59 protein-coding genes, 1 tRNA gene, 2 pseudogenes and 1 riboswitch (2 of these 63 cut by a window edge) are annotated in these 57,671 nt (G+C 36.9%); of the genes and pseudogenes, 6 read left to right on the plus strand and 56 right to left on the minus strand.

The features are described from left to right. From QM857_RS00610 to QM857_RS00705, 20 genes and pseudogenes are all read right to left on the minus strand, one after another. A protein-coding gene (locus QM857_RS00610; protein WP_414274715.1) for a glycerophosphoryl diester phosphodiesterase membrane domain-containing protein crosses the window boundary here: on the minus strand, positions 1–99 show its start. The gene continues 1,665 nt to the left of window position 1, outside the view; 99 of the gene's 1,764 nt are visible here — the first part of the coding sequence; its start codon is at positions 97–99; its stop codon lies off the left edge, out of view. 8 nt (positions 100–107) lie between these two features. Beyond that, positions 108–698: a 3'-5' exonuclease gene (locus tag QM857_RS00615; protein WP_414274716.1), complete on the minus strand. Its 591-nt coding sequence runs from the start codon at positions 696–698 to the stop codon at positions 108–110. Positions 699–767: 69 nt separating this feature from the next. Continuing rightward, entirely contained in the window at positions 768–1,259 is a 492-nt protein-coding gene (locus tag QM857_RS00620; protein ID WP_004252719.1) for a DUF536 domain-containing protein, read from the minus strand. Positions 1,260–1,453: 194 nt separating this feature from the next. Next, on the minus strand, positions 1,454–2,332 hold the full coding sequence (gene truB / locus QM857_RS00625; protein WP_414274893.1) for a tRNA pseudouridine(55) synthase TruB: 879 nt from the start codon (positions 2,330–2,332) through the stop codon (positions 1,454–1,456). Between the two features lie 217 nt (positions 2,333–2,549). Beyond that, entirely contained in the window at positions 2,550–3,524 is a 975-nt protein-coding gene (locus QM857_RS00630; RefSeq protein ID WP_414274717.1) for a hypothetical protein, read from the minus strand. After that, positions 3,521–4,516: a hypothetical protein gene (locus tag QM857_RS00635; RefSeq protein WP_414274718.1), complete on the minus strand. Its 996-nt coding sequence runs from the start codon at positions 4,514–4,516 to the stop codon at positions 3,521–3,523. Before QM857_RS00635 ends, QM857_RS00630 begins: the two co-directional genes overlap by 4 nt. A 117-nt stretch (positions 4,517–4,633) precedes the next feature. After that, entirely contained in the window at positions 4,634–5,200 is a 567-nt protein-coding gene (locus QM857_RS00640) for a hypothetical protein (protein ID WP_414274719.1), read from the minus strand. After that, positions 5,197–5,775 carry a hypothetical protein gene (locus QM857_RS00645; RefSeq protein ID WP_414274720.1) on the minus strand — a complete coding sequence of 193 codons (579 nt, stop codon included), beginning with the start codon at positions 5,773–5,775 and terminating at the stop codon, positions 5,197–5,199. The genes QM857_RS00640 and QM857_RS00645 overlap by 4 nt, the downstream gene beginning before the upstream one ends. Before the next feature lie 147 nt (positions 5,776–5,922). Further along, the gene (locus tag QM857_RS00650; RefSeq protein ID WP_414274721.1) at positions 5,923–6,399 is read right to left on the minus strand and encodes a DUF5085 family protein; all 477 of its coding nucleotides are present in this window, start codon (positions 6,397–6,399) and stop codon (positions 5,923–5,925) included. A gap of 1 nt (position 6,400) precedes the next feature. Then, complete coding sequence (locus QM857_RS00655; protein WP_414274722.1) at positions 6,401–6,829, minus strand: hypothetical protein; 429 nt, start codon at positions 6,827–6,829, stop codon at positions 6,401–6,403. Further along, entirely contained in the window at positions 6,822–7,547 is a 726-nt protein-coding gene (locus QM857_RS00660; RefSeq protein WP_414274723.1) for a hypothetical protein, read from the minus strand. Before QM857_RS00660 ends, QM857_RS00655 begins: the two co-directional genes overlap by 8 nt. Before the next feature lie 94 nt (positions 7,548–7,641). After that, positions 7,642–8,403 (minus strand): hypothetical protein, encoded by a 762-nt coding sequence (locus QM857_RS00665; RefSeq protein ID WP_414274724.1) that lies wholly within the window; start codon positions 8,401–8,403, stop codon positions 7,642–7,644. 44 nt (positions 8,404–8,447) lie between these two features. After that, entirely contained in the window at positions 8,448–8,561 is a 114-nt protein-coding gene (locus QM857_RS00670; protein ID WP_172605081.1) for a DUF4176 domain-containing protein, read from the minus strand. Beyond that, complete coding sequence (locus QM857_RS00675) at positions 8,561–9,367, minus strand: hypothetical protein (RefSeq protein WP_414274725.1); 807 nt, start codon at positions 9,365–9,367, stop codon at positions 8,561–8,563. The genes QM857_RS00670 and QM857_RS00675 overlap by 1 nt, the downstream gene beginning before the upstream one ends. An 11-nt stretch (positions 9,368–9,378) precedes the next feature. Next, positions 9,379–10,197 carry a hypothetical protein gene (locus QM857_RS00680; RefSeq protein WP_414274726.1) on the minus strand — a complete coding sequence of 273 codons (819 nt, stop codon included), beginning with the start codon at positions 10,195–10,197 and terminating at the stop codon, positions 9,379–9,381. A gap of 27 nt (positions 10,198–10,224) precedes the next feature. Further along, positions 10,225–11,499: a DUF2130 domain-containing protein gene (locus QM857_RS00685; protein ID WP_414274727.1), complete on the minus strand. Its 1,275-nt coding sequence runs from the start codon at positions 11,497–11,499 to the stop codon at positions 10,225–10,227. A gap of 80 nt (positions 11,500–11,579) precedes the next feature. Further along, a complete protein-coding gene (locus QM857_RS00690; protein ID WP_414274728.1) occupies positions 11,580–12,377 on the minus strand; it encodes a formate/nitrite transporter family protein in 798 nt (265 codons plus the stop codon). A 253-nt stretch (positions 12,378–12,630) separates the two neighbouring features. Then, positions 12,631–13,050: pseudogene (locus QM857_RS00695) on the minus strand (formate/nitrite transporter family protein); the annotation flags it as partial. A 12-nt stretch (positions 13,051–13,062) separates the two neighbouring features. Beyond that, complete coding sequence (locus tag QM857_RS00700; protein ID WP_414274729.1) at positions 13,063–13,701, minus strand: hypothetical protein; 639 nt, start codon at positions 13,699–13,701, stop codon at positions 13,063–13,065. 600 nt (positions 13,702–14,301) lie between these two features. Then, the gene (locus QM857_RS00705) at positions 14,302–14,811 is read right to left on the minus strand and encodes a QueT transporter family protein (RefSeq protein ID WP_004252705.1); all 510 of its coding nucleotides are present in this window, start codon (positions 14,809–14,811) and stop codon (positions 14,302–14,304) included. Then, positions 14,809–14,906, minus strand: a riboswitch (PreQ1 riboswitch). Its footprint overlaps the gene before it by 3 nt. A gap of 28 nt (positions 14,907–14,934) precedes the next feature. Here QM857_RS00705 and QM857_RS00710 point away from each other — a divergent pair. The 3 genes from QM857_RS00710 to QM857_RS00720 all read left to right on the plus strand — a co-directional run bounded on the left by QM857_RS00710 (position 14,935) and on the right by QM857_RS00720 (position 16,010). Further along, on the plus strand, positions 14,935–15,369 hold the full coding sequence (locus QM857_RS00710; RefSeq protein ID WP_049495169.1) for a GtrA family protein: 435 nt from the start codon (positions 14,935–14,937) through the stop codon (positions 15,367–15,369). 81 nt (positions 15,370–15,450) lie between these two features. Next, a complete protein-coding gene (gene mscL / locus QM857_RS00715) occupies positions 15,451–15,831 on the plus strand; it encodes a large conductance mechanosensitive channel protein MscL (protein WP_414274730.1) in 381 nt (126 codons plus the stop codon). Between the two features lie 107 nt (positions 15,832–15,938). Beyond that, positions 15,939–16,010, plus strand: a tRNA-Arg gene (locus QM857_RS00720). Positions 16,011–16,056: 46 nt separating this feature from the next. Here the strand turns inward: QM857_RS00720 and QM857_RS00725 are convergent. The 4 genes and pseudogenes from QM857_RS00725 to QM857_RS00740 all read right to left on the minus strand — a co-directional run bounded on the left by QM857_RS00725 (position 16,057) and on the right by QM857_RS00740 (position 21,303). Further along, entirely contained in the window at positions 16,057–17,223 is a 1,167-nt protein-coding gene (locus QM857_RS00725; protein WP_414274731.1) for an MFS transporter, read from the minus strand. Positions 17,224–17,300: 77 nt separating this feature from the next. Next, entirely contained in the window at positions 17,301–18,164 is an 864-nt protein-coding gene (locus QM857_RS00730) for an XRE/MutR family transcriptional regulator (protein WP_414274732.1), read from the minus strand. Position 18,165: 1 nt separating this feature from the next. Continuing rightward, the gene (locus QM857_RS00735) at positions 18,166–20,067 is read right to left on the minus strand and encodes an ATP-binding cassette domain-containing protein (RefSeq protein ID WP_414274733.1); all 1,902 of its coding nucleotides are present in this window, start codon (positions 20,065–20,067) and stop codon (positions 18,166–18,168) included. A 79-nt stretch (positions 20,068–20,146) separates the two neighbouring features. Then, positions 20,147–21,303, minus strand: a pseudogene (locus QM857_RS00740) (DUF5105 domain-containing protein). Positions 21,304–21,539: 236 nt separating this feature from the next. Here QM857_RS00740 and QM857_RS00745 point away from each other — a divergent pair. Both QM857_RS00745 and QM857_RS00750 read left to right on the plus strand, forming a co-directional pair. Next, entirely contained in the window at positions 21,540–23,258 is a 1,719-nt protein-coding gene (locus QM857_RS00745) for a phospho-sugar mutase (protein ID WP_414274734.1), read from the plus strand. 109 nt (positions 23,259–23,367) lie between these two features. Then, positions 23,368–23,715, plus strand: coding sequence for a thioredoxin (locus tag QM857_RS00750; protein ID WP_414274735.1), 348 nt, complete (start codon positions 23,368–23,370; stop codon positions 23,713–23,715). Positions 23,716–23,750: 35 nt separating this feature from the next. Here QM857_RS00750 and QM857_RS00755 read toward each other — a convergent pair whose 3' ends face one another. From QM857_RS00755 to mutY, 4 genes are all read right to left on the minus strand, one after another. Next, positions 23,751–24,560 carry an MBL fold metallo-hydrolase gene (locus QM857_RS00755; protein ID WP_414274736.1) on the minus strand — a complete coding sequence of 270 codons (810 nt, stop codon included), beginning with the start codon at positions 24,558–24,560 and terminating at the stop codon, positions 23,751–23,753. Position 24,561: 1 nt separating this feature from the next. Then, a complete protein-coding gene (gene vicK, locus QM857_RS00760; RefSeq protein WP_195184288.1) occupies positions 24,562–25,911 on the minus strand; it encodes a cell wall metabolism sensor histidine kinase VicK in 1,350 nt (449 codons plus the stop codon). Beyond that, positions 25,904–26,608 (minus strand): response regulator YycF, encoded by a 705-nt coding sequence (gene yycF, locus QM857_RS00765; protein WP_235084093.1) that lies wholly within the window; start codon positions 26,606–26,608, stop codon positions 25,904–25,906. Before yycF ends, vicK begins: the two co-directional genes overlap by 8 nt. 68 nt (positions 26,609–26,676) lie before the next feature. Continuing rightward, the gene (mutY, locus tag QM857_RS00770; protein ID WP_414274737.1) at positions 26,677–27,834 is read right to left on the minus strand and encodes an A/G-specific adenine glycosylase; all 1,158 of its coding nucleotides are present in this window, start codon (positions 27,832–27,834) and stop codon (positions 26,677–26,679) included. A 170-nt stretch (positions 27,835–28,004) separates the two neighbouring features. On the opposite strand from mutY, the gene QM857_RS00775 reads away from it, so the two are divergent. After that, a complete protein-coding gene (locus QM857_RS00775) occupies positions 28,005–30,284 on the plus strand; it encodes a Xaa-Pro dipeptidyl-peptidase (RefSeq protein WP_414274738.1) in 2,280 nt (759 codons plus the stop codon). Between the two features lie 50 nt (positions 30,285–30,334). Here the strand turns inward: QM857_RS00775 and QM857_RS00780 are convergent, their stop codons facing one another. The 28 genes from QM857_RS00780 to mutM form a co-directional block, all read right to left on the minus strand. After that, positions 30,335–30,496 carry a hypothetical protein gene (locus QM857_RS00780; RefSeq protein WP_006148428.1) on the minus strand — a complete coding sequence of 54 codons (162 nt, stop codon included), beginning with the start codon at positions 30,494–30,496 and terminating at the stop codon, positions 30,335–30,337. A 9-nt stretch (positions 30,497–30,505) separates the two neighbouring features. After that, positions 30,506–31,816: a GTPase ObgE gene (obgE, locus tag QM857_RS00785; protein WP_414274739.1), complete on the minus strand. Its 1,311-nt coding sequence runs from the start codon at positions 31,814–31,816 to the stop codon at positions 30,506–30,508. Positions 31,817–31,893: 77 nt separating this feature from the next. Then, positions 31,894–32,028 carry a DUF4044 domain-containing protein gene (locus QM857_RS00790; protein ID WP_045615867.1) on the minus strand — a complete coding sequence of 45 codons (135 nt, stop codon included), beginning with the start codon at positions 32,026–32,028 and terminating at the stop codon, positions 31,894–31,896. Between the two features lie 29 nt (positions 32,029–32,057). Continuing rightward, complete coding sequence (locus QM857_RS00795) at positions 32,058–32,249, minus strand: PspC domain-containing protein (protein ID WP_052689745.1); 192 nt, start codon at positions 32,247–32,249, stop codon at positions 32,058–32,060. A 26-nt stretch (positions 32,250–32,275) separates the two neighbouring features. After that, positions 32,276–33,592, minus strand: a complete 1,317-nt coding sequence (locus tag QM857_RS00800; RefSeq protein WP_263393684.1) for a glycosyltransferase family 4 protein — start codon at positions 33,590–33,592, stop codon at positions 32,276–32,278. An 8-nt stretch (positions 33,593–33,600) separates the two neighbouring features. After that, a complete protein-coding gene (locus tag QM857_RS00805; RefSeq protein ID WP_254730229.1) occupies positions 33,601–34,653 on the minus strand; it encodes a glycosyltransferase family 4 protein in 1,053 nt (350 codons plus the stop codon). A 99-nt stretch (positions 34,654–34,752) separates the two neighbouring features. Beyond that, positions 34,753–35,082 (minus strand): metal-sulfur cluster assembly factor, encoded by a 330-nt coding sequence (locus QM857_RS00810; protein ID WP_006145447.1) that lies wholly within the window; start codon positions 35,080–35,082, stop codon positions 34,753–34,755. Positions 35,083–35,099: 17 nt separating this feature from the next. Continuing rightward, complete coding sequence (gene rpoD, locus QM857_RS00815) at positions 35,100–36,209, minus strand: RNA polymerase sigma factor RpoD (RefSeq protein WP_004252673.1); 1,110 nt, start codon at positions 36,207–36,209, stop codon at positions 35,100–35,102. Positions 36,210–36,211: 2 nt separating this feature from the next. Then, positions 36,212–37,972: a DNA primase gene (gene dnaG / locus QM857_RS00820; RefSeq protein ID WP_414274740.1), complete on the minus strand. Its 1,761-nt coding sequence runs from the start codon at positions 37,970–37,972 to the stop codon at positions 36,212–36,214. Between the two features lie 180 nt (positions 37,973–38,152). Next, complete coding sequence (locus QM857_RS00825) at positions 38,153–38,584, minus strand: hypothetical protein (protein WP_414274741.1); 432 nt, start codon at positions 38,582–38,584, stop codon at positions 38,153–38,155. Positions 38,585–38,844: 260 nt separating this feature from the next. Beyond that, positions 38,845–39,276, minus strand: coding sequence for a hypothetical protein (locus QM857_RS00830; protein ID WP_414274742.1), 432 nt, complete (start codon positions 39,274–39,276; stop codon positions 38,845–38,847). A 162-nt stretch (positions 39,277–39,438) separates the two neighbouring features. Next, a complete protein-coding gene (locus QM857_RS00835) occupies positions 39,439–40,197 on the minus strand; it encodes an ABC transporter ATP-binding protein (protein ID WP_414274743.1) in 759 nt (252 codons plus the stop codon). After that, positions 40,194–41,060, minus strand: coding sequence for an ABC transporter permease (locus QM857_RS00840; RefSeq protein WP_195184165.1), 867 nt, complete (start codon positions 41,058–41,060; stop codon positions 40,194–40,196). Before QM857_RS00840 ends, QM857_RS00835 begins: the two co-directional genes overlap by 4 nt. Positions 41,061–41,120: 60 nt before the next feature. Further along, positions 41,121–42,119 (minus strand): tryptophan ABC transporter substrate-binding protein, encoded by a 999-nt coding sequence (gene trpX, locus QM857_RS00845; RefSeq protein ID WP_414274744.1) that lies wholly within the window; start codon positions 42,117–42,119, stop codon positions 41,121–41,123. A 442-nt stretch (positions 42,120–42,561) separates the two neighbouring features. Next, positions 42,562–45,387 carry a phosphoenolpyruvate carboxylase gene (gene ppc, locus QM857_RS00850; RefSeq protein ID WP_414274745.1) on the minus strand — a complete coding sequence of 942 codons (2,826 nt, stop codon included), beginning with the start codon at positions 45,385–45,387 and terminating at the stop codon, positions 42,562–42,564. A gap of 23 nt (positions 45,388–45,410) precedes the next feature. Then, on the minus strand, positions 45,411–46,622 hold the full coding sequence (ftsW, locus tag QM857_RS00855) for a cell division peptidoglycan polymerase FtsW (RefSeq protein ID WP_178895107.1): 1,212 nt from the start codon (positions 46,620–46,622) through the stop codon (positions 45,411–45,413). A 212-nt stretch (positions 46,623–46,834) separates the two neighbouring features. Next, complete coding sequence (gene prsA, locus QM857_RS00860) at positions 46,835–47,824, minus strand: peptidylprolyl isomerase PrsA (RefSeq protein WP_414274746.1); 990 nt, start codon at positions 47,822–47,824, stop codon at positions 46,835–46,837. Between the two features lie 74 nt (positions 47,825–47,898). Further along, the gene (locus QM857_RS00865; protein WP_414274747.1) at positions 47,899–48,612 is read right to left on the minus strand and encodes an O-methyltransferase; all 714 of its coding nucleotides are present in this window, start codon (positions 48,610–48,612) and stop codon (positions 47,899–47,901) included. 1 nt (position 48,613) lies between these two features. Next, a complete protein-coding gene (pepF, locus tag QM857_RS00870) occupies positions 48,614–50,416 on the minus strand; it encodes an oligoendopeptidase F (protein WP_414274748.1) in 1,803 nt (600 codons plus the stop codon). Positions 50,417–50,434: 18 nt separating this feature from the next. Beyond that, positions 50,435–51,391 (minus strand): competence protein CoiA, encoded by a 957-nt coding sequence (locus QM857_RS00875; RefSeq protein WP_414274749.1) that lies wholly within the window; start codon positions 51,389–51,391, stop codon positions 50,435–50,437. Between the two features lie 82 nt (positions 51,392–51,473). Continuing rightward, on the minus strand, positions 51,474–52,622 hold the full coding sequence (locus QM857_RS00880; protein WP_414274750.1) for a hypothetical protein: 1,149 nt from the start codon (positions 52,620–52,622) through the stop codon (positions 51,474–51,476). Between the two features lie 189 nt (positions 52,623–52,811). Beyond that, positions 52,812–53,672: an SAM-dependent methyltransferase TehB gene (gene tehB, locus QM857_RS00885; RefSeq protein WP_414274751.1), complete on the minus strand. Its 861-nt coding sequence runs from the start codon at positions 53,670–53,672 to the stop codon at positions 52,812–52,814. Between the two features lie 14 nt (positions 53,673–53,686). Continuing rightward, positions 53,687–54,154 (minus strand): SsrA-binding protein SmpB, encoded by a 468-nt coding sequence (gene smpB / locus QM857_RS00890; RefSeq protein ID WP_001051741.1) that lies wholly within the window; start codon positions 54,152–54,154, stop codon positions 53,687–53,689. Then, positions 54,117–56,459 (minus strand): ribonuclease R, encoded by a 2,343-nt coding sequence (rnr, locus tag QM857_RS00895; RefSeq protein ID WP_414274752.1) that lies wholly within the window; start codon positions 56,457–56,459, stop codon positions 54,117–54,119. The genes smpB and rnr overlap by 38 nt, the downstream gene beginning before the upstream one ends. Before the next feature lie 99 nt (positions 56,460–56,558). Next, positions 56,559–56,792: a preprotein translocase subunit SecG gene (gene secG / locus QM857_RS00900; RefSeq protein ID WP_000282517.1), complete on the minus strand. Its 234-nt coding sequence runs from the start codon at positions 56,790–56,792 to the stop codon at positions 56,559–56,561. A 39-nt stretch (positions 56,793–56,831) separates the two neighbouring features. Then, positions 56,832–56,981: a 50S ribosomal protein L33 gene (gene rpmG / locus QM857_RS00905; RefSeq protein ID WP_007519517.1), complete on the minus strand. Its 150-nt coding sequence runs from the start codon at positions 56,979–56,981 to the stop codon at positions 56,832–56,834. A gap of 83 nt (positions 56,982–57,064) precedes the next feature. Further along, positions 57,065–57,658, minus strand: coding sequence for a dephospho-CoA kinase (coaE, locus tag QM857_RS00910; protein ID WP_225750411.1), 594 nt, complete (start codon positions 57,656–57,658; stop codon positions 57,065–57,067). Further along, positions 57,658–57,671: the 3' portion of a DNA-formamidopyrimidine glycosylase gene (mutM, locus tag QM857_RS00915; protein WP_414274753.1), read on the minus strand. It continues 811 nt past the right edge of the window; only the last 14 of its 825 coding nucleotides appear in the window; its start codon lies beyond the right edge, outside the window — the gene reads right to left on this strand; its stop codon occupies positions 57,658–57,660. The genes coaE and mutM overlap by 1 nt, the downstream gene beginning before the upstream one ends.

Consider the following 57,671-nt stretch of genomic DNA (forward strand, 5'->3'; position numbering starts at 1 on the left):
GTCAACCAGCATAAAGATTAGAAAGAATAGAAATAGGATTTTATCTAGATTTAGGTAAATCTTTTTAAAACCCAATTTTTTCGGTTTTTCAGGTTTCATAAAAACTCCTAATCAAAAAGCTGTGATAGATCTAAGGCACCAAATGGATTAGAACTAAGACTACTCTGAGAATCGAGTAACAGTCTACTCTCATCCGACTCCAGAAAAGCTTCATAAACTTGCGCAGTCATGCGAGCGTCTTCTAAACTATTATGAGATTGCCCTTTAAATCCTAGAAAGCTAGCCACAGTTTGCAATTTTAGATTAGCGATTCCGTGTAGATCAGAACTACGACGTTCAAAAGCCTCATCATAAAGATCGACTTTATATTGATCACGATAGTCAAACCCATGTTCTAGTAAAATCGGTAAATCACTCTTTGCAGCATTGTATCCAACAAGGGGCAAGTTACCAACGAAATCTTGAAACTTTTGGAGAACTTCTTCTACCTTTGGAGCATCTTTGAGAGTCTCCGAAGTAATACCAGTCAAACCATTGATAAAACTTTTCAAAGGAACATCAGTGTAGACATAAGAGTCAAACGCTCCTACTTCTTCACCGTCTTTAAAATGTACCGCTGATACTTGAATCAAATGAGTCTTATCCTGGTGTTTGTTAAATTCTAAATCAAATGAGATATAATCTCTTAATGTTTCCATCTTATCGTACCTAATTAGTTTGTAAAAAGAAACCACCTGGTCTATTTATAGAAACCAAGCAGTTTTTTCTTATTTTCCAAATAAGCGAGCAAAGAAGCCTTTCTTCGATGCTTGTACTTCTTGCTTAGCTTGATCCAACTCCAACTGAAGAGTTTCTTGATCCTTCATTGCTTGAAGAGTCAACTGTTGTTGTTGATCCAATTGCTTATCTTTTTCAGCGATTTGGCGGTCTTTAACACGCATCTGTTCATCTTTTTCAGCCAGTTGCTTATCTTTAGCTTTCAGTTGCTCATAAAGACGGATGATTTCAGCGTTCTTTTCATCAACAAGAATCTCCATGAGTTCTCGTTGTTTAACTTCATCACTAACTGGTTCATCTTCAAAGATAGTCTTTTTGTAGATTTCTTCAAGTTTGATCAATCCACTGCGAGTAACTACAGTAACACCTTTGTCGTTTTTTGTAATATCTTCTTCAGGTAATTCTTTGACACGATTATTGATTGCTTGTCGGGATAGCCCCAAGACTTCAGCAATCTCACTGACAGTCATTTCAATACTCATAATATCCTCTATTTTTCTCTAACTTTTCTTAAATTAAATCTTATCATAAGTAAGCCAAACTGTCAAATAACACTGTATTTTCAATGGTTTTTTAGGACATAAAATTTTAAAACTATTAATCTGCAAATATTTTAAAAAGATGAGAAGATCTCATCTTTGGACTAGTAGATAAAAATCATTGGTTTGTCAAATACTTAAGAGAAAACCTTTCTAGGTTTATAAAGATTTTCACGCTTTTCTAAAATAGCTAATAGCTTCTCGCCTTCAAAAGCAGCTAATTGGTTTTCTGGTTGTTCTAACTCAATAAATCGTCCAAAACGGATTTCTTCTGCCTGTTCAGGTGTAAGAAAAACTTTGACAAGGTCACCAGTCCCAATCTCTAGAGGATGGAGAAAGTCCAATTCACCAGCTTGAACCTTTTCCTCAATTTCATTCAAGGTCAAAGCATCATCTAACCGCAAGCCCGCAGCGCTTGTTCGTGTTAAATGAGACATATGAGCTGCATAGCCAAGTTTTTCTCCAAGATCAACAGACAAAGTACGGATATAAGTTCCCTTACTGCATTTTACACGAAAAGTAAATCGTGCAAGATGCCCATCATAAGAAATCGGACTCGTTCTTTCAAAACTATAAATGGTCACCTGACGTTCTGGACGCTCGACTTCCTGACCAGCACGCGCATACTCATAGAGCTTGCGACCATTGACCTTGACAGCAGAGTACATCGGTGGGATTTGAGTGATAGGCCCTGTCAGACCAGCAATGGCTTTATCGACAAGTTTTTCATCCAGTGGAGCTAAAACAGGAGTTTCTTCAACAATTTCCCCACTAGCATCCTCGGTCGTTGTAGAATATCCCAGAGTGATCTCCCCCTCATAGACCTTGCCCTCATCCTGCATGAACTCAACCATGCGAGTCGCCTTCCCCACAGCAATAGGTAAAACGCCCACTACATCAGGATCTAAGGTCCCACCATGACCAATCTTCTTGGTACCCAAAATCTTACGCAGTTTAAAAACCGCATCATGCGAGGTCATGCCTGCTTCTTTTTTTAAGTTGATAATACCGTTCATGTGTTGCTTTCTGATTTCCTTTCTCATCTTATCCTAAATTAAATCGCACTAATTACATTTTTATAATATGTATAACAGTAATAGATTAACAAGTATCATAAATGATAGGTTTCTATCACTACTATTGTTACAAGTTTCACAACTGTTTAAACATAAACCATTTTAATTATTTGTAATAAGATTAATGATTTTCAATATTTAATTCTACTTTTTAAATTCATTTTTTGAATCCAGTTTTTAATCTTTTCATCATAGATAGAATAAAGCTCCCCAAAATATCCAGTCCTATTGCATAGATGAACAATTTGACACTCCAGACCAGCCAAATAGGTCGCTTAATGCTCTCATCTGAATAACCACTATAATTAATAATCCCTAATAATATTGCAAAAGCTACTATTTCAAGTGGGATACGAATTTTTGCTTTCTTTAAACTGAAACCCTTAAATAAATCTCGAAAAGTCTCTTTTTTCGTAGGCACATCTTCCCAATACTCCTTGCTTTGAGTTTTTAGGTATAAAAGGTAGACAACTTCTGTAATCAATTGAGAAAATGCATAGCTGAAAAGAAGAGCTCCAAGAATTCCAAAAATAAGTATCAATTTACCTGAAAGAAGACCACCTAGCATAGAAACTATAAAAATAATAAGAAGAGAGTTCTTACTATAAGTACTGGATTTCGCAAAATAATTACCCATTGCTCTATTGATAGAAAAACCTTTTTTTAACTCTCTTTTTAGCCAAAAATACTGATAAATAAAACTTAAAATTGTACAAATAACTAAAAATGGAATAAAGATTGGAGAATATAGAGAGAATCCTATAGTAAATTCCTTCGTTGAAATAGAAGTCACTATAATTAAAAGCATCATCAACTGCAGAGAAAAGTATATGACCATATAGACTAGTAGCAGACAAATTGTTGACAAAATTTGCTTCTTATATACAAAGAGACCAACTAATGGAATGAAAAATGCAATAATAAGGTAGAAACAAGAAATCAAGAGTAAATCAAAGAACCAATTCATAAATGGATTTATTATAGCGACTGTGTCAAAATAGTAATAAAAAGCGAAAATTTCTAGTGCTAATATAAATACTCCTGTCCATGAAATAACCATCATACTTGCTGATGCGCGAGTATTCGCTAAGCTTTTAAAATATGCTTTATTTAATTCATCAATTTCTTTCACTGTTTTTTCTTTCCTTTTTTGAATCCAGTTTTTAATCTTTTCATCATAGATAGAATAAAGCTCACCAAAATATCCAGTCCTATCAAAATTATAAATATTCTCCCAAACCAAATAAGCCAAAGGGGGGTGTATGAACTAGGACTAAAATAGCCTATATTATACATAATACCTAGGAATATTGAACAAAACAAAATCTCAAGGAAAATTCTAATCTTTGCTTTCTTCAAACTGAAATCCTTAAATAAATTTCGAAAAGTCTCTTTTTTCGTAGGTACATCTTCCCAATACTCCTTGCTTTGAGTTTTTAGATATAAAAGATAGGCGACTTCTGTGATCAGTTGGGAGAAGCCATAGCTAAAAAGTACAGCTGTTAGAATTCCTAAAACTAGCGCAAACTTACCAGAAAGAACACCGCCTAGCATGGAAACTGTAAAAATAATGAGAAGAGAATTATTATTGTGGGCACTAGATTTCGCAAAATAATTACCCATTGTTCTATTGGTAGAAAAACCTTTTTTTAACTCTCTTTTTAGCCAAAAATAGTGATAAACAAAACCAACAACTGTACAGATTAACAAAAAAGGAATGGTGTATAATGAACGTTCGTTATACTCTTGCAAATTAGTCCCTGAATAAACAAGAATAATATAGGATATAAGTATCAAGGATAAAAAAATACCTATATAAGATAAAAGTAATAATATGGTTGATAAAATCTGTCTACGATAAATAAATGTCATTCCTAGCGGAATAAATGTTGCCACGACAAGATAAATAACATAAATCAAAACAAAATCAAAAAAGTAATTTTCCAAAGGATTTATTCCGTAGCCTTTAACAAAATAAAAATATTGGAAAAGCAGAAACAATGCCGAAGCGAAGGCTCCTGTGAACGAAATAACCATCATACTTGCGGATGCGCGAGTGTTTGCTAAACTTTTAAAATAAGCTTTATTTAATTCTTCAACTTCTGTCACTGTTTTTTCTTTCACTTTAACCTCCTAAATTGATCTAACTATAAGCTTGTTTCATTAAAAATCGTAGCTTAATCTGCTTATTCTTAATTTTGAATAAATTGATTAGAATCTCTAGAAATCAATTTTTTTCAATTAAATATCTTTATTTTCTAATTCTTTGTTTAACTGTCTAAATAAGTTATTAATGATTTTTCCTCTTTGGAATATCTTATTATAAAAGAACATAAAATATATAGTCATACATAAAATTGAAACAACTCCCCACGGAAGATTGCCATATGTGATAAAGAGGTGTGAAAAAAATATTATAATTAGTGGTAATATAATAAGAGATAAATAGGTCAACAAGATATTTTTTCGCTCTCTTAACACGAAGTCCCTCATTGCTTTTTCCTCTAATTGAAGTTTTTCAACTTGCCTCTCACGATGGAAGGTCACATAACAAACAACAAAGGCTGTTATAAAGGAAATTAGGATGCCTATCATTAAAAATTGATATCTTCCCAGAATGGTTAAATAGTATTTGGAATTGACTTTTCCGATTATGACATAAATAATCATGATCAAGCTACTGCCAGCGGTTTCCAAAAAAGAAGTCTTTTTTCTTACTATGTATAAACTAGAATCTTTTTTATCAAAATAAACTGGATTTTTATCAATTGTTCCTATCGGAACCATATTTTTTAAATATTTTTTCATGAATCCTTTTCCTTAGTGGAATATTTTTTGTCTAACATATGAACCACTTTAAATCTCTGTATTGGTTTCGTGTTTAATAACAATAGGGGGAACATAAAAAATAAAATGGCTAAAAACAAAAACAAAAAATTAGAATTCAATAAATAAACTATAGAAAAAAGCACTGGAAGAAGAAATGCCAATAATATAATTAGATGGCTCTTAACTATATTTTTCTTCTCATTTTTAAGAAAAGTTATCATATCAACGTTTGAAAGCACAAAAGGACTAATCACTAATTCTTCATTCAAAGCTGGTCTGTAGAGGAGTTTTGAGACAATGATCATTAGAAAAAAACCAAAAATCAAGGGCCAAAACCCACTGAACACCTGAACTTTTGTTATTTCTCTTACAGGAACAGAAAGAATAAGTGCTGCTCCTGTCGAGAAAGCGACAGGAGACACTTTAAACTTCGTTTTAGAATGACCTAAGAACATCTTGCCTGTTTTCTTATCAAAAAAAACTGTTTCCCCTTCAAAATTACTAATTCCTACAAATTCAACGTCTTTTAACTTTATAATTTTATTTTCGTCCAAGAGAATCTCCTATCACTGAAATACAGATCCAATACCACTGAAAAAGTCAGATACTGCATTACCAACACCATCAATAACTTCCTTACCTGCTTTTACTACATCATTTGTTATTTTTGAGACTTCCTTCTTTTAGGCCTCTACCAACTTTTAATCTCTTTTATCTCGAACCCCTACCATGATATCTGTATATAAAACATCATTTATTTTGCTAGAAATATAAAATACCGGTGTAGATTCTTCTAAGTCATTATCAATCAATAAATTGGTTAAACCGTATATAGCCTTATCAAAGTTGACTGCTTCCTCCCCAGTAACTCTAGCTCCTACCATTCTAGGAACTAAAAAATAACTGTTATAAGCTGTCCCTTCCAGTAATTCATTCTCTCCTAAATAATCCTCATGGACAGGAAGATAGACTGTGATGTTGTATGTCCCATCATCCAACTCTCCGATATGAGGGCATGAGTAAAATGGATTACTTTTAGGTGTATAGCCAGCTGCTACGACTGTTTGAACCATATCTTGAAAGGCTACTGCAATTTCATCACCAGTAATGTTGTAATCGACACTTAAGACATTACTCATCATTAATGATTGATTCATACCATATGTAATTTCTGCCATTTTACTTCTCCACTGGGATAATCAAATCTACAAACAAATCATCATAAACTGGAATCAAGACCAGATACAACTTATCTTGCAACTCCCAACCGTGCTCTCTGATGTAATCCTTCATCTCGTAGATGGACTGGTCCAAACCATCTTCAAATGGCACACGTTTGCTGATACCCTCAATACTTAAACTAGCTTGGTATTTTAGTTGGCTCGTTGAGTTTGTTTCTGAAATGACCGGTATATAAATGGTAACGTCCTGTTCTTCTTCGTCAAACTGAGTTGGAGTCATTTCAAAAATGGTCGGACCATCTTTATAGATGCCATCAGTATAGGGAAGGAGTTCTGTATGAACAAATAACTCCAATAGTTCGTCCGCTTGAATCTGGACCTGGTCTGTCATCAAATGTTCCATATGAATCTTGATTTCTTTAATCATGTTTCTTTTCCTTTTTAAATCTATTTTTATCAAATTCTTTATTTTGAATCAAATCCGAAGACACTTCTATATGCTTGATTGGTCTTGTTTCCTCAATATCATGACGATGTTGGTAGGCATAGATAATATAAAACCATGTTTGGTATAAAGCAGAGCCAAAAATCATTAACAATAAGGATACTCCCCACCCCATTAAAAAATCATATCCAATGATAGCTAGAAAAATAAAGCAAAGAGATAAAAGTATTATCGGTCCCACTACAAAATTAAGCATAATTTTTCCAGCCTTCTCCGGGATAATTTCTTCAGAGTCCAAGTCAACCAAACAGCTCATGACGATAATAATTACAATGGCATAGATAAGGGGGAGAGATAACTTTAGAACAATAAAGTTATGGTCCCCACTCAAACTATTAAATCCAATAATAGTATAAACATGACCAGTCAAATACATGAGATAGGTTCCAAAACTGGTTAAAATCCCTCTCTTAAGATCTAGTAAAAATACTAAATTTAAAACCCAAACAACAATCCCTGAAATAAGCAGTCCTTGATATAAGTCCTCATTTTTTAGAACCTCTAACCCTCCTGCAAGAAAAAACAAAAATGCCAAAGGATATAAAATAAAAATCCCATTTAATACGCCCCAGAGAGGAACTGGTCCCTTTATTCTACTTCTTTGAAACTCAAAATATTTTTTAATTCGTTCCAGTATCATTTAAACCATCCTCTCATGCCTTTGATCAGGCTATTGCCTCCTTTTGTAAGATTTTTTTGTAGCATCAATAATAAATCTATAGGTAAATACCCTACTATTCATCTCTATTTCTCCAATTCTTTATGATATTATAAATAGAATGTATCAGAAGAATTACTAATAATAAGAACCAAGAGCGTAATGATACCAAACTGACAACCACAACAAGCAAAGCTGATAAAAAATAAATGATAAACGCCTCTAACTTGGAAGGTCTTCTCTCCTCTGGAAGCATATCTAAATGTTCCTTCGTTATAGCTGAGCGTTTATCGAATCGATAAAAGAAACGATATCTTGCAGATAAAGAATCAATATCTAAAAAGTCATATCCCCTAATATAATCAATTACGTAAAACATCAGTAAATTGTCAATTTCGTCAATATTTTCAGTATAGAGAGAAAAATTTCTCTTTCCAGCAATTGCAATATTACTTGCAGCATAAACGGCAATCGGAATGCCATCTTTTGTGACAGGTGAAATATCTCCTTTACTACCTGAACCTACACACGTCATTTCATAGTTATTTAAATTGAATTGAAAAACTCCATGCCAGTATGCTTGTTCCCATAAATGTTCAAATCTTTCTTCTTCAAAATAAATCAAATCCTTATTTAACCCTCTTGCGACTATTCTTTTTCTTTTAGAAATATATTCTGATACTTTCAAGACTAGAATTTCTACATCTTTTGCATATAGACGATAACCTGCCTCTTCTTGAACGATTTCAATTCTTTCAGTCCAATGTTCATCATCAGGTAATTTTGACTCAAGGATAAATCCTTCTGAGTTTCCACGTAATTTTAATTGTATTTCCATGTTTTACCCCCCTATTAATTAGCCCAATCCAAATTGTCCTAGTTTCATTTTTGCCTCTGCTTTTTAGTATCTGGACAATGATTAACAATCATGACAGGCTCCACACCTTCTCTCACTCGAACAACACTCCCAATCGGTAAAGTAGTACGTTCTGACATCAGTTTTCTCCTTCTAAATATTTCTGAGCTTCCTGAACATAAAAGAGTTCTGGATTTTCATGGGAGATGCTTTCAAACAAACTGCGAGTACGAGCTTCATCTCCTTTTAATTGGGCATTGAGAGCGCCGTAATAAGAAAACATGATTCGAGCTAACTTATTTTCTGGTTCTGTGGTATCGAAGTGGTCATTCACTTCTTTATTGAACAAAATATCTTTTATGGCTTGGGCTTGAGCAACCAGTTTAGCCTTACCATCTTTCGAATCTGGCGCCTTAGACAACTGTTTCTCAAAGAAAGCAATATCTTGCGCATCTTGAAGATGAATGGAAACTAGCAATTGATTGAAGCTTGTTCTTAGAAATAAGTCACCCCTGAATCTCTTCCAAATTTTTTTAAAATTAATCTTTGCTAGATTTTCTTTTGCAGACTGAAAATCTCCTTTTAGGAAACTGACTTGCCCCTTAACAAAATGGAAATTTTCTTGGTACGTTGCTTTATAGGGCTTAATAGATTTTTCAGATTGAACCCTAAACATGTCTTCATAGAGTTTAAGATTAATAGCATCGTTTAACATTAGATAAACAATTTTGCTAGATACAAATCTTAAATAATATACAAAGACGAGAGTTAAAAAAGCAATAACTAATAATATGAGTCCCAATATTTTCAAATTACTTTGCAATACTAAACACACTGCCATCACATCAACAATCAAGCCTAACAATGAGCAAATTAGAATAGTCCTATCAAGTTGTAGAAGAGTGTTTTCTGTCGCCCTACTTACTATTTTTTCAATTAATTTCATATATTACTCTCTTATTCCTCTGCTCCTAAATATTTCTGCGCTTCCTGAACATAGAAAAGCTCTGGATTTTCATGAACTATGCTTTCAAAAAAACTACGGGCACGATCTTCGTCTCCCTTTAACTGAGCATTGAGGGCTCCGTAATAAGAGAACATGATTCGAGCTAACTTATTTTCTGGTTCCGCAGTGTCGAAGTAGTCGTTTGATACTTTATTACAATAGATATCAACAATAGCCTTTAAACTCAAAATTTCTTCCTGATATTTTAAAATTTGCGATTGAACATTACTTGTTAGTCCTTCAATTTCTACCATCAATTCTTTTAATTCTAAACAATCATTCAAATGAAGCAAGTTTAGGATACTATAATACTTGATATTAAATACATAGTACAGATTTTTGGATTTTTTTTGATTACTATTTTTTATTTTATTCAGCAATTCTAAACTATCTTGGAAGTGTCCTCTATAAAAGGATACTCTTGCATTTGCCAAATATTTTGGTAGAACTTGAACATTTCTATTTAAAGAATTTGCATCAGCTCTAGCAACTATATCCTGATACTTTGTTAAATTGATATCTTCAAATAAAATATCAATTAAAGTCTTATCTAGTAATATTTTAGATAGAAAAATAAACAGTATAAGAAGGACAAGAAATATTGTTAATACCTTTGTGTAAGTGGTCGATGAATGGTTAAAAATATATACATACACAATTACTGTTGAAAACACTAAAAAATACAGCAAATATTTAAATATAATTTTAAGAAAAATTAATTCTATTTTGTCAGCTGACCATGTTCTAATAATTTCTGTAGCTCTTTTCATATAAATTCTTTTTTTCTCCAGGAAATTTTATTCCCCCTTCAACGCCTCAAACTTTGCTTTCATAGTTGGATTTTTTCGAGTTAATTTTTTAACGGAAACATCGTCCAACTTATTGTTTGCGAGGCGGAGTTGGTTTTCTGATGTGGTCAAGAATTTCTTGACCTCTTCCATACGCTTAATTGCCTTATCGATTTCATCGATGGCTTTACCGAAGTTGACGGAAGCTGAATTGTAGTTCTTAGCAAAGGCTACCTTGAAAGCTTCCAAATCTTCCTCAAAATGAGTGATATCAATATTTTGTTCACGAATAAGCGCTAACTCCTGCTTGTATTTTAGAGAGTTAAGAGCCGCATTACGCAAGAGCCCGATCAGATGAATAAAGAACTGAGGACGCACGACGTACATTTTCTCATACTCATGACTGACATCCACAATCCCAGTGTTAAAGTAGTCATTATCTGTCTCAAGCATGGTCACTAAAACTGCATATTCACAATTTTTCTCACGTCGGTCCTTGTCCAACTCTTTGTAGAAATCGGCATTCTTATGCTTCTTCTCAGTCTCATCAGCTTCATTTTTCATCTCAAACATGATGGAGATGAATTCTAGTCCATTTTCATCAAAATCACGGAAGATAAAATCGCCCTTAGAACCACGTGCTGAAACCTTATTGTCCTTCTCAAAGTAGGCATTTGGAAAGGCAAAGCTACGAACTTTGTTGAACTCACTCTCCGCATACTGCTCCAAACTTTCTCCAATAGCCTTGGTTGATTGTTGGGCCTTGAAATTCTTATAGAACTCAACCTGCTCATTAGCTGCCTTCAGTTGGGCTTCATAGTTTTGTTTAACTGAAGTCAGAGAAAGCTCGTTTTCCTTTTCCTGTAAAAGAAGCTGATTTTTAACCTGGTCGCGTTCTTTTTCTAAATCAGATAAAGTCTTTTGCAGTTGGTTCTCATGTTCCAAGCGCAAGGTAGCCAGTTGATTCTCAAGAGCTTGGACCTCTTTTTCTTTTTCTAACAAGCTTTGACTAGCACTTTGCTCTACTTCCTTTTTCGCCAATTCTTTTTCGGTATCAAAGTTGTTAATTTGACTTTGGAGTTGAGCTATTTCTTGGTCTTTTTGCGCTAGTTTTATCTGTTGTTCATTCATGGCTTTTTGCTCAGCCAAGGCCAGCTCTTGCTTCAAGCGTTCATGCAATTCCTTATCAAACTCTACAGTTCGAACTTGAGAAATCAGCTCTGCATATTGGCTTTCATTAACTGTAAAAACTTCCCCACAATTTGGACATTTAATTTCGTTCATGAGTTACCTCTGTGTACTTGTTTACTCCATTCATTATAGCATGGAAAGATAAAAAGAAAAAGTTGGAATGAATCCAACTTTTAATCTACGTATGTATCTTCGTTTTTATTTAAGAAGGCGTAAGGTAATCCCATCAGTAGACCACCTCCTATAAAGTTACCGATGAAGGATACACCCCAGTGACGAAGAATATTTCCAATACCAAAGTTTGCGATTGAATCAGCAGCAACACTGAACTTCACAATAGCAAATGAAGCAAAGTTTGCGGCGATGTGCTCATTTGTTAAGAATACAAACATGTAAATAGCTGAAAGAACCAACCAAAGTTTAGCTCCACCATCTTTAACCAAAACGAATGAAAGGATGGCAATGTTTACAAAGATATTCGCTAAAATACCTTCAAGTAATACCAATTCATTCGAACGTGCTAACTTCATTTCTACAACGCCAGAAATAAAGCTATCATGTGTTAAGTTTGCGTAAGCTGCTGAGTGTGCGAATCCCCAACCAGCGATAAGCGCACCAATTAAGTTAAAGAAAGTACAATATAGAAGAATTTCAGCTGTTTTTCTCCAGCTTATTTTTTTTAAAAAACTACCCGCTGTTAAGAACATCATGTTTGACGTTACCAATTCAGCATTCAAGAAGACAATGTAAGCCAATCCCCAAGCAAAAACAAACGGGAAAAGGAAACGTCCACTACCTGGTGCAATCTTATTGATTAAGTCAGCACCAACAGCTCCAGCTGCTGTACTGAAGGTAAGGAATGCACCTGCAAACATTGAACGGATAGCATACTTGAATTTGCTATTTGAATAAAGACTTTCTTTCTTTTTACAAGCAAATTCGATTTTTGAAATAAATTCTGATGAGACCATATAAACTCCTAAAACTTTATTTGTGAATATTATAACATAAAACCGATACAATGGGAAGGCTTTCCTAAATCAATCACTAATATTTTTTAAAATTATCGGAATCGTTTACACTCTTGTAGTTTTAAGGTTTTAGACTTCTAATATCACTGAAAACAATTCCTGAACTTCTAGAACTATTTATTATAATTAATATATTTTTAACTAAAATAAAAGAGAGAAACCTAGCATTTCTCCCCACTTCAATTGATAATTTTTAGTCTACATAAGTCTCTTCATTTTTATTTAAAAAGGCATATGGTAATCCAATCAAGAAACCACCACCTATTAAGTTAGCAACAAAGGTGACACCCCAATGACGGAGAATATTTGCGATTTCGAAATGCTGAACTTCATTAGAAACAATGCTAAATTTAACAATACTAAATGACGCAAAATTTGCAGCAATGTGCTCGTTTGATAAAAATACAAACATAGAAATTGCTGACAATATAATCCAAAGTTTTGCAGACGCATCTTTGACTAAGATTGAAGACAAAATAGCGATATTAACAAACACGTTGGCAAGAATACCTTCAAGTAAAACCAATTCACTTGGACGAGCTAACTTCTTAGCTACAAGTTTTGGTAAAAAACTATCCTGGGTCAGATGTGAAAATGCTGAAGAAGTGGAATAAATTCTTGTTCTTTACATTTGAATGTTAGCAAAAGCTTCAATTTCTTCTGCAGTCAATCCTACAAGCTCTGAAACCCACAAGCCGACAATATCTGATAAAACAGAATCGCTGACATATTCATTCTCACCATGACCATATTTACAAGTGAATAGAGGGGTTCTTATCGCTGAATGATAAAAATTGAACGCTAACTCTTGCAGTTTCTCTGGCTGAAATTCGAGTCCCAACTCTTGTACAAGTCCAGCTCTCACTTTATCCCACTCTTCGCCTTTTGACTGGTAGTTTTCTCGTGCTTTATTGAGAAATCCTTGACAGAATTTTACCAACAAATCCTTGTTTTGATAGAGTAAACGACAAGAAAAATCAGTGATAGAACTAGCATGGAGTAAGAAAGTAAGCAAGTCGTCAAGACTTTCTGCTACCCGACCAACTTGGCCTTCACTCCCTATAAAGCCGATACTCTCATCCTCAAGAATTACATATTCTCCCCCACTACCGTCTTTAGCAAAGGCTATGGGCGAAAGAGAATAAACTTCATTGTTCTGAGAAAATTCAACCTCTTTCAACTGGTCATAAAAGAGAATATCGCATTCTTTCATCAATAAGTTTCTCAGTTGATTATCTTCTCTTATTACTTGTAGTTGAAGCATATTAGCTACTCTCCTGGATTTGACAATTGTCACAAATGACAACAATTCAATTTTAGCAATCGACTCTTAATAATAATAATAGATTTTAATATGGCACTTCTTGGCCACATTGGCAAGATTTTTCAATAACTCCTCGTTTCTTTTGCTTTTTCCAAAATGAAAAGTAAAAGATTTTCCATCTTTCCTTGTAAAGTACAGATGATACCTGTCCCCATTCATTCTTCTCCCTCGAACGTAATCAATATCAATCTGTCTAATTTCAGCTAGAGGAACAATCCTTTTTCTAAAAAGAATAATCGTGTGAATGTATAATCTTCCCTTTCCAATATGAAAAGGATCCAACATACTCCCACCACTTTTTAAAGATGTCTTAACTCTTTGGAAAAAAAGATAGAAATAAAATAGTGCTAAAAAAATTAACAAAAATCTAATGACCTGATTTTTCCAAAGGACTTCAAAAACTGAAATACGATAACCATACATATTAAAATAATCCCTTTTTTCTTTATTATACCACTTTTGTTGAGCTTCTAGGTTCATGGACAAAGAAAAAAACTGAACAAAGTTCAGCCCTTTTCAATAATATTTCATGTGATATCTTTATCTAGTCAAATCAATACGTTGACCAATTTTACCAATGATAATGGCACCGACAATTAGTGAAGCGAATTCTCCGATACCAGTAGTGAACCAGGTAAAGAAGAAAGGTGCTTCTGCTACGATGTTTAATTCAGCAGCAATGGTGATCATTGAAATTGAAAATAGAATTGAAAAGAAGAAATGATCTTTACGAATCAATCCATTAAAAAGATAGTCTTTACTATATTTACTGAACAACCAAACTCCTAAGCTAAGGAAGACTAGAGTTGAGCCTCCACCTACAGCGACATCAATGAGTCCAAAACTGAAGAAATTAGCAATCATACATCCAAGAGTAACACCGATAATATACTTAGGATTGTAAAAAGCTAGGAAGTTCATCATTTCAGAAATGCGGAACTGATAGGCGCCATAACTGATGGCATTCAGTGGTGGTGTGATTGTCAACACCACATAAATAGCTGCGACAATGGCAATATCTGCCAAATCACGGACAGTAAGTTTTTTCATATTTTCTCCTTTAGCGGCTATCCCGCGTCTAATATGCTTGGTGAAAGAAGCTAAGCACCAAGGGTTGAACAAGTCAACTTTATTAGTATAGCACATTTAAAGGCTTTATGCTATACTAATCTTATGAAAAGATACATTAAAAAATTCTTCGATAATGAAATTTTGTCTTATTTATTTTTCGGCGTTGCTACTACAATTGTTTCTGTAGGGACTCGCATGATTATTTTTTACTTGACACAGCAAGAATTAACAGCTACTGCTCTAGGTAATATAACAGGTATTCTATTTGCTTTCTTCACGAATGACACAATTGTTTTTAAACAAAAACGAGCAAATTGGTTTAGACGTCTTATCAAATTCTCAGGAGCTAGACTTTTTACCTTCTTACTTGATATGGTATTAACCTTTATCTTTGTCACTGAATTCCCTCATATCATTGGTCAATTTGTAGGTGATGATATTAATATAATTAACACAATTGAAATAGGGTTTGCTCAAGTTACAATTGTTGTTTTAAATTACCTATTTAGCAAGCTTTTTGTTTTTAAAAATAAATGAGCACCTTTCTTGCATTCAACATAAATTTACGATATAATTTTGTCTGTAAAAATTTGATAAATTTTTGAAAGGAAAAAGATTATGTTAAAGGATCTTAAAGCATTTTTGCTCCGCGGTAATGTCGTTGACCTTGCTGTCGGTGTGATCATCGCCACTGCTTTTGGTGCTATCATCAATTCATTTGTTAATGATATCATCACTCCACTTCTATTGAACCCAGCCTTGGAAGCTGCAAATGTACAAAACATTGCTGAGCTTGCTTGGAATGGTGTTACATATGGTAAATTCTTGAGCGCTGTTATCAACTTCGTTGTAATTGGTACTGTTCTCTTCTTCATGATTAAAGCTATTGAAAAAGCTCAAAACCTTCGTAAGAAAGAAGAAGTTGTTGAAGAAGCTCCAGCAGCTCCAACTGAATTGGAAGTTCTTCAAGAAATCAAAGCACTTCTTGAAAAAAACTAAAAATGTAAAAGGATTTAGATATTTTCTAAATCCTTTTTTATTATATATTTCATCTTTTAGATGACTCTTGAGTTACACCATATTTTTTGATATAATGGGGGAAGTTTCCACCCTTAGTGTAATGGATATCACGTAAGATTCCGGTTCTTGAGATGGGGGTTCGATTCCCTCAGGGTGGATAGATATAAACGAAAAAGCAACGATTGACGTTGCTTTTTTTCTATATTAATCTTGTCTTTGAATATAGATCATTGATACCAACGAAAGAAGAATAACTCCGAGTCCGATAATTAAAAAGGAAACTAATTGCACACTTGGTAGAAATGTCATCAAACCTTTCGCAATCGGCATAAAGAGAATTGCCAGTGTAAAAATGGTACTCAATACCCTCCCCAGATAGTCTCCATCAACCTTGGTCTGTACCTGAGTAAAGAAGTGAATATTAAAAATTGTCATAAAGAGTTCACAAAATAGATTTCCTGAAAAAGTGAGAAAATTAGGTAGTGGCAAGCCCATCATGAAAACTCCTACTCCTGTGAGGATTATTAAGAACAAAAGTGTATTCATACTGGATTCAAATTTATTTGCTATCAGTGCTCCGATGATTGAGCCAATTGCACCCATAGTTAAGATAGTTGCATAGGCTCCGTCTACACCATAAAGTTTATTTGAAAAAGGGAGCAAAAACTCAAAAGCTGCAAAAAAGAAATTAACACTGGAAGCCACTAACAAGAGAAAGAAAATTTCTTTTTGATGCCAAATATAGTGCAAGCCATCTTTGATGTCCGCAAAAATATCTTTCCCTGTAAAACTCTTCTTCTCTTGAACCTTTGGTTCTTCTTTGGGAAGTAAAGCCACTAGGGCAAAAGCGATGAAAAAGGTCAAAGCATCTAGTAAGAGCGTCAGATGAAGACTTGCAAATTGTAAAACAAGGAAAGAAAGCACCGGAGAACTGACTCCTACAACCTGTAAAACTAACTCCAAGCGAGAGTTATAAGTCACTATCTCGTCCTTTGCTACCACATCTGTGATAATAGCTTTATTGGCAGGCCGAGAAAAAGCAAAGGCAATAGCCTGGACAATATTAGCAAAGATCAAAGCTCCAATCATCCAGCTATCATTTCTGATAAAAGAAATTACCAGACAGAGAATCCCACAAACCAAGTCTGTTGTCATCAAAATCTTGCGACGGGAAAAACGGTCTGAAATCACGCCTCCAAAGGGATTAGCTAGTATAGCTGTCACCAACTCCGAAATTTGATAAATCCCTAATACCGTCTTTCCTATATTTCCCATTGAGGCCAGCCAGACACTGTTCCCATAATCATAGAGCATATTTCCCATTTTATCGATCGCCCCACGAGCAATTAATTGGACTGCATGTCGATTCATAAAAAACCTCCTTCATTTTCTGAAACTATTGTATCAGTTCATGAAAGAGATTTTCATTTTTCCCCTATTTGGGAAAATTAATATTTTACAAATTTATCAAAGTGTTCTTGATAATAGGCTGCCTGCTCTGGAAGACCTAGCACATCAAAAATATGCATAGCTTCCTGCATTTGCTGACTCCCTTCTTCTGTTTGCCCCTTCTGATAGAGGGCAAATCCATGGAGGTAATGAAAGACATTGCGCTCGTAGAGTTTGATGCTCTTCCCGATAATCTTTTCCACATAGGCTTCAAAATAGCTGGCATTTTCAAAAGAATGATGTTCTAGACAATGCTGGTAACAATTGAGGGCTAGAATCAAGACCAGTTTTCGATGGTGTCCAATTTCCTTGTAGAAATCTTCCCGCTCCATCACTTCTCTACCAAGCCGAGTGACATAGTCCACATCATAAAAGCTATAAAGATTGCCAAAGAGAATCAACTCATACATGGTCCATTCTTCTGTCTGAAAAAGATAGTCCGCCACCTTATCCAGATCACGTTGCTTCATCGTGTAGCTGGCATCTCTCTGGCAAATCAAGCCTTGTAGCAAAATCCAGTTTAGCTCAAAATAGAGGGGATTTGTTGAACTCTTAGCTTTTTCAAGTTCCTCCTCTTGAAGCCTTTGAAAACCCGCAATATCGTTTGCATAATAAAGAGGAACCAACTGAGCCATCAAGGCCACATGCTCATGGTGTTGAAAATTTCTGGCCTTATCCATAAAATTTTCAATCGTCACATGGATATTGTCTAATATCTCAAAGAAGCGAGACGTAGCCAGATCCGACTCCCCCAATTCAAAACGGGATAACTGGGAGGTCGAGCAAGCTTCTCCTGCAGCTTCTTTCAATGAATAATTTTTACTGATTCGAAATTCACGAAAAACTTTTCCAAGATTTTCCATCTTACACCTGCTCCGATAATTCTTCCCACTCTAGCATAGCTTCTTCCTGGCGCTGACTAATCTTATCTAGTTCTGCTTGCAATTGCATGAGTTCATCCGCATCATTGGTAGTGTGCATTTGTTCAGAAATGACTTGGGACTGAGTTTCCAGTTCTTCGATTTCTGCCTCAAGACTTTCAATTTGTCTCATCAACTTACGAAGTTCTTTTTGATTTTCCTTTTGAGCTTGATAGTCATTAACTGGAGAAACCTCTTTTTCTTGGCTATAAGTTGCCGCTTCTTCCTCTTGACTTGCTGCCAACTCTGCTTTTTTTTCAACATAATAGTCATAATCACCCAAATAGACGGTCGAACCATTTTCGGACAATTCCAGAACATGTGTAGATACACGATTGATAAAATAACGGTCATGGCTAACAAATAGAAGAGTCCCATCAAAGTCAATCAGTGCATTTTCCAAAACTTCCTTACTATCAATATCCAAATGGTTGGTCGGCTCGTCTAGAATCAGGAAGTTATTGTTTTCCATTGACAGTTTAGCCAGTAGTAATCGAGCTTTCTCTCCACCTGAAAGCATGCCAACTGATTTCTTAACATCATCACCTGAGAAAAGGAAGGCGCCTAAACGATTTCGGATTTCCACTTCTGGCGTCAATCTAAAATCATTCCAAAGTTCATCTAAAACTGTATTGCTTGGTGTCAACTTACTTTGAGTTTGGTCATAGTAGCCAACTTCAACATTAGCACCAAAACGCTTCTCTCCTTTGATAAATGGAATCTGATCCACAATAGACTTGATAAAGGTTGTCTTACCAATACCATTCGGACCTACAACTGCTACGGCATTCATCTTACGAAGGTCGAGGTTGATAGGCTCAGATAGTATTTCCCCATCATAACCTATAGCAGCATTTTCAACCGTCAAAACGACATTTCCTGATACTTTATCAGAGTGAAAGGTCATATTAGCTGATTTATTCCCAGCTTCAGGCTTGTCTAAACGCTCCATCTTGTCCAGTTGTTTACGTCTAGATTGAGCACGCTTGGTTGTCGATGCTCGAACGAGATTTCGGTTAACAAAGTCTTCTAAAGCAGCAATTTCCTTCTGTTGCTTTTCGTAGTTCTTAGCTTCAGTCAGTAACTTCTGCTCTTTCTGCTCCACAAAGCTTGAGTAGTTTCCTACGTATCTATCTAAAGAATGTTTGGTTAAGTCGAGCGTTATGGTTGCTACCTTATCGAGGAAATAACGGTCGTGACTAACAATTATCAAGGCACCACTGTAATTAACCAGATAGTTTTCTAACCAGGCAATGGTTTCAATATCCAGGTGGTTGGTCGGCTCATCCAAAACTAAGAGATTTGGCTTTTCAAGGAGCATTTTGGCTAGGGCTAATCTTGTATTTTGACCTCCAGAAAGCTCGGCAATTTTCATCCGCCACATAGACTCATCAAATTTAAAACCATTTAAAATGGCGCGAATATCAGCTTCATAGGTAAATCCTCCAGCCTGACGGAATTCTTCAGATAGACGATCGTAGTCTAACATGAGCTTATCGAGATCTGCACCTGTTTTTTCCCCCATCTCTAGCTCCATCTGGCGAAGTTGTCTTTCAGTAGTACGTAAGTCGTCAAAGACGTGAAGCATCTCGTCATAGATAGTATTTTCTGATTCAAATCGACTATCCTGTGCTAAGTAAGAAAGGGAAATGTCTTTTTTCTTATTAATCTCACCAGAAGTTGGCTCTTCTTCCCCGACTAATATCTTTAATAGTGTCGACTTACCAGCTCCATTTTTCCCAACGAGAGCAATACGATCTCTTTCATCTACTTGTAGATTAATATTTTCAAATAGAACATCGCCTGCAAAAGAACGTTCGATTTTATTAGCTTGTAAAATAATCATGTAACTATTTTACTATCTTTTTCTGTTTTTAACAATTCTAATAAAAAAAGTTCGAGCTTCAAACTCGAACTTTTAGATATTAATAACCGATAGCACCACGGAATGTACGTGCCATATCTTTTAAGTTATAGTTCTTAGAAGATGTGTCGATTGTCCATTTACCGTCTTTCTTAGTCATCTTGATTTCGTACCCTTCTTTTTGCATATTATCGCTAGTATCAAGAGGAGTTGAATCAAATTGACTTGGTGCGTTTTCTAAAATGTACTTCTTACCAGCTTTCATAGCTTCTGAGTAGTTGCTGTATTTACCTTTGTTTTCGTCATAGAATTTACGGCTCAATTCATGAACATTCAAGTTATCCAAGTCGATTATTTCAGGTCTTACATAGATAACCGCATAGTCTGGTAAATAAGTTTTTACTTTATAATCAACTTTTGCTCGTTTTGCATTTGCTTTGATATATGCTTCTGCAAATGTACGAAGTTCAGAATCAGAAGGTTTGTAGTTGTAGAATCCTTTACCGAATGACTCGATGAATTTCTTGATAAATTCTTCTCTGTCAGCCTTCACATCGTTTGTAATAAGTTCAGAAGAGCTTGGAGATTTTTTATCATCTGACTTTTTATCTTCAAGTGCAACTATTTGAGTTTTATCATTAGTAAAGCTTACGTTTGATGCACCACCAGTGTTTTCACCATCTTGGTAAACAGCATCAACATATTTTTTCATAGCTTCTTTGGCTTCATCAATATTGTCTGCGTATTGGCTTGGGTCAACCTTGATCGCTACGTCATTTTTACCTTTTTTATTTTCTTTTACATCATCGTAAAAGCTCGGTGCAAAGTGAAGTTCATATTTAGAATCTTTATCAACTTCATAAACTATATAACCAACAACACTCTTACCTTTAGAGAGGGTATCTCCGTATGACATAAATTTAGTTTTACTGTCTGCCTCATAAATTTGAATCGGTTCAACTTTTTCGTTATAAAGTGCAATATCTTGGCTAGTAAAGCTAAACTGTTAATCACGACTATTTTTAATCTCAACTTGAAGAGCAAGATATTGTGCATTTGAATCTTCATCTTTAGGAAGAACATACATGCCATCTTTAACAGAAACTTCAAAATTTGAATTAGATGCAGTACCATTATCGCTTACTTTTTTCTATTCCCACAAGCTACCAATGCTAAAGCAGTTAAAACTAAAGCAGAGTGCTTAAGAACTTTTTTCATAATAGAAAATCTCCTTTTTTTATTTATTATATTGTACGATACAGTCAAAAATTTTCAAAAAAGAAACAGGAAATCGTTTAAAAATATTGTAAATTTTTAAATATAATCAATATCTACTCATTCTATGATTAAAATGAAACTTAAATTCAAAGAACTGAGCCACGCTAACGTTTTACTAAAACTTTAAATCGTGGTATAATGAAGGCGATTAGATTATATATTAAAGGAGAAATCTTATGACTTTCCAAGAAAACTACCAAAAATGGGTTGATTTTGCAGATCTTCCAGACTATCTTCGTCAAGATTTGGAAAATATGGATGAAAAAACTAAGGAAGATGCCTTTTACACAAACCTTGAATTCGGTACTGCTGGTATGCGTGGTTTGATTGGTGCTGGTACAAACCGCATTAATATCTACGTTGTTCGCCAAGCAACTGAAGGTTTGGCTCGTTTGATCGAATCAAAAGGTGGAAACGAAAAAGAACGTGGTGTTGCCATCGCTTATGATAGTCGTCACTTCTCTCCAGAATTTGCCTTTGAATCAGCAGCAGTTCTTGCAAAACACGGTATTAAATCGTATGTTTTTGAAAGTCTCCGTCCAACTCCAGAGCTTTCATTCGCTGTACGTCACCTCAACTGCTTTGCGGGTATCATGATTACAGCTAGCCACAACCCAGCTCCGTTTAACGGATACAAAGTTTACGGTGAAGATGGTGGTCAAATGCCCCCACACGATGCGGACGCTTTGACAACTTATATTCGTGCTATTGAAAATCCATTTGCAGTTGAAGTTGCTGATGTGGAAGCTGAAAAAGCTTCAGGTTTAATCGAAGTTATTGGTGAAGCAGTCGATGCAGAATACCTCAAAGAAGTTAAAGATGTAAACATCAACCCAGCCTTGATTGAGGAATTCGGTAAAGACATGAAGATTGTCTATACTCCACTTCATGGTACTGGTGAAATGTTGGCTCGCCGTGCTCTTGCGCAAGCAGGATTTGATTCAGTTCAAGTCGTTGAAGCTCAAGCAACACCAGATCCAGACTTCTCTACTGTGAAATCTCCAAACCCAGAAAATCAAGCAGCCTTTGCTCTTGCTGAAGAACTTGGACGCCAAGTTGGGGCAGATGTTCTTGTTGCGACTGACCCTGATGCTGACCGTGTTGGTGTTGAAGTTCTTCAAAAAGATGGTAGCTACCTCAACCTTTCAGGTAACCAAATCGGTGCTATCATGGCTAAGTACATCTTGGAAGCCCACAAGAATGCTGGAACTCTTCCAGAAAACGCAGCTCTCTGCAAGTCTATCGTTTCAACTGACTTGGTTACTAAGATTACTGAAAGCTACGGCGCAATCATGTTTAATGTTTTAACTGGTTTCAAATTTATCGCTGAAAAAATCCAAGAATTCGAAGAAAAACACAATCACACTTACATGATGGGATTTGAAGAAAGCTTCGGTTACTTGATTAAACCATTTGTGCGTGATAAAGATGCTATCCAAGCCGTTCTTGTCGTTGCTGAGCTTGCTGCCTACTACCGTTCTCGTGGTTTGACTCTTGCAGATGGTATTGAAGAAATCTATAAAGAATACGGCTACTATGCTGAAAAGACTATTTCTGTAACTCTTTCAGGTGTTGACGGAGCTGAACAAATTAAAGCTATTATGGCTAAATTCCGCAACAACGCACCAAAAGAGTGGAACGGAACAGCTATCTCAGTTATTGAAGATTTCAAAGCACAAACATCTACTGCTACAGATGGCACTGTTACTGCTTTGACTACTCCTCCAAGTGATGTATTGAAATACACACTTGCAGATGGTTCATGGATTGCAGTTCGTCCTTCTGGTACAGAACCAAAAATCAAGTTCTACATTGCAGTTGTAAGTGAAACTAACGAAGAATCACAAGCTAAGATTACTAACATCGAAGCTGAAATCAATGCCTTTGTAAAATAAAGCCCTATAAAAGATGAGACAAATCAATCTCATCTTTTTTCCGTATCAAATCTAAGCATTTTTAAAGACTTTATGGCATACTAGATTTAAAAGAAAGCGAGGAAAACTCATGGAACAATTTTTAGAAAACATTAAAGATCTTGAAGTTACAACTGTTGCGCGTGCCCAAGAAGCTCTTGATAAAAAAGAAACAGCAACCTTCTTTATTGGACGCAAGACTTGCCCTTACTGCCGTAAATTTGCTGGCACTTTGGCTGGTGTGGTAGCTGAAACCAAAGCACTCATCTATTTCATCAATAGTGAAGAACCAAGTCAACTAGATGCATTGCAAGACTTCCGATCACGTTACGAAATCCCAACTGTACCAGGTTTTGTTCATGTTGAAAATGGAGAAATCAAGGTTCGTTGTGACTCTTCTATGACAGCACAAGAAATCAAAGATTTTGCTGGTTTGTAAAAAGCATAAAAAAAGAAGGTGAGGCCTTCTTTTTTTTATATATCAGTTAGTGGAGTTGCAGTGTCTGGAGACGTATCGTAAACTTGAAAATCAACTCCCACTCCCAAGTCTGCTTGGGCAAGCTGATTAACCATAGTCATATGAGCCAACTCTTTGATATTATTTTCTTTAGACAAATGTCCTAGGTAAATCTTTTTGGTACGATTCCCAAGTGTGCGAATCATGGCATCTGCTCCATCCTCATTTGAGAGATGGCCAAGATCGGACAGAATCCGTTGTTTGAGTCGCCATGCGTAAGATCCAGCTCGCAGGATTTCAACATCATGATTTGACTCAATCAGATAGCCATCTGCATTCTCGACAATGCCAGCCATACGATCACTGACATAACCCGTATCTGTCAGCATGACAAAACTTTTATCGTCCTTCATAAAGCGATAAAACTGCGGAGCTGCTGCATCGTGACTAACGCCAAAACTCTCAATGTCGATATCTCCAAATGTTTTAGTTTTCCCCATTTCAAAGATATGCTTTTGTGAAGAGTCAACTTTACCTAGATACTTACTATTTTCCATAGCTTGCCAGGTTTTATCATTGGCGTAAAGATCCATGCCGTATTTACGCGCTAATACTCCAACACCATGTATATGGTCAGCATGCTCATGCGTAATCAAAATAGCATCCAAATCTTCTGGCTTACGGTTAATTTCCCCCAATAAGCTTGTAATTTTTTTGCCAGATAATCCTGCGTCTACTAAAATCTTTTTCTTAGGGGTTTCTAGATAAAAGGAATTTCCACTAGAACCCGATGCTAAAATACTATATTTAAAGCCTGTTTCACTCATTCTAGTCTTCTACTTCATCCTCCCATACTTCTTCTTTTACAGCATCATTATCATAAGGAAGAACAATGGTAAAGGTAGAACCCTTGCCATATTCACTCTTGGCCCAGATAAATCCATTGTGTTGCTTGATGATTTCTTTTGCTATCGCAAGACCTAAACCAGTCCCACCTTGGGCACGACTTCTAGCCTTATCAACCCTGTAGAAACGGTCAAAAATCTTCGGTAAATCTTCTTTAGGAATTCCAAGTCCTTGATCCGAAATAGATAAAATCATCTGATCATCAGTGGTTTTCATGCTAACCGTAATTTTCCCACCATCAGGCGAATACTTGATGGCATTGTTAAGAATATTATCGATTACCTGAGTCATCTTGTCTGTATCAATTTCAATCCAGACCGATGTAATCGGATAATCTCGAACCAACTCATATTTCTTTTCTTGATCCTGGGATCGCATCTTATCGAAACGGTTTAGGATAAACGTAATGAAAGCTGTAAAGTTAATCAATTCAACATCTAAATGGCCACTTGCATTATCAATACGCGAAAGATGCAAGAGGTCCGTTACCATTCGCATCATACGGTTGGTCTCATTTAGAGATACTTTGATAAAATCAGGAGCAACAGGTTCATATAATGCACCCTCATCCAAGGCCTCTAGGTAAGATTTGACACTGGTCAATGGAGTTCGCAATTCATGACTAACGTTTGAAACGAATAGTCTTCTCTCGCGTTCTTCCTTCTCTTGTTCAGTCGTATCATGTAGAACTGCTACCAAACCGGAGATAAAGCCGGATTCTCTACGAATCAAGGCAAAACGCACACGCAAACTAATATACTCCCCATTTACATTTTGGGAATAAATCATCATTTCAGGACTTTGCGTAATTAAGTCTCTAAGCTCGTACTCATCTTCAATCTTGAGCAACTCTAAAATGTTTTGATTGAGCGCGTCATCACTTTCAACTCCAAGTTGTCTTTTAGCCATATCGTTAATCATAGTGATTTGACCACGACGATTGGTTGCAAGAACCCCATCAGTCATGTATGATAGGATACTATGCAATCTTTTACTTTCCTGCTCAAGGTTTTCTTGAGTTAGACGAATAACTTCAGACAAATCATTTAAGTTATTCGTAATGTTAGTGATTTCAGTATTCCCCTGCATATCTAATACCTGAGAATAATCACCAGCAATTAAATCTTTAATCTTTTGATTTAACTGTTTGAGCCGAATATTATCTCTACGGCCTTCAAGCAAGAGAAAGCTAACAAGCATGATAAAACCAAGTAATATGAGTACAAAGACGAAATCTCTGGTTAAAATTGTTTGTCTAATTACTTCAATCATTATTTCTCATATAATAACCCACACCACGACGAGTTAAGATATATTCAGGTCTACTTGGTGTGTCTTCAATCTTCTCACGTAGACGTCTAATGGTAACATCGACAGTACGAACATCACCAAAATAATCATAACCCCAAACAGTCTCAAGGAGATGTTCACGGGTAATAACTTGACCAAGATGAGAAGCTAAGTGATGCAACAACTCAAACTCTCTGTGAGTTAAGTCCAATTCTTCTCCATATTTTTTGGCTACATAAGCATCTGGAAGAATCTCTAAATCTCCAATTTGAAGACTTTGTAACTTTGTATCTTCTTCTTGGTTCTCCACTGCTATTAAATCAGTACGACGAAGAAGAGCCTTAACACGCGCTTGTAGCTCACGATTTGAAAATGGCTTAGTCACATAATCATCCGCCCCAAGCTCAAGACCAATAACCTTATCAAACTCACTATCTTTTGCTGAAAGCATGATAATTGGAACACTACTTGTCTTGCGAATTGTTTTAGCCACTTCAAGACCATCAATTTCTGGAAGCATCAAGTCCAAAATAATAATATCAGGTTTTTCAGCTTCAAACAATTCGATGGCTTCGCGTCCATTAAAGGCTGTAACAACCTCATAACCTTCCTTGGTCATATTAAACTTAATAATATCTGAGATTGGTTTTTCATCATCTACAATCAATATTTTTTTCATATAGTCACCTTTTTCCTTGTATCAATTATACCAAAAAAATGCAAAGAAGACACGAAAGACTAGTGTTGTCAGCATCTTTTTGAATACTCTTGCCAAATTTTTTGCTGAGGTTTTGCTAGTGGATAGAGGTCAAACTCTTCAGGAGTTAACCAAACAACTTCTTTGTCGCTATACTCTTTACTATCAACTACCTGCCCCGATAGAATTCGTACATGCCACTTTCGATGACTAAAGACATGTTTCACTTCTTCAAAATGAGTATCCTGCCACTCAACTTCTAAATCATAATCCTGCTCAAAACTGTCTTGCGGTGATGGCCCAAGTTGAACAGATGATTCAGCTACCTGATTAAAGAGATTTAGTTCTTCATTCTTAGAAAATTCATCTACCTCAATCAAGGGAAAATGCCAAAATCCAGCAAGTAACTTTTCACTTTCATTCTTTTCTAGTAAAAACTGTCCTTTAGCATTTTGAACAACTAAAGCATTAAGATAGACGGGAACTGGCTTTTTCTTTGGCGCTTTAATGGGATAGCGATCCATTGTTCCATTTTGATAGGCAGCACTAAAATCTTTAACTGGACTATCTTCTGGCCTCGGATTAACGGGTGCCTCAATATCTGAACCCAAATCCATCAAGGCTTGATTGAAATCACCTGGACGTTCTGGATCAATCAAATTTTCCATTATGGCTTGAAATATCTTGCGATTACTTGAATTACCAATGTCGTGATTGACTTCAAATAAACGAGCCAAAACACGCATGACATTCCCATCAACTGCTGGTTGTGCTAGATTAAAGGTAATACTTGAAATAGCTCCGGCTGTATAAGGACCTATCCCCTTCAAGCTTGAAATACCTTCGTAAGTTGAAGGAAATTCTCCATTAAATTCATTCATAATCTGCTGAGCTGCAGTTTGCATATTACGAACACGGGAATAATATCCAAGACCTTCCCAAGCCTTTAATAAGCGTTCTTCAGGTGCATTTGCCAAACTTTCTACAGTTGGAAAGCTTTCTAAAAAACGTTCATAATAGGGAATAACTGTATCAACTCTGGTTTGCTGTAACATGATTTCAGACACCCAGATATGGTATGGATTTTTACTTCTTCTCCAAGGTAAATCACGCTTATTTTCATCATACCAGGCTAAAAGTTTTTGACGGAAAGAGAGAATTTTCTCCTCTTCCCACATGGACACGCCATATTTCTCCAAATCTAACATATAACTAGTATAGCATATCCTTATACGATACTCAAAAAATGAAAATTGTCCTTATTTTGTTATCTACTCTCTTATCATACCTGACTATAAGTCATATCTCTACTCTTTCTGTTATTTTCTATGATTTTTTGATATAATGACTTTTGAATGAATCTTTAAAGGAGATATCTATGCGTTTTAATCAATTTAGTTATTATCCCGTTACAAACCAACAAGCTTTACAGGAATTATCTGAGCTTGGATTCAAGCTTGATCTTTCAACTTCACATAAAGAACAGTTTGAAGCTTTTGTTAGAACTTGTTTTTTCAATTATAAAAATACGGATTATCCCCTCACTACTTTAGCAGTTGATAAAGAAACAGATTTACTCACTTTCTTCAATTCGGACCGTGAATTGACAGCAGAAATTTTCTACACTGTTGCCTTTCAACTACTTGGATTCAGTTACTTAGTAGACTTTGATGATGCTCTTGCTTTTCACAAAGAAACAGCGTTTCCGATCGTTTACGGAGATTTAATCGACAATTTCTACCAGCTTTTAAATACACGCACTAAAAAAGGGAACACCCTTATCGATCAGTTAGTTAGTGATGGTCTTATTCCTGAGGATAATAACTATCACTACTTCAATGGCAAGAGTTTGGCAACCTTCAATACTAACAATGTCATTCGTGAAGTAATTTATGTAGAGACTCGTGTTGATTCTGATAAAGATGGTCTACCTGACCTCATCAAGGTAACTATCATTCGTCCAGCATACAATGGAAAGATTCCAGCTGTCATGACAGCAAGTCCATACCATCAAGGAACCAATGACAAAGCAAGCGATAAGGCTCTCTATAAGATGGAAGACGAACTAGAAGTCAAACAACCACATGAAATTACGTTAGAAAATCCAACCCTGGACTTGGTTGAACCTGTTGGGGATGCTGAACTTGTTTCTGAAGCTGAAGAAAAACTCACTCATATCAATAGCAGTTACACACTTAACGACTACTTCCTTCCAAGAGGATTTGCCAATATCTACGTATCAGGTATTGGTACCAAAGATTCACAAGGTTTAATGACCAATGGAGATTACCGTCAAGTTGAAGCTTATAAAAATGTTATCGATTGGCTTAACGGTCGTTGTCGTGCCTTTACGGATCATAGTCGTAAACGTCAAGTAAAAGCTGATTGGTCAAATGGTAAAGTGGCAACTACTGGACTTTCTTATCTAGGAACAATGTCTAATGGTCTTGCTACTACAGGAGTTGATGGTTTAGAAGTCATTATTGCTGAAGCAGGTATCTCATCATGGTACAACTATTACCGTGAAAATGGTCTTGTGACAAGCCCAGGCGGCTATCCTGGAGAGGACTTCGATTCATTAGATGAATTAACTTATTCTCGTAATCTCTTAGCTGGTGACTTTATTCGCGGAAACAAGGCTCATAAAGCTTCCATAGAAGAACTCAAGAAAAATCTAGACCGTAAAACTGGAGATTATAACCAATTTTGGCATGACAGAAACTACCTTCTTAATGCTAAAAAGGTTAAGGCTGAAGTTGTCTTTACTCACGGTTCACAAGACTGGAATGTAAAACCACTTCATGTCTATCAAATGTTCAATGCTCTTCCAAGTCATATTAAGAAACACCTTTTTTATCATAATGGCGCCCATGTTTATATGAACAACTGGCAGTCTATTGATTTCCGTGAATCCATGAATGCTCTTTTGACGCAGAAATTATTGGGTCAAAACACTGACTACCAACTTCCAAGAGTCGTTTGGCAAGACAATACTGTTCCTCAAACCTGGCTGTCACTTGAAGATTTTGGAAATCAAACTGAACATAAATCTTTCTCTTTAGGTACTGAAGAAGCTGTCATTGAAAATCATTACCAAGATTCTGACTTCGAACGATTTGGAAAGACTTACCAAACCTTTAATAATGAATTGTATCAAGGTAAGGTGAATCAGATTACCATTGATTTTCCAGTGACTGAAGATCTTCATATCAATGGTCGTGTTAAACTAAACCTTCGTCTCAAGTCAAGTACCAATAAAGGGCTTCTCTCTGCTCAACTTCTTGAACTTGGTCAAAAGAAATACCTTCAACCTTATCCTGGAGTCTTGGCTGCTCGTACTATTGATAATGGTCGTTACCATATGCTGGAAAACCTTTGTGAACTACCATTTAGCCCAAATGCACAGCGTGTTATCACCAAAGGCTACCTCAATCTCCAAAATCGTCATGATTTATTGAAAATTGAAGAAGTTAAGGCTGATGAATGGATGGAATTCCAATTTGAACTCCAACCAACTATTTATAAACTAAAAGAAGGCGATACAGTCCGTCTCGTTCTTTATACTACTGATTTTGAGATTACGGTACGTGACAATACAGATTATCAATTAACTGTGGATCTTGCTCAGTCAAGTCTCGAAATCCCCTATCAAAAGTAGTTAGTTAATTAGAAAACCCGTGATAATAAATATCACGGGTTCTTTTATTCTTATTTTTTTTCTTCGGCTTGTTTTTTCATTCTCGCAAGTCTCAATGAACGATTGGGATTGAGGCGATTAAAAAGTTCTTCTAATTTCTTTTCATTCCAGACGTCTGCTGCAGAAACAAAATTTCCATCAGCATCTCGGAAAGATATTGGTTTATCACCCATAGCTATCTCCTAGTCTACAAATTCAAACTCAAATTTTCCAATACGGACAAGGTCACCGTCCTTAGCACCACGAGCACGAAGAGCTTCATCAACTCCCATACCACGCAACTGACGCGCAAATTTCATGACAGACTCATCACGGTCAAAGTTAGTCATATTAAAGAGTTTCATGAGTTTTTCACCTGACAGAACCCAAGTTGCATCGTCATCACGACCAATCTCAAATGGTTTTTCTTCTTCATCAAAGCCATAATATGCTTCTTCTTCCATTTCTGATTCGTCATAAAGAAGGAATTCTGGCGTTTTATCAAGAAGCTCAGCCGTTGCATCTAATAGAGGTGCAAGACCTTGCTTAGTCAAACCTGAAATTGGGAAGATTGGCGGTAATTCTTCAAATTCATCATAATTAGCAGCCAATTTTTTCTTGAACTCTTCAAGGTTTTCCTGACTCTCAGGCATATCCATCTTATTGGCAACAATAATCTGTGGACGCTCCATCAGACGAAGGTTATAAGATTCAAGTTCCTTATTGATTGCTAGATAGTCCTCATAAGGATCACGTCCTTCACTAGCTGACATATCAATGATATGCAAGATAACGCGTGTACGTTCGATATGACGCAAGAACTGAGTACCTAGACCAACACCTTGACTAGCACCTTCAATCAGTCCAGGAAGGTCTGCCACTGCAAAGGACTCACCTGATTGAGTACGTACCATACCAAGATTTGGAACAATTGTCGTAAAGTGGTAGGCACCGATTTTTGGCTTAGCAGAGGTAATCACGCTAAGGAGTGTTGATTTACCTACAGATGGGAAACCAACCAAACCAACATCAGCAAGAATCTTAAGTTCTAACTGTAATTCACGCTCCTGACCAGGTTCTCCATTTTCTGAGATTTCTGGAGCAGGATTTTTTGGTGTTGCAAAACGGATATTTCCACGTCCACCACGTCCACCATGAGCTACAATAAACTCTTGACCATTCTCAATCAAATCGGTGATGACTTTTCCAGTCTCGGCATCACGCACAGTTGTCCCTTGAGGTACACGGACAATTAAGTCTTCTGCCCCTCTACCGTGCATCCCTTTGGTCATTCCCTTCTCGCCAGATTGGGCTTTGAAATGACGATTGTAACGGAAGTCCATAAGGGTACGTAAACCTTCGTCTACAACGAAAACAACGTTACCACCACGTCCTCCATCACCGCCCCATGGTCCACCATTAGGGACGTATTTTTCACGACGAAAAGCAACCATGCCATCGCCACCATTACCAGCCTTGACCTTGATCTTGGCTGTATCTAAAAACATACTCATATTCTCTTCTCACTTCAAAAAGGGCTGGGAAATCCCAGTCACCCAACTTATTGCCAAACAATAAAATGATTAACTTTTTAGAATCTGCTAAATACACCAATGGCAGTAGCAAAGATACCTGCCAATGTTACAAATAACATTACTAATACTACAAACATTGTAAGTTTTTCAAAGAATGTTTTTTTACGTTTACCATTATCACCGAATGCCATTTTTTCTCCTTTACTATAATACTCTGTTCTTAATATTCATCTGATACAGGAGCGATTGCCCACAAGATTAAATAAGCAATAAGTCCAGCACCATAACAGAAAGCCAAAACTCCCCAAATAACACGTACGATTGTAGGGTCGATATCAAAATAATTAGCTAAACCAGCGCATACACCACCGATTTTTTGATCTCTACCACTTCTCATAAATTTCTTTTTCATATTTTTATTTCCTTTCTTTGATTCGATTAATCATTTATATATTTTCTTAAATTTCTTAATTGTTTTCTAGATGCCTTAAGCATACGCTTCGAACCTTTAACTGGCATAGTAACAGCCTGTTGCGGGATATAGAAGACTGTCTTTAAAATACGTTTTGTAACAGGTTCGTCAGCCCCTATTTCTTTGGCAAAATTATTTGAAATAATAACGTCTAGATAAAATTCATGGACTCTTCTACCAAAATTCTCAGCAGAAATTTCATATAACTTTTCAGCCAAGTGTTTTTCATCCATCAGTGGAGTAGCAAGTAAAGCCTCAAGAATCGCTCCTGCCAAGTCCCTTTCCTCATAATAAAGGGTTCCGAACATTTTATCATTGATGAGATTATCCAAATAAGGATTACCATGGGCAATAACAGGTGTCTTACTAGCTAAACTTTCCAGATAAGTCAATCCCTGAGTTTCACTTGTAGAAGCCGATATGAAGAAATCAGCTGTCTTATAATAGAGTGCCGTCTCATTTGGCGGTATCATACCTGTAAAGATAACAGAATCTTGAATTTTTAAATCTTCTGCTTGCTCCTTAAGGTTGTCTAAATAAGGTCCATCTCCAGCTACAACCAGTTTAACATTTGGTTCTTCTTTTAGGACATCTGGTAAAGCTTTAAGAACTGCTTGAATATTCTTCTCGTACGAAACACGAGAAAGACTTAGAAGCATCTTTTCACTTTTCTTGATACCAAGTTTATCTCGGAGGTCACTGATTTGCTCAGGACCAATCTCAGGCCGTTCAAACTTGGCAAGTTCAATCCCTGTAGGAATGACACGCTTTTCAACCTTTACCTTATAATCAGATAACAAATCACGCACAATTTCACTCGGACAAATGACTCCATCAACGTCATGAAGAAATCCTCTCACAAGATACTTGACCATACCTGGACGAATCAACATACCCTTAGCAATATAGTGGACATAATCCTCATATTGGGTATGATATGTATGAATGACTGGGATTTTCAGTTCTCGAGCAATCCAAATTCCCAATAAACCAAGAGAAAACTCAGTTTGGGTATGAATAATATCGAGTTTGTATTGTTTCGCAATCTCAAGAGCTTTCGTAAATCCACGGTAAGCGAAACGACGGTCTTTAAAAGCAAAGAAAGGAACACTAGGAATACGGATAATTTGCCAGTCTTCATAGCGATTAACATCCTTATCAGTTGTCGTAAAGATAAAGACTGCATGCCCTTGCTTTTCAAGCTCAGTTTTTAAGGTTCGAATACTGGTCGCAACACCCGAGACCTGTGGGAAATAAGTATCTGTAAATAATCCAATTCGCATATACTACCTCATTTTTTTCCTAAAGCTGCTTGCTCCCGATAGAATTTTAGCCAGATTTCTAAAAGATGCTCTTCTGAGTATTCTTTTGAAATAGCCTTAGCCCTCTCTTTTAATTCTTTTAGTGCTTCTGGATGCGCTCTGTATTCCAAAATGGCTTCTTTCATCTCTTCCACATCGGTGGTTGGTCTGTAATTTCCTTCTAGAATCACCTTATAAAGATCTAAGTCCCGAAGCATAATGGGAGCTTCACAACTCGCAGCTTCTAGAATAGTCATCGGAAAGAGCTCATTATAGCTAGGAAGTAAGAACAAATCTGCCAAAGCATACAGCTCTCTCATCCGTTCTGGCTCAACAATTCCAGGGAAAATCAGATTCTCTGGAGGATTATCCATGATTTTTTTATAGCGTTCATAACCATCTGTAATCCCACCAAAAGAGAAGCCTCCAGCCCAAATAAAGGTGATATCCGGTAGTTCCTCAGCAAGTGTAATGAAATCATCAATCCCTTTACGCTTTTGAACCTGCCCAGCCCCTACTACTACAAATTGATTTTCGTTCAATCCCATGTCACTTCGAAGTTTCCTTACTTCTTCTTCAGGAAGTGAATGCCATTTTTCTTTGTTAACAAAGTTAGGGATGTAGGTCACCTTTTCACGAGGAATACCAGCTGCAACCAAATCTTCGATAAAAGTAGGATTAACCACAACTAAATGTTCCATACGGTCATAAAAAGAAAATACGTAGCGCTTCACAATTCCTTTTAGAAAGAATGGAATCTTCAAACTGCCCTCCAACGTATCAGGTAAGAAGTGGACATAACCAATTCTACGACCAGAACGCTTCTTTTGGAATGTTGACAAATAATAAGGAAGGTCGATTGTATGAAAATGAGTAACATCAGCTTCTACAGGAAGATTCTCCGTTACAATTAGTTGGTCTTTCGCATCACGTTTCAAAAGTTGCACAAGTTCACGGTAAGCTCCAGAAACACCTTGTCCTGCTACCTTTTCACTCGAACTTAGCATATTGATGCGTAATTTCTCTTTTTCCATACTATCCATTATATCATTTTATTGAAAGAAAATCAGCAAATTAAAAGAGAGATAGCATAAAAGCTAGGGAATCTCCTAACACTTATACTATTTCTCTTTTTTATCATTCTATTTAATACCTAAAGCGATACGTGCATAGCGACTCATTTTTTCAACCGTCCAAGCTGGATACCAAACTAATTTTACTTCAACGTTGGTAACCTCTGGAACATCAGTCATTGCATCATAGATTTGATCGGTCAAGAGGTCTGCCAATGGACAACCCATAGTCGTTAAGGTCATATCAATCTCAGTATCACCGGTATCACCATCAAATCGAATCTCATAAATCAGACCTAGGTTGACGATATCAATTCCTAATTCTGGGTCGATAACCTCTTCTAAAGCCGTCAAAATGCGAGTTTTGATGTTTTCAATTTGCTCTTCTGTGTAAGCCATATTCAGTCTCCTCTATCTTAATCCTCGATAAAGTCACGAAGCGGTTTGCTTCTACTTGGTTGGCGAAGTTTTCTCAAAGCTTTTGCTTCAATCTGACGAATACGCTCACGAGTAACGTTGAAGACTTTACCTACATCTTCTAGAGTACGCATTTTACCATCATCGAGTCCAAAACGAAGACGCAAGACATTTTCTTCTCTATCAGTCAAGGTATCTAGAACTTCATCCAACTGCTCACGCAAGACGATACGAGTTGTATAGTCAACTGGATTTTCAATCACTTCATCTTCGATAAAGTCACCAAGGTGGCTATCATCTTCTTCACCAATTGGTGTTTCAAGAGAAACTGGTTCTTGCGCAATCTTTAAAATCTCACGAACCTTATCAGGTGTCATATCCATACGTTCAGCAATTTGCTCAGGTGTAGGATCTTGTCCCAACTCTTGAAGAAGGTTACGCTGCTCACGAACAAGCTTGTTAATAGTTTCTACCATGTGAACTGGGATACGGATGGTACGAGCTTGGTCAGCAATGGCACGCGTAATGGCCTGACGAATCCACCAAGTTGCATAAGTTGAGAATTTGAATCCTTTAGAGTAGTCAAACTTATCAACTGCCTTCATCAATCCCATATTTCCTTCTTGGATCAAATCAAGAAATTGCATACCTCGTCCAACATAGCGTTTCGCGATAGAAACTACCAAACGAAGGTTAGCCTCTGCTAGACGTTGTTTCGCTTCAACATCTCCTGCTTCAACAGCAAGAGCTAATTCTTTTTCTTCTTCGTTAGTAAGAAGAGGTACAACACCAATTTCCTTTAAGTACATGCGGACAGGGTCATTGACTTTGGCAGATGTTGAACCAATTAAGTCTTCATCGCTAAGTTCTGGTTCTTCCTCTGTACTTAAGACACGTTCACTCGGATTTCCTTCGTTATCAGTGATTGCAATACCTGCATCTTGAATCCGTTGCAAAAGGTTCTCAATGCCTTCTACATCAAGAGCAAAAGGAATTACAAGGACATTGTTAATTTCATCATCTGTCGCAGTACCAGTTTTCTTATGGTTACGAATAAATTCTGCAACTTGGACATCAAAAGTTGTTACTTCTTTTTGTTTTTTTGCCATTCTTACTCCATTCTTCTTTTTTGGGCAATTAAGCGTTCAAGCTCTTCTAAAGCAGCATCTGTGTCGCCTACATGACTAGCTTCCTGAACTTTCTTTTTAATTTGCAAGTTTTGTTGATTTAGAAGAGCACGATTACGAGACTCTTCCACTTCCTTTAGTTCTTCTGGAGACATTTCAGAAGGTAGATCCAAGGCTAACACTTGGTACCAAGCATTTTCCACTTCTCTAGTCTGATTTGCCAAGTCTTCTGAAGAAATCAATCCATTATCAATCAAGAGTCCATACAAGGTTTGAAACTCTGGAGTTTCAAATACAAAATCGTCTCTCAAACGATAATCATTCAACACAAGAGGGTGCTCCATCATACGATAAAGAATATGTGCTTCAGCTCTCATGACTGCCGTCAATTGTTTAGAAACCGACATAGTAATTGGTGTCGGATTAACAACCTGCTTCACTTTTTCTTGTCTTTGTCTGACACGACTTTCGTTGATAATGTGCTCAACTTGTTGATAATCAAAAGATGGTAAATGATCCGTCAACAAATGAATATAGGTGTTCTGTGCTGTGATAGAAGGTTCTTTGACGATAAGAGGTGCAATTTTCTCAATGAACTCAATCTGTGCTTGGAGATTTTCACTATTACTAGGTTTGTAATGATGGATATAAAACTCAATCGGACTGATTCGAGTATTGGATAAGAGATAAGCCAAATCCTCTGGAGAATTCTTTTGTAAATACTCATCAGGATCCATTGCATCAGGAATCTGGACTACTTGTACAGGTAGATTTTTAAGCTCGTCCAAAGCTTTAGCAGTTGCAGCTTGTCCTGCCTTATCACCGTCATAAGTGATAATCACTTTTTTTGTAAAACGTTTGAGATGTTCGACGTGTTCAGCAGTCAAGGCCGTTCCCATGGAAGCTACTGCATTTTCAATACCAGCACGGTAGGCTGCAATAACATCCATAAAGCCTTCCATCAGATAAATTTCAGGAGCTTTTCCAGACCCTTTTTTTACTCTATCCAAATGATATAATTCGTAACTCTTGTTAAAAATCGCCGTCGCTCGACTATTTTTATACTTGGCAGTTTGAGAATCTGTCTCTTGCCAAATCCGTCCAGAGAAAGCAATTACCTTTCCTTGGTCGTTTGAGAGTGGAAATATAATCCGGTTATGAAAAGTATCAAAAAATTGGTTACTTTCAGATAGATAAAATAGACCTGAATCCAGCAAGTCCTTCTCACTATAATCGTCTGCTAAACGCTGATAAAGATAAGAGCGTTCTGCTGGAGCTAGACCAATCATAAAGTGTTTAATGACATCATCAGTCAAGCCACGTTTATAGAGATAGTTTCTCGCCTCCTCACCCATTTTAGTCGTCATGAGGATTGCATGATAAAAGCGTGCAGCCTTGTCATGCATATCGTAGAGATTTTGATGGGGTGACGTTTGTGGGACAGGGTTATGTGCAGGAGCTTCAAGGTGCATTCCGAGACGTTCGCCCAACATCCTTACCGCATCCGCAAAAGTTACTTGTTGATACTCTTCGATAAACTTAAAGACATCTCCAGAACGACCACAACCAAAACAGTGGTAAAATTGCTTATCTTCGACCACGTTAAAGGAAGGGGTCTTTTCACCATGAAAAGGACAGAGCCCCAAAAAGTTCCGTCCAGATTTTTGTAAAGAAATCACTTCTCCTATGATTTCGACAATGTTGGTATTGTTTTTGATTTCTTCGATGACTCTCTTGTCAACCATAGACAATACCTCCATTTTATCACAGTTTACTTTATATAGTATAGCTTATTTCTGAAAAAAAGTAAACCATTTCATACACTTTACATGAGGCTATTTCATAAGTTTCCAGATGTCATGAAAAAATGAATCTTTTGAGCAAACCATTCTTATATTTGAAAGTAAAATAGAAAAAATTAAAGACTATTTCACTTGATCTTCGAGATTATTTTTTAATATCCTGCTAATATACTGACCATCTTTTCTACTAATACAAGCTGTTGCAAAAGTCATTGGTGCTATATAAACTTCTCCTCTATATGATGGATCGGTCAAGACAGGCATAGAATAATAGGCGTTCTTTTTATTTTTAAGGTCAATAAACCATTTTCCTCCTAGGTGTTTGCGAAAGGTTCCACCGATATAAACGGTCAAATAATCCAACATCTTGTGGTCTGCTATCAAAGCATGGTGGTCTTCGTAGTGAGCCAAGATCCAAGCCTCCAAATCATCCAAAGACTGCATACTATAGTCTAAATTTAGCCCTTCTTTCTCCGCAAACTCCCTTGTGAAATAGTCCATCTTAAATCCAATCTGAAAAATCCATTCCTGAAAATCTTCTTGTGTGTATGCCATTGTTCTACCTCCTGCACCATTTAAAAATTAATTCTTATATGGATTATACTATATGAAAAAAGATGAGTCTCTTGTCAACCATAGACAATACCTCCATTTTATCACAGTTTACTCTAACTAGAGTAGCTTATTTCTAAAAAAGTAAACCATTTCATACACTTTACATGAGACTATTTCATAAGTTTCCAGCTGTCATGAAAAAGTGAATCTTTTGAGCAAACCATTCTAATATTTGAAAGAAAAATAGAAAAAATTAAAGACTATTTCACTTGATTTTCGAGATTATTTTTCAATATCCTGCTAATATACTGACCATCTTTTCTACTGATACAAGCTGTTGCATAAGCCAATGGTGCTTTGTATACTTCTCCTCTATATGATGGATCGGTCAAGACAGGCATAGAATAATAGGCGTTCTTTTTATTTTTAAGGTCAATAAACCATTTTCCTCCTAGGTGTTTGCGAAAGGTTCCACCGATATAAACGGTCAAATAATCCAACATCTTGTGGTCTGCTATCAAAGCATGGTGGTCTTCGTAGTGAGCCAAGATCCAAGCCTCCAAATCATCCAAAGACTGCATACTATAGTCTAAATTTAGCCCTTCTTTCTCCGCAAACTCCCTTGTGAAATAGTCCATCTTAAATCCAATCTGAAAAATCCATTCCTGAAAATCTTCTTGTGTGTATGCCATGTTTTTATCTCCTACTTCTATCAAAGTTTAAGATTCTTAGATTGATTCTATTATAAAGTAAAACTGGCAATAAAGGAAATATAAATATAGTTTAAATTCCACTAAAAAACTTAGAAGTAAAAATTCTACTTCCAAGTTTTTATATCAATTTTTTAAAATCATCTACTCAAATAGTTGATAGTAATCTGAAATTTTCATTTTAGCTTTTTCATCCTTGTTCAAATCTTGGATGATTCGTCCTTCCTTCATAACAATGAGACGATTTCCATACTTGAGAGCATCTTCCATATGATGGGTGATCATAAGCGCAGTCAACTGGTCCTTGCTGACAAAGTCATCTGTCAATTTCATCAAGGCCACACTTGTTTTAGGGTCAAGGGCTGCCGTATGTTCATCCAACAAAAGAAGTTCAGGACGTTTCAAGGTTGCCATCAAGAGGCTCAAGGCCTGTCTTTGTCCACCTGACAAAAATTCAATCGGTGTATCCAAGTGTTTTTCTAGACCATTTCCGACTTTCTCAATGGTTGCTTGAAATTCTTCCTTGTAAGCTGAGAGTCTTCTCGGAAAAAGTCCACGTTTTTCACCACGAAACTTAGCAATCAAGAGATTTTCTGCAACCGTCATACGAGGGGCAGTTCCCATCTTAGGATCCTGAAAGACACGAGAAAGGTACTTGGCACGTTTTTCAGGGCTAAAATGAGTCACATCCTCACCCATAATACGAATAGTCCCACTAGTCAGGGGCAAAGTTCCTGCAATGCTATTAAAGAGTGTTGATTTTCCTGCACCATTTCCACCCAAGATTGTGATGAAGTCGTGTTCATAAATATCAAGAGAAACATCGTTTAGGATAATTTTTTCCTCGTCAAAGCCATTTTTTACAATTTTAGTGGCATTTTTTAATTCTACAATCGCTGTCATTTGCTTAACTTGACTCCTTTCAAGTATTTATCCTTAAGGGTTGGAATAACTAGACAAGTTGCTAGGATAAGGGCACTGTATAGACGGAGGTAGCTAGTATTAAAGCCAAGAGCAATGACTCCCCATACCAAAAATTGGTAACTAATAGAACCAACAACAATAGTAATCAGACGTTCTGCTAATGTAAGACTCTTAAAGAGTACTTCACCGATAATTAAGCTTGCAAGACCAACTACGATAACCCCGATACCACGAGAAACATCTGCGTAACCTTCTTGTTGAGCGATAAGAGCGCCAGCAAGTGCGATCACACCATTTGACAAAACCAAGCCCATCAACTCCATACGTCCAGTATTGATACCAAAACTACGAGCCATATCTGGATTATCTCCTGTTGCGATATAAGCTTGTCCCAATTTAGTATCTAGGAAGAAAAGCATAAGTAGAATGACCAAAGTCACAAAAATCAAGCCTGTAAATAATTGATTAACCTCAGATGAGAAAGGAAGAACGTCCTGGATTTGTTTAGTTCCTAAGAGCCCAAGGTTTGCCCGTCCCATAATCATGAGCATGATAGAATGGCAAGAAGTCATCACCAAAATACCAGACAAGAGTGTTGGAATCTTTCCTTTCGTGTAAAGAAGACCAGTCGCTAAACCTGCAAGACAGCCTGCTCCAACAGCTACTAAGGTAGCAAGAAAAGGATTGACACCTTGTGTAATTAGAGTTACTGCTACCGCTCCTCCAAGCGGGAAGGAACCCTCGGTTGTCATATCTGGAAAGTTGAGGATTCTAAAAGTCATAAAGATTCCCAAACCTAGAATAGCCCAGACAAATCCTTGTGAAATAATCGATACTATCATGTTATATTCATTTCCTTCTTTTAAAAATTGGAGGAGATGTCTCCAACTCCTCCTTCATTCTTATTCGATTACTTGACCAGCTTCTTTAAGAACTGATTCTGGAATAGTGATTCCAAGTTCTTGAGCTAGTTTTTTGTTAATAACTGATTTCCCAGTTGAGAAGACATTGACTGGCGTGTCAGCTGGCTTTTCACCCTTCAAGACTTTAGCGATCATCTTACCAGTAGCCACACCAAGATCGTGTTGATCAACAACCACTGATGCCAAACCACCTGCTTCTACCATGGCAGTTGCACTTGGGTAGATTGGTTTTTTAGCTGTTTGGTTACTTGATACTACAGTTGAGAACGCAGATGCGATTGTGTTGTCAATTGGAACCCAAATTGCATCCACTTTACCAGTCATAACGTTAACTGTTGAAGCGATTTCGTTCGTTGAAGGAACTGCAAAAGTCTCTACTTTTAAACCAGCCTTTTCAGCGTAAGCCTTGAATTCTTCGACTTGTGATTTTGAGTTATCTTCGCTACTTGAGTAAAGAGCTCCAACTGTCTTGACATCAGGAGTCAATGCTTTAATCAATTCAACCTGTTGTTCAGCAGGGTTATGGTCAGATACCCCTGTGATGTTTCCACCTGGTTTTTCCAAGTTTTGTACAAGGTTAGCTCCAACTGGGTCTGTAATAGCTGCCATGATAACAGGAAGGTCTTTTGTTGCACTTGCAAGCCCTTGAGCTGCTGGTGTCGCAATTCCGACAACAACATCATTTCCATTTGACACCAATTGTTTACTCATTGTGGCAACCTTACTTTGGTCACCTTCTGAATTCATAAAGTCGATTTTAACTTGGTCGCCTTTATAGCCTTCTTCAGCAAGCCCATCTTGAATCCCTTGGTAGATCAAGTCAAGTGATGGGTGACTGACGAACTGTAGAACACCAACCTTAGCAGTTTTTTTAGCTGTCTCGGTTTTAGTATCTTGTTTCGTTAAGTTAGAGTAGACCAAGCTTCCTCCAACTACAAGTGCTAGTGCTGCAATAATACCAATTAAACGTTTATTCATATTTATTTCTCCTTATTTTACTTAAACTTCGTAATGTTCATGTCACTTTCAATATAACTTTACCAAGCGTCGCCATCGTTTAAATTCCATCATTATCCTCCCCATAGAAAAAGTCCTCACACAAAAAACTTGTGTGAGGACGTCGATGCGCGGTGCCACCTCAATTATAGGGTATCCCCCTATCTCTCAATCTCGCTTCACGAGTTGCACTGTAAGGTGTGCTCACCGAATTCTTATGATTTCAAATTCTTTATAACATTCAGCCCAATTTTCATCACTTCCATCTATCTGTTTCCACCAACCACAGACTCTCTAGAAAACTTCAATGATTACTTTCTGAATGATACGATTATATCATTTTACTAAAACTTGTCAAGGATTTTCATGAATTATTTTAAAAAATTATGAAAATTCCTACGGTTTTTGGAAAATATTGCTTTTATTAACCTGAATTACGTAAACCTGTAGCAATTCCGTTGATAGTTGTATGGATTAATCTTTCTTCATCTGAAGATAACTCACCACGACGTTGACGCTTAATCAACTCCAACTGGATATAGTTCAGAATGTTGAAATAAGGCATACGATAGTTTAGACTGTCTTTCAAGTAAGTATTTTCTGCCAGAAGTTCATCGTAGCCTTCGATGGCCAAGATAACGTTCTTAGTCAATTGCCATTCATCCAAAATAGTATAGTAGATTGCTTGCACTTCTTCACTTTCACAAAGTTTAGCATATTCAAAAGCAATATTCATATTTGATTTTGATAGAACCATATCAACGTTTGATAGGAGTGACTGGAAGAAGGGCCAATTTTGATACATGTCACGAAGGTATTCAATATTTTTTGGATCTTGATCAATAAATTCCTTGAAGCTTGAACCAACACCATACCAACCTGGGAACATGACACGACTTTGTGACCATGAGAATACCCAAGGAATGGCACGTAGTCCACCAATTTCAGTGATTGTTTTACGTGCTGCTGGACGAGAACCAATATTAAAGCTTGAGATATTCTTAATTGGACTAGATTCAAAGAAATAATCATAGAAATGGTCATTTCCAAATACTAGTTCACGATAGATATCATAGCTACGACTGACTACTTGATCCATGATAGCTTCATAACGATTTGATGTATTGGTATCACTCTTCTTCTGTGTAATCATACGGTTGATAGCCGCTGATACCAACATTTCCAAGTTATAGTAGGCTGCATCCTTGTTTCCGTATTTATTTCCGATGACTTCACCTTGTTCAGTTAATCGAATACGGTCCTTGATTGATTTGAGTGGTTGAGAAGCAATGGCGTCATAAGTAGGGCCACCACCACGACCAACAGTACCACCACGACCGTGGAAGAAGGTTACTTTGACTCCAAATTCATCACCGATAGCGGTTAATTGTTGTTGAGCTTTGTATAGAGTCCAACAAGATGATAGATAACCGCCATCCTTGTTACTATCTGAGTAACCTAGCATGATTTCTTGATAATTATCTTTTGAAGCAATCCACTTCTTAGCAAGCGGTAAAGAGAAATACTTTCTCATAGTCTCTTCGGAATGATCCAAATCTTCAATCGTCTCAAAGAGAGGCACGATTTGTACACGTGCTTTTTCAGCATCCACAAGACCGACTTCTTTCAGCATAATCGCCAATTCTAACATATCAGACACGCTGGTTGCATGAGAAATAATCGTTTGACGAATGACATCTTCACCCAAACGGTCTTTTAATTCACGGGCAGTTTGGAAAATAGCTAACTCTTTTTCGAGTAGTTCAGACTTCTCAGCATAAGTCGCTGACAAGATTCGAGGATCTTCTAACAATTCATGTAAAAGCAAGTCACATTTTTCATCTTCTGACAAATCGCTATAATGGTCATTAATTCCAGCAGATGCTAATAATTCAGCAACACAGGCTTCATGAACACTTGAGTCTTGGCGCATATCGATAGATGCCAAGAAGAAACCAAAGACTTCAACAGCCTCCAAAAGCTCGGCAAACTCTCCAGTAAGCAAAGCTTCTGCCTTATTTTCAAGCAATGAATCTTTAATGATAGCTAAATCTTGTTTAAATTCTTCAATTGTTTCGTAGTAAGGAGGACGCTCATCTGCCAAATCTTGGATAGCTCCTGAGATTCGATTACTGATATAGTCAGTTACCTCTCCTTGTTGATGTCCTTGAGCACCAAAAAGTCGCTCAATATGATGACGTTCATCTACTGATGAGCCGACAAGAGCCCACTCTTTCAAATTTAAGAGAGTTTGAATTAATTTTGATTGAATAAAGTGAAAAGCCCGACGATAAGGTTCTTTCTCGCGGAAAACAGATGTATCACTAGATTGAGCAGCCATTTCTTCAACAGCCTTACTTGTCTTGGATAGATTAGTAGAAAGAGAGAATGTGCGATAGAGACTAGAAATCTTGCTGATATAGTAGTTGAAGATGACTTCACTTTGAATGGTTGCAGAGCGCATGAGTGTCTCAGCCGTTACAAATGGGTTTCCATCTCGGTCACCACCAATCCACATTCCCATGGTGATAGGTTTTGCTTGTTTTAGGTCAATCCCCTGCTCTTTTGCAAGACGCTTATACTCTAACATTAGATTAGGTACAGCTTGTAGGAAAGAACTATTGTAATATTCCATCACGTTTGTGATTTCATTCGTTACTTTTAGTTTCTTCTCACGAATCATATCCGTCTGCATGATAATCTCAATGTAGCGACGAAGATCATTGTGCCATTTTTCTTTGTTAATAAGTCCCATTCTCACATCACGGTATTTACGCAAGAGAGTATGGATATGATTAGTCAAGTCAAGCATACTCTTACGTTGAACCTGAGTTGGATGGGCTGTCAAAACAGGCACCACGTTCAAATGTTCAAGAATTTCAGCTGCATTTTCTTTTTCAGCTACCATTTCAATGGTTGTTGATAATTTACCAAGATAATCTTGATCAATATTGTTTAGGTGGTTAATCTCGTATGCCAAGTCAACGTCTTCGGAGATGTTAATCAAAAGTGGCAAAATAGAGAAATATCTAGAGATGTAGACCATTTCATCATTTGAAAGGCTTCTCACTACCTTATCTAGTCCTTGATAGTCTAGATTTGATGATAGCTTCTTCAACTGCATAATCTTGTCAAAAGTCTCAGCAGGAAGCATATTTTTCGTGATATCTTCAAGTAAATCTGTCAAGATTTGAACTTCTTCTTGGACTACAGTTTTGTTTCTGTTATTTTCTAGTTTTTGAAGAGACATATTTTTCTCCTTGTCACTTTTTCTTAGAGCTGTGCTTCATATTCGCTGTAGAGTTTTGCACGTTTTTCACTAGCATCGATATTTAACACAAAGGCGATAGCTACTGATAGAACCAGGAGACTATTCCCCCCTTGAGAAAGGAATGGGAAGGTTACACCTGTTGAAGGGATCAATCCTGAAATCCCTCCGATATTAACGAATACCTGAATTAGAATCATCCCACCAATACCGATTGCTACCATAGAGTTGAACGGATCTTTTGCTCGTACCCCCACTAAAATAATACGAAGAATTAGGAAGAATAATAGTGCTAAAATAAGACTGGCACCAACAAATCCAAATTCCTCAATCACAATAGAGAAAACGAAGTCCGTGTGTGCCTCAGGTAGATAACCTCGTTTTTCGATAGAGTTTCCTAATCCTAGCCCAAACCATCCTCCATTTACCATAGCATAGTATGAATTTGCCAACTGGTGTCCTGCACCAGCGACATCATCAAATGGATTAAAGAAAGCACTGAATCGTTTAGCAACGTATCCAAATACTGGAATCTTAGAAACCTTTTCAACACCAATCAATTTAATGGCTGTGAGGGAAACAAAGGATAAACTGGTCAATATTCCAAGAATAGTTGCAAACCATCGATGAGCTATCCCACTAATTGAGTACATCAACAATGCTACTAAAAAGAGAATTGTAGCATTTCCAAGGTCAGGGAAAATAGCCAAACTTCCAATCATGACCAAAAGGACAAATCGCCAATCGTTAAAGGATCTAGGCAACCATTGGTTTTGAGTTAAAACTTGAAAATCATAAATACCAATCTCTTCTTGTTGTTTTGAAAAACGTTGAGCCAAGTACCAAATGATTATAATTTTCAAGTATTCCGCAGGCTGAACAGTTATAGGTCCTACTTTAATCCAACCGTAAGCACCATTGATGGGAATCCCAATCAAACGGGCTAAAGCTAGTAACACTAACTCAGCAAACATAACAATAAATAACAAACGTTCGTTTCGAAGAAAACCAAGTTTCAACTTATAGATTACTGCAATAAGCAACAAACTAACGATCCAAAACAAGCCCTGATTTCGAACCAATTGAAAAGCGCTCTTACCCTCCTGAATCAAGGATGCACTCGTTGTTGAATATACCACTATCAATCCCAGAACGGATAAGAGAATATAGGGCACTAAAATAGAGTAATTCAACAGGTGCCTTTTACTAATTTTCATATTTCACCATCTACTAAATTTTTAATTTTCTATTAATTCTAGTTTTACATGCTATTATACCACTTTTTAGACTAGAAAAAAACTCTTATCCGTTAAAGCCTAGAATTTAAGCTTTTAGAATTCACAAACATTTATTTATATTTTTAACTTTTAGCTAAGAAAACTTCAAAAAAACTCTACCTTTCAAGAGTAGAAAGATAGAGTTTTCATCTTTAGTTTGAAGATGTTGTTGTAGTTTCAGCTGCAGTTGTGGTCGTTTCAGTTGCTGCTGATGTAGTTGTTGTTTGAGTTGTTGTATCACTTTGAATGTACTGAGTAAAGATATTTTGAAAGGCTTGATCTTTAACCTTGATATTTGCCGCCTGCAACTCTTTACTAATTACACCTTGAACAAAAGTAGCATCATTTTGTTTTTGAGTCAGGATAACTGTCTTCAATTTTTCTTTATAGTCTTCCCAGTTAGAAGATTTTTCTGTTTTCTTGATCAATTTCACAATATAGAAACTGTTTGAATAAGCTTGTGTACCTGGAGCTGTGATCACATCTGAGATTCCATCAACATTAAGGGCAAAGGCTGCTTTTTTAACAACGTCTGGCAATTCTGTTGATGCAGAGTCAAAAGTGATTTCTCCACCATTTGCTTTTGTCTTTTCGTCAGTTGAATTATCTTTAGCCAATTGTGCGAAGTCAGCTCCAGATTCTTTAGCTTTAGCAAGAACTTCTTTAGCCTTATCTTCACTGTCAAGTTTAATAATTTGCGCAGTTACTTCTGGTGTGTACTCATCGTAAGCTTTTTTGTAGTTCTCATCTGTCAATTCAGCTTCTGCAGCTTTCTTAACAGCATATTCAACTAGTTTACTTGTACGAATTTGAGCTTTACGACTTTCTGCTGTCATACCAGCACGAGAAAGAACAATTTGATAGCTATCACCATATCTTTTTTGCTCTTCTGCTACCGCATCTTCTACTTCTTTGTCACTTACTTCAGAACCATATTGTTTTTCAAAAACTTTTTGAATAGTCATGTTAAGTAATACTTGTTGAGCAGTTGGGTTGTTTTTCACTTCTTCATAAAATTGGTGCTCAGTGATGACATCACCCTTCATACTGATGAGGTCAGCTCCTTGAGAACTAGTTGAACATGCAGCTAAAGTAGCTACTGATAACAAAGTGATGGCACCAGCCAATAATTTTTTCTTCATGTTTACTCCTTTTTATACACTAGATAAATGTTTACCTTATCTATTTTACTAAATTGTCTTAAAAATATCTGAAATTAATCAACATCAGGCAGTTCTATTTCTGCTTGATTCTTTCTTAGCATCAAGATTCCATCTCCAAGAGGAACTAGACTAGCTGTTAATCCCGGATTGTTTAGAGTTGCGTCAAATAGTCTTTGCAAACCACGATAGATGGTTCGTTGCCCGCGTCGGACTTCCATAATATCCTTAGCAATGTCTCCACCTTGGAAAATATCATCCAAGACAACTACTCCACCAACCTCAAGGTGTTTTAGGATTTCTGGCAAAAATACGATGTATTTGGATTTTGCAGAATCCATAAAAACAAAATCATAGGTCTCTGTCAATGTTGACAAAACGTCTACCGCATCGCCTTCCAAAAGAGTGATTTGTTGGCGATTATCAAACTTGGTGAAATTTTCCTTGGCAAAACCAATCATTTCAGGATTCCGATCAATGGTTGTAATTTTTGCATTTGGAGCATGATTTGCCATTAAGAGAGCTGAAAATCCAATTGCCGTTCCAATTTCTAAAATATTTTTTGGTTGAATTGTTTCCATTAGAAAACGGAAATAAGCGACTGTTTCATGAGGAATGATAGGAATATTCTCCTTGCGAGCGAAGTTTTCTAGTTCTTTTAAAGAACCAGTCACCTGCTCTTGCCTGTGGCGCATAAATTCCACAATCTCATCCTTAACAACAGGCCGTCGCATGTTATGGTTAGCATTTTTACTGTATGACTCAACCATTTTATACTAATCCTAATTTTTCAACAAGTGCTTCGAACTCATCCAAACGGCGTTCAAAGACTGCAAAGGCATCATTAAGATAGTCTTCTTTTTCCATATCAACACCAGCTTTTCGCATGATATTTAGAGGATAGTCTGATTTCCCAGCCTTGAGGTAATCAATATAACGGTCACGATCATCTTGACTACCGTGAACAATCTTTTCAGCCAAGGCCGAAGCTGCTGCAAAGCCTGTTGAATATTGATATACATAGTAATTATAGTAGAAATGAGGGATACGAGCCCACTCGTACTGAATTTGATGATTGTCTTCCTTGCTCAAGCCATAATATTCTTGGTTCAAGTCAGCATAGAGATTGTTTAAGAACTCGCTTGTTAAGACTTCACCATTTTGATCGGCTTGATGAATAGCATGTTCAAATTCAGCAAATTGAGTTTGGCGGAACACTGTTCCACGGAAACCATCCAAGAAGTTATTGAGAATAGCAAAGCGTGTTGCGTCATCTTGAACTTCTTGCAATAATTTTTCAGTTAAGATATTTTCATTGGTTGTTGAAGCAATTTCTGCCAAGAAGATTGAGTAATCTCCGTATACATAAGGTTGGGTTTCACGCGTGTAGCTTGAATGCATACTATGACCTGTCTCATGTACAAGAGTAAAGAGATTGTCTAGGTTATCTTGCCAGTTAAGAAGCATAAAAGCGTTAGTATCGTAGGAACCACCAGAGTATGCACCTGAACGCTTGCCTTGGTTTTCATACACATCAATCCAACGTTCGCTAAAGGCGCGTTTGACACGACTCAAGTAATCTTCGCCAAGAACTGCTAAAGCTTCTTCTGCCTTCTTCAAGGCTTCCTCATAAGTAAAGCTGTATTCTACTGAAGACAAAGGTGTATAGACATCGTACATTTTAAGGTCTGGAATACCCAATATTTTTGAGCGAAGTGAGAGATAACGATGCAATAATGGCAAATGCTTACGAACAGCAGATACTAAGTTGTCATAGACACTTTCTGGAACAAAGTTCGCTGCAAGAGCTGCTTCACGCGCACTCTTGTAGTTTCGAACTTTTGCACGGTAGTTTTGTACTTTTACATTGGTCTGCAAGGTTTTAGCGTAAGTGTGCTGGTATTGCTCATAGGTAGAGTATAGTGCCTCATATGCACCACGACGAACTTCACGGTTCTTAGATTCTACTAAGCGCATATAGACACCGTGTGACAACTGCACTTCATTTCCATCTTCATCTTTAACAAATGGAAAGACGATATCTGCATTATCTAAGATAGCGAAAGTTTCACTAGCAGCACCAAAGATTTCACCAGCACCTGCTAACAACTCTTCTTCACGTTGTGAAAGGACATGTTCCTTATTTTGCAAGAGTTTATCAAAGAAGTGTTTATAAGGCTGGAGTCTTGGTTCTTCTGCTAAAAAGTTTTGATACTGCTCTTCTGTTATTGCCATAAATTCTGGCTCATAGAAAGAGAACACCTGGTCGAGTTGACTATAAAGAGTCATTGCTTTTGCATAGTATTCTTGATATTTAGCAGCTCGTGTATCCTGGTCGTTTTTCATATGAGCGTAGACATAGAGTTTTTCAAGACGACGGTTCAAATCCAAATAACGCTCTGTAATATTTAATAGGCTCTCTGCGCTATCCAAAAGATGCCCTTCAAGGCTAGCTGCTTCTTTTGTGTCCTCGGTTAATAGGGCTAATTCTTCTTCCCATTTTTGGTCTGTTTCAAAGATCGTTGATAGATCCCATGTATCTTTTTCATTAATTTCATTTCGTTGTAATACCATAAATTTCCTCCATCCTTTCTATTTTACCATATTTTTCGAGAAATAATGCTGATAAAAGGCAGGTGGATAGAGCTTTTGTTGCTGATTTTGAGGATTATAGTCATAATAAGCCTGAAAGTATCGATAATAGTCATTAATATCTTGTTTTATTTGGCAGAAAAGCCCTTTTTCTATAGGCCTTACTTGGGGATACCAGTCCTGAATCTTCAAATTTAATAAGTTTTCACCTCTCAAGTAAGCTTGGGCTTGTTGCTTCATCCAATAGGGATTTTGATAGTAGAGCTGTTTTTGAATGAAACGACAAATGTTCTTATCTTGTTTAACCGAAAAAGTGATAAGATTTTGTTGCTTATATGGACTACGTAAAATTTCTAGAAGATTTCCTTTGTCATAAGAAAATTCCTTGAGCTGATAATGGAGTTTTCCTTTCAAATCTTGGTGAAGGAGGTACTTGAGTCTCAAAACTTGTTTTTTATGATCTAACTCCCAAAGATAAAATCCCATATTATTACTAAAATAAAGAAAATCTCTCTGAAGTTTAGTTAGTCGCTCTTTTAGCCAGAGCTTCTCTCCTAGTAGCCAAAGAACTTGAATTCCCAAACTTCGATAACCATTGCTTCTCTCCCGTAAAAGTTCACAAGAAATAGGACTACACTGAACTTCCAGTGCTAATTGCTTATTGATGAGGATATCTGCGATTTGCTTCAGTTCAGATATGGGATATTCCATTTCTACTTCAGCATCTTTCTTAACCCAATTAAAAAGTGCCACCTTATTTTCCAAATGTTCTGGCCCTTCATTCTCATGATAAAAATCACAACTTTTTAAACTTTCATGCGCAAAATGGGTTCTTACATTTTTCCCTTTTTTCAAGCGAACACTTGTTCCGCAAGCTGGACAATAATAAGCTTGTCTCTTTACTTCATTTTCTAACGCATTGATTAAATGACCTTTTTTATCTCTAGCTAAAAACATAACCTCTCCTTTTCTAATCCATTCGAAAAGAAAAAACAGAAAAAGGCTGACCAACTCAACCTTTTTCACATTTAATTCTCAACTATTTCAGATGTTTTCTAATATATTTCTGTAACATGGGAATAAGATTCTGTATTTGATCCTGTTTTATCACCATTACACCATATTCCTGACAACGATGACTGTAAACGGGGTTAATCTTGCCTGAACAAACAATCATCTTCAAACAATTATCACCCGCAAAATGATTGGCATAAACTTCAAGTTCGTTAATAGCTTCAACTGCTAGATCAGTCATTTTACAAGAAATGAAAACTACAGAGTGACCTTTACGAAGAATAACATCAATCTCATTTTGAACATTGTCAGCCTCAGGGAAAATCCCATTCCAGTCAATTTCAGTACCAATCATACATTCATCAAAATACTCTGACTCGAGGGCTAGTAAATAGATATACAATTCTAAAATATGCCCTTTAGTTCGACATAACAGATGTGCTTCTGGTGTTGGGAATGTATAAGTAACAGTATCTGTTGTTTCTTCTTCTACTTTCAGTAAATTAGCTTTTTTGAACAAAGGAATCAAGCTACTGGGGTAAGAATAAATTTTTCCATTACTCTCCAAAACTTTTGCTGTTTCAGCATGAAAATCAGTTGTTTTTGCCAGTGCAAAGAATTGGGTAATCTGATACCATTTTTCAGGATTTTCAATAGCATATTTTGCCAATTTTTTAATAGCTAGCACTTGCTTATTAGAATGCTGAGGTCTTCTTGATTTAAGAACTTTTCCACCACGTAAAGCTATCAATTGTTCAATGGATAAACTAGGAATATCTAAATGTTTATCATAAATCTTGCCCCTTTTCCAGGTATACTGCTTTCCTTGTTCAACATCCATAGCAATAATCGAAATACCTTTCTCCAAACCATACTGATATAGAACTATTGCTAATAGGTTATCTCCGCCAAAAACATCGATGGTAACTGTCTCAAAATCATTGATAAATACGTCTAATTCCTGGCAGGTTTTTTCTAGGTTAAATTGTCGAAAATGTACTTGTTTTAAGTGAGGAACCTGTTCTATTAGAAAATGCTTCAAGGATAGCTTTTCTTCCTCAGCAATTTTTCTTGTAGAAAGGTATAAAATCTCATCACAATCACTGACAAAAGCCTGGTAGACATTTTTCTCAATGGTATGACGGTCGTACAGTTCAATTAAAAGACTAGTCATCCTAAGACCTCCTCTACAAAAAAGTCTGAAAGAATAGTGGTCGATTAGAATCGTTTTAAAACTATCACAATTCTGTTTCATTTCATCGACTTCTCCTACTTCTAGTATAGCATAAATTGAGAATTCCCTTTCTTATTAGGGTAATAAATAAGGAATAGAAAACGACTGCTCTCTATTCCTTTTTTTCATTTATTTTACTTTTTTAGCCAACATAGTCGCAAAGCGTAGTTGAATACGATTACCATTCTCATCACGACGATGGAGATGGCCGGGATTTTCATTGTACTTGATCAATTCCCAGTCCTTGTAATAATTTGCCAACTCACCCTCTTTGAAGGTAAATGGGAAATTAACTGAACATGGATAATCTTCTGTATCCATGGCACACACAATCAAATTGTAACCCCCAATTGAGGTTTGCTCCTGCATGTTTTGGATAATAGCCGGAATACGATCTGCTTGTAAAAACATGAGTACAACTGTCGATATGATAAAATCGTAAGTTTGTCCGATGCTTGCTGAATTGATATCGTATAGACCAACAGGCATTTCCAAATCTTCTTGCTCCACGATACTTTGCAAGATTTCAAGGGAAAGTTCATTTTGGTCAACTGCAGTAACATCAAATCCATATTGAGCTAGAAAGAGTGCATTTCTACCTTGACCACATCCTAGATCAAGTGCCTTACATGGTTTGACCGTCTGCACAGCTTCTAGTACTTCCGAATGAACTGGATTGCTATTGTATTTCTTTGGGAAATAATCCTCTGGTTTACAATAAAATTCCAAATACCATTCCACATCTTCTGTGGCAGCTTCCACTCTGTGCCAAGCTTGAGGTTGTCCCATAGGATTATCAGCACCTGCTTCAAAGAGGTGCTCAGCTATAACTTCTCCCTCTTCAGTCAACTCAATAAACTTAAGAGTACCTTTTAATACGGTAATCTTGCCCCAGGTTCCGATCTTAGTATTGTGTTTTCTTTGAACAGCCTCTGGCATGGTGTCTTTATCCCAGACAGGCATGCGTTTGTAGGCAACTAGTTTTTCCATATTCTTCACTCTTTCTATCGGTGGTTAACAGCTTTCATAACACGCGCAATGTCTCGATCCTGCTCACGACGTTTAATCGACTCACGCTTGTCATAGTCGTGCTTCCCTTTCGCAAGTCCTAAAAGAAGCTTAGCATAGCCATCTTTGATATAAACTTTAAGAGGAACCAAGGTCATACCTGTTCCTTTAGTTTCTTGCTCCAATTTCTGGATTTGTTTTTTATGAAGGAGAAGTTTACGACGACGTTCTGGCTCCTGGTTCCAAATGTTGCCCTCTTCATAAGGAGCGATATGGACATTACTCAGCCAAACTTCCCCATTCTTAACCTGGGCAAACCCATCTTTCAGATTGATGCGGGCTGCTCGAACACTCTTGATTTCAGTTCCTGTCAGAACCATCCCTGCTTCTAGCGTATCTACGATTGTATAGTCGTGGTGCGCCTTTTTATTTTGCGCGACGACCTTTCCCTCGCCCTTTGCCATGCTTGGCTCCTTTCTTTGCTACTTCCTTATAAAAAGGTTTCTTGCTCTTTTTCTTTTTGTCTTTTGATGAATGCTTGCGCTTATCACTTGAGCGACCAGCTTTTCTCTTGTCTTCTTTCTTACCCGAACGACGACCTCTATCCTTACGGCCAGAGTCTTTCAAACCTTTCTCAATCACATCAAATTCACTTGGAATAAAGGAGAAATCAATCTCACCAGTCATCTTATCAGCTCTTTCGACACGAATACGAATCTGTTGTCCCACACGGAAGGTTGTCCCTGATTTCTCTCCACGAAGAGTCAAATCACGTTCATTGAAATGGTAAAACTCAGGCAGATTTGTAATATGAATCAAGCCTTCGACTGTATTTGGCAATTCAACAAAAAAACCAAATTTGACGATACTTGATACTACTGCATCATACTCTTCACCCACAAACCCTTCCATGTATTCGGCTTTTTTCATAGCTTCAACTTCACGTTCAGCTTCGATAGCCCGACGCTCACGATTGGATGATTGAGTTGCAATCTCTGGAATGACCTGTTCAAAATGTTCCGCCACTTCTTTAGAACGTCCATAGTCACGAATCATACGGTGAACAAGGAGGTCCGGGTAACGGCGAATCGGACTGGTGAAATGAGTATAATAGTCCGCTGCTAGGCCATAGTGACCATGATTATGCTCAGAATAACGAGCCTGCTGCATAGAACGCAGAAGCATCATGGATAACACATCCGCATATGGCTCACCTTCAACAGTACGCATAATATCTTGAAGTGCTTCTTGACTAATCTCACTGGCTGTCCCATAGATTCGTAAGCCAAAACTTGAAGCATAATCAATGAACTTCTGAACTTTCTCAGCTTTAGGCTCCTCGTGAATCCGATAGATAAAAGGAAGTTCCAACTTGCTAAAATGCTCTGCAACCGTTTCGTTAGCAATCAACATAAAGGACTCAATCATACGTTCTGCAGTACCGCGATGACGAAGAACAATATCTACTGGTTTCCCTTGCTTGTCAACCAAGATTTTAGCTTCATTGGTATCAAAATTGAGAGCCCCACGCTTAATCCGCATACCTTCAAGAATTTCATGAAGCTTGGCCATGAGTTCAATACTAGGAACAATTTTCTTATACTCTTGTCTCTTCTCCTCATCACCAGCTAAAATATCATTGACAGCACTATAAGTCATACGGAAACTTGTCTTGATGATGGTCTGCGTAATAGTATAATTACGAACACGACCATGTTTATCAATCTCCATAATAGCAGATTGAGTCAAGCGGTCCACTTGAGGGTTAAGAGAACAGATACCGTTTGAAAGACGCTCTGGCAGCATTGGAACTACACGGTCTGTCACGTAGACGGAGGTCGCCCGATTAAGGGCTTCCTTATCTAGAGCAGATCCCTCTGTCACATAGTAAGAAACGTCGGCGATATGAACACCTAGTTCGATATTTCCATTTTTCAATGGTTTGATATGAACAGCATCATCCAAGTCTTTTGCATCCGCACCATCAATGGTAAAGGTAATTTCATTCCTAAGATCCAATCGTCCTTCAAAATCCTTCTCAGATAGTACATCCGGTACATTTTCCGCTTCTTTGAGAACAGCTTCTGGAAACTCGGATACAATGTCCATTGATTCCAAGATCTCGAGGATATCAATCCCTGTATCTGTAGAATGTCCAACCACATCTAAGACACTGGCAACAAAGAAATCGTGTTTCTTACTTGGGTACTTATCAATAAAGACCTTGAGAACTTCTGTACCGTCTAATTGAATAGCTGGCTTCTTAACGTAGATAGGTTGACTAATCTTTTGATTTTTAGAACGGATATAACCCGCATACTTGGGTTTTTCCTCATCAAGAACGATTTGCCCGACAACCGTCGTCAAACTGTGTTCTAAAATATCAATAATCTTAGCTTCAGCTGCTGTACCTTTCTGTCGGTCTGCAATCTTCTTAATTACAATTTCAACAGTATCGCCATCAATGGCATAGTTAACATCATTTTTCCCTACAAAAAGGTCATCTTCTTCCCCTTCTAGGCTTATAAAACCAAAGCCATTTTTGTGGGCATGAAAAGTTCCTTTAAGAGTAATCTCGTGTTTCTTCTTTTGGTCCAAGGTGAGACTACCATCTTCTTCAAAGCGAATTTGGTGCTTCCTTTCCATCAGGGACAAGGTTTTAATGAGCTCTCGAAAGTCCTTGGAACCATCCTTTCCAAGAGCTTGAGCCAAGTCATTTACAGTGACTCGTCCCTTTTCTTTTAAATATTCTTTTATTCTATCTTTCATGTTTTCTTTCTAGATTGTTAAAATTTTTCTTTTTGGCGTAAAACCTTATTTCTTTCAAAAATAAAAATAGGCAAAGACCTAGTCTCGCCCATTATTTTCTTATCTACTTGATAATACCGTCAATGCTAAGGCAATGGCTAGCCAGAAAAAGACTAAGATTCCTGTCAAACGTTGCATTACGGCTTCAAAACCACGCGCTTTGCTACGTTCAAACAAATCACCTGAGCTGGCATCAAATACATTGCTAGATTGATTTTTAGTTGGTTGCATAAAAATTGCAATCACAATCACAACAGATAATACTAATAAAATGGTTAATAATAGGTTATACATATCAAACTCCTTAAAATCCCTATTATTCTACCATAATTTCTACTTAGATTCAAGATGTAGAGTCACTTTTCTTTCTTTGGGACAATACTTTAAGACTTCAATCTTATCTGGATGTGTTTTAGAGTTCTTACTGGTTAGATAATTCATGCTGCCACAAGAGGAGCATTTTAGATTAATTTTTACACGCACTAGATTTTTTGTATTTGATACTATTTCAATCTAATATGATTTGAACAAACAATACCAAAATTCTCCTTCCTAACAATGTTAATTTATAGACACATTTCTTCAAACAACTGAACTACTTGAGCTATCAACTGTTCCTGATTTCCATTATTGTCTAGACTGTGACTAGCCAGACTAATTTTTCTTTCTAAAGGCCATTGAGAGTTTAAACGGGATTCAGCTGCTTCTTTTGAAATTTGGTCCCGTTTCATTAATCGCTCCAATTGAACATCACGATTTACATAGACTAGCCAAGTTTCGTCAAACCATGAAGCATAGTCCTGCTCGAAAAGCAGTGGAATATCCATGAAAAAGATAGCTTCTGTCTGAGCAAACTGATTTCGTAATGCAGCTAACTCCTCACGAATAATCTCACCTTGGGTTCTCTTAGACCATTCTTGCTCTTCAGGATTTGAAAAAATAATGCTAGCAAGTAAGGGGCGATTCAGTTCACCATTTTCAAGAAGGATTTTCTCCCCAAAATGCTCCACTAAAACCTGATAGAGTCGTCCACTAGGTTTTTGTAGTTGGTGGACGACTGCATCCGCATCTACAACTTGAAACCCTTTTTGTCTTAAAAATTCTGTGACAGTGGACTTACCTGACGCAATACCACCAGTAATTCCGATTATTTTTCCCATCACTTCCTCCTTT

This window comes from Streptococcus infantis (genome assembly GCF_047463315.1).
In the GTDB taxonomy this organism is placed as follows: Bacteria; Bacillota; Bacilli; order Lactobacillales; family Streptococcaceae; genus Streptococcus; species Streptococcus infantis_AB.

Coding starts and splice junctions, on each gene's coding strand:
- QM857_RS00745 (WP_414274734.1), top strand. CDS start 21,540: ATGACTTTCCAAGAAAACTACCAAAAATGGGTTGATTTTGCAGATCTT.
- QM857_RS00780 (WP_006148428.1), bottom strand. CDS start 30,496: ATGGGTGATAAACCAATATCTTTCCGAGATGCTGATGGAAATTTTGTT.
- ftsW (WP_178895107.1), bottom strand. CDS start 46,622: ATGAAAATTAGTAAAAGGCACCTGTTGAATTACTCTATTTTAGTGCCC.
- pepF (WP_414274748.1), bottom strand. CDS start 50,416: ATGGTATTACAACGAAATGAAATTAATGAAAAAGATACATGGGATCTA.
- truB (WP_414274893.1), bottom strand. CDS start 2,332: ATGAACGGTATTATCAACTTAAAAAAAGAAGCAGGCATGACCTCGCAT.
- QM857_RS00735 (WP_414274733.1), bottom strand. CDS start 20,067: ATGATTATTTTACAAGCTAATAAAATCGAACGTTCTTTTGCAGGCGAT.
- smpB (WP_001051741.1), bottom strand. CDS start 54,154: ATGGCAAAGGGCGAGGGAAAGGTCGTCGCGCAAAATAAAAAGGCGCAC.
- QM857_RS00790 (WP_045615867.1), bottom strand. CDS start 32,028: ATGGCATTCGGTGATAATGGTAAACGTAAAAAAACATTCTTTGAAAAA.
- QM857_RS00835 (WP_414274743.1), bottom strand. CDS start 40,197: ATGACAGCGATTGTAGAATTAAAAAATGCCACTAAAATTGTAAAAAAT.
- QM857_RS00655 (WP_414274722.1), bottom strand. CDS start 6,829: ATGATTAAAGAAATCAAGATTCATATGGAACATTTGATGACAGACCAG.
- QM857_RS00710 (WP_049495169.1), top strand. CDS start 14,935: ATGAAAAGATACATTAAAAAATTCTTCGATAATGAAATTTTGTCTTAT.
- ppc (WP_414274745.1), bottom strand. CDS start 45,387: ATGTCTCTTCAAAAACTAGAAAATAACAGAAACAAAACTGTAGTCCAA.
- QM857_RS00865 (WP_414274747.1), bottom strand. CDS start 48,612: ATGGTTGAGTCATACAGTAAAAATGCTAACCATAACATGCGACGGCCT.
- QM857_RS00795 (WP_052689745.1), bottom strand. CDS start 32,249: ATGAAAAAGAAATTTATGAGAAGTGGTAGAGATCAAAAAATCGGTGGT.
- yycF (WP_235084093.1), bottom strand. CDS start 26,608: ATGAAAAAAATATTGATTGTAGATGATGAAAAACCAATCTCAGATATT.
- dnaG (WP_414274740.1), bottom strand. CDS start 37,972: ATGGTTGACAAGAGAGTCATCGAAGAAATCAAAAACAATACCAACATT.
- tehB (WP_414274751.1), bottom strand. CDS start 53,672: ATGGAAAAACTAGTTGCCTACAAACGCATGCCTGTCTGGGATAAAGAC.
- QM857_RS00640 (WP_414274719.1), bottom strand. CDS start 5,200: ATGAAAAAATATTTAAAAAATATGGTTCCGATAGGAACAATTGATAAA.
- QM857_RS00750 (WP_414274735.1), top strand. CDS start 23,368: ATGGAACAATTTTTAGAAAACATTAAAGATCTTGAAGTTACAACTGTT.
- QM857_RS00840 (WP_195184165.1), bottom strand. CDS start 41,060: ATGATAGTATCGATTATTTCACAAGGATTTGTCTGGGCTATTCTAGGT.
- QM857_RS00660 (WP_414274723.1), bottom strand. CDS start 7,547: ATGATACTGGAACGAATTAAAAAATATTTTGAGTTTCAAAGAAGTAGA.
- mutY (WP_414274737.1), bottom strand. CDS start 27,834: ATGTTAGATTTGGAGAAATATGGCGTGTCCATGTGGGAAGAGGAGAAA.
- prsA (WP_414274746.1), bottom strand. CDS start 47,824: ATGAAGAAAAAATTATTGGCTGGTGCCATCACTTTGTTATCAGTAGCT.
- rnr (WP_414274752.1), bottom strand. CDS start 56,459: ATGAAAGATAGAATAAAAGAATATTTAAAAGAAAAGGGACGAGTCACT.
- coaE (WP_225750411.1), bottom strand. CDS start 57,658: ATGGGAAAAATAATCGGAATTACTGGTGGTATTGCGTCAGGTAAGTCC.
- rpoD (WP_004252673.1), bottom strand. CDS start 36,209: ATGGCAAAAAAACAAAAAGAAGTAACAACTTTTGATGTCCAAGTTGCA.
- QM857_RS00700 (WP_414274729.1), bottom strand. CDS start 13,701: ATGCTTCAACTACAAGTAATAAGAGAAGATAATCAACTGAGAAACTTA.
- secG (WP_000282517.1), bottom strand. CDS start 56,792: ATGTATAACCTATTATTAACCATTTTATTAGTATTATCTGTTGTGATT.
- QM857_RS00725 (WP_414274731.1), bottom strand. CDS start 17,223: ATGAATCGACATGCAGTCCAATTAATTGCTCGTGGGGCGATCGATAAA.
- QM857_RS00685 (WP_414274727.1), bottom strand. CDS start 11,499: ATGAACGAAATTAAATGTCCAAATTGTGGGGAAGTTTTTACAGTTAAT.
- QM857_RS00880 (WP_414274750.1), bottom strand. CDS start 52,622: ATGACTAGTCTTTTAATTGAACTGTACGACCGTCATACCATTGAGAAA.
- QM857_RS00675 (WP_414274725.1), bottom strand. CDS start 9,367: ATGAAATTAATTGAAAAAATAGTAAGTAGGGCGACAGAAAACACTCTT.
- QM857_RS00775 (WP_414274738.1), top strand. CDS start 28,005: ATGCGTTTTAATCAATTTAGTTATTATCCCGTTACAAACCAACAAGCT.
- mscL (WP_414274730.1), top strand. CDS start 15,451: ATGTTAAAGGATCTTAAAGCATTTTTGCTCCGCGGTAATGTCGTTGAC.
- QM857_RS00615 (WP_414274716.1), bottom strand. CDS start 698: ATGGAAACATTAAGAGATTATATCTCATTTGATTTAGAATTTAACAAA.
- QM857_RS00800 (WP_263393684.1), bottom strand. CDS start 33,592: ATGCGAATTGGATTATTTACAGATACTTATTTCCCACAGGTCTCGGGT.
- QM857_RS00670 (WP_172605081.1), bottom strand. CDS start 8,561: ATGTCAGAACGTACTACTTTACCGATTGGGAGTGTTGTTCGAGTGAGA.
- QM857_RS00810 (WP_006145447.1), bottom strand. CDS start 35,082: ATGGCTTACACAGAAGAGCAAATTGAAAACATCAAAACTCGCATTTTG.
- QM857_RS00680 (WP_414274726.1), bottom strand. CDS start 10,197: ATGAAAAGAGCTACAGAAATTATTAGAACATGGTCAGCTGACAAAATA.
- obgE (WP_414274739.1), bottom strand. CDS start 31,816: ATGAGTATGTTTTTAGATACAGCCAAGATCAAGGTCAAGGCTGGTAAT.
- QM857_RS00690 (WP_414274728.1), bottom strand. CDS start 12,377: ATGGTCTCATCAGAATTTATTTCAAAAATCGAATTTGCTTGTAAAAAG.
- trpX (WP_414274744.1), bottom strand. CDS start 42,119: ATGAATAAACGTTTAATTGGTATTATTGCAGCACTAGCACTTGTAGTT.
- vicK (WP_195184288.1), bottom strand. CDS start 25,911: ATGATTGAAGTAATTAGACAAACAATTTTAACCAGAGATTTCGTCTTT.
- QM857_RS00805 (WP_254730229.1), bottom strand. CDS start 34,653: ATGGATAGTATGGAAAAAGAGAAATTACGCATCAATATGCTAAGTTCG.
- QM857_RS00830 (WP_414274742.1), bottom strand. CDS start 39,276: ATGGCATACACACAAGAAGATTTTCAGGAATGGATTTTTCAGATTGGA.
- QM857_RS00755 (WP_414274736.1), bottom strand. CDS start 24,560: ATGAGTGAAACAGGCTTTAAATATAGTATTTTAGCATCGGGTTCTAGT.
- QM857_RS00875 (WP_414274749.1), bottom strand. CDS start 51,391: ATGTTTTTAGCTAGAGATAAAAAAGGTCATTTAATCAATGCGTTAGAA.
- QM857_RS00730 (WP_414274732.1), bottom strand. CDS start 18,164: ATGGAAAATCTTGGAAAAGTTTTTCGTGAATTTCGAATCAGTAAAAAT.
- QM857_RS00650 (WP_414274721.1), bottom strand. CDS start 6,399: ATGGCAGAAATTACATATGGTATGAATCAATCATTAATGATGAGTAAT.
- QM857_RS00825 (WP_414274741.1), bottom strand. CDS start 38,584: ATGGCATACACACAAGAAGATTTTCAGGAATGGATTTTTCAGATTGGA.
- QM857_RS00705 (WP_004252705.1), bottom strand. CDS start 14,811: ATGAAAAAACTTACTGTCCGTGATTTGGCAGATATTGCCATTGTCGCA.
- QM857_RS00620 (WP_004252719.1), bottom strand. CDS start 1,259: ATGAGTATTGAAATGACTGTCAGTGAGATTGCTGAAGTCTTGGGGCTA.
- QM857_RS00665 (WP_414274724.1), bottom strand. CDS start 8,403: ATGGAAATACAATTAAAATTACGTGGAAACTCAGAAGGATTTATCCTT.